Raw genomic sequence first — 54784 nt, forward strand, 5'->3', positions numbered from 1 at the left:
GGTCTCATCGACCGCCAGGGACTCTTCCGGCGCTTCGCTCCGCTCCGCCATAGGCTGCGCTACGCGCCGGAAGACCCAAACCAGCAGATTCTGTCAGGCATCAACCCGGTCCAAACTGTCAGCCATCATCCCGGTTGCACAACGCGCAGCGGCGCACTGTGGCCACTCAGCCAACTCGGTGCGGCGTCAAGGCCCCCTCACCCTACCCTCTCCCCCGAAGACGGGTGGAGAGGAGGAGCTGAAGTCTAGGCAGGCTACGTCCCCGGCTGGATATAGGGTACGGCCTCGAACAGCCGCCGCTCGTCGCCGCGGGGATCGTCGACCACCCGGGTCTCGACGTCGAAGACCATGGTCGCCCGGCGGTCCAGCTCGTAGCGCGGCCAGGTCGGCAAGGCGGCGGTATTGGGATCGCCGCTCCGCGCCAGGGCGATGAACGCCTCGCTCATCTGGTCGGCGACCCTCTGGTGGGCTGGTGACGGCTCATATGGCGAGCTGGCGGCGGCGATATTGTCGAAGGCCAGCGCGATGTCGGCGGCGTGCGGCGCCCCCAGCCGTCCACCCTGCGCGCTGGTCCTCAGGTCGAGCTGATAGACCCAGCCCGGCGCCCCGGCCCGCGCCCGTTCCTCGGCCTCGATCACCTGGCCGCGCCAGGAGCGTCCCGCCGTGGTGGCGGCGAAGAACACATCGGTGGGCGAATAGCGCGGATAGAGCCGGCGATAGGTCGCCACCACATGATCGGGATCGATGTCGACCCGCATCTCCGGCGCGATCCGGGCGGCCACCTCCTCCCAGCGCATGGCGAAAGGATCGGGCCTGGATCCCGCCAGGAAAGCCCGGGTCTCGTCGTGGGTGTTGCCCAGGATCATCGGGACCTTCAGCCCCTGCGGATGGGCGTCCGGATAGAAGGGGTGCCGCGCCAGGCTGCGCTGGTCCAGCACCGGGCCGAAATAGAGCCGCCCCGGGGTGAAGGGGTCGGCCGCGGCCAGGCCCTCGATCAGACGCGCGGTCGGCAGGGTCGCGGCCTCGGCGGCGCGGTCAGGCGTCAGGCCAATGGTCTTCAGGAACAGCGCCATCCGCTCGGTGGCGTGCAGCGGCCCCGAGGCGGTCACCTGCTGGCCGCTCATGGTCGCCGCGGAGTGGAACAGGCCCTTGGCGGCCGGCATGGCCATCATGGTGGCGATCTTCGCCCCGCCTCCGGATTGGCCGAACACCATCACCCGGCCCGGATCGCCGCCGAACTCGGCGATGTTGTCGGCCACCCACTTCAGGGCCAGCACGATGTCCAACATCCCGGCGTTTCCGGAGTCCGCGAACTCAGGTCCCGCCAGCTTGGCGAGGAAGCCGTAGCCGAACACATTGAGCCGGTGGTTGATCGTCACCACCACCACGTCGCCACGCCGGCAGAGCCGCGTTCCGTCATAGAGCGGCGAGCTTCCCGAGCCCGACGCATAGGCCCCGCCGTGCAGGTAGACCATCACCGGCCGTCTGGCCCCGTCGCGCAGGCCTGGCGTCCAGACGTTGAGGAACAGGCAGTCCTCGCTCCGCGGCTCGTCGGCCTTGCCGGCCTGCGGCGAGGCCGGGCCGTAGGCGACGCTCTCAAGAGTCCTGGTCCAGGGCGCGGGCGGGACGGGCGGGCGGAAACGCCGGGGGCCGGTGTCGGCGCCGTAGCGCACGCCCTTGAACACCTTGAGCGCCCCGTCCGCATAGCCGCGCACCGGTCCGTGGGTCGTCCGCGCGGTGGGCGAGGCACTCGCCGCGAACGCGCCGCCGGGCAGCAGCAGCCCCGCCGCGGCGAACAGGGCGCGCCGATTGAGGTGGTCCATGGGTCGTCCTCCCACTCACACCCTAGAACTCCTGACACCGGTGTCACAAGTAGCCACGCGACGGACGAGCGACTATCTCGGACTGGAAGAGGAGCGCCCATGACCGACCTGCCCGACGTCGTCCGCACCGACAAACAGTTCGAGATCCGTCTGGGCGACGAGGTGGCTTTCGCCGAATACCGCCTGGAGCCGGACGCCATCGTGTTCCCGCACACGGTCGTGCCCGACGCCTTCGCCGGCCAGGGTGTCGGCAAGCGGCTGGTGGAAGCGGGCCTGGCCTATGCGCGCGATAACAAGCTCTGGGTGAAACCCACCTGCAGCTTCTTCCGCGCCTACATCACCAAGCGTCCGGAACTGCTCGAGCTGGTGCATCCCGACATGCGGGATGGCCTGCGGACGGCATAGGCGTCCGGTTTTGCCCGGGGCGGAAGCCGTGCGCCATTTGCATCGATTGGCCTCCGTAGCCTGCGGCATCCTGTCTCGGCGCGCCCTCGCGCGCCACCTCTTCACAGGCGGGTAACGCACTCCGGCCACCCTGTTGCTGGAAGGCTCCAATCACGCCCGGACTTGTCGCTCGGCAATTCGCAACGCCGTTCGACACCCGCGTGCGGTCCATCGGCCGCGGATCTGGAACACCCGAGTAGAGGAAAGATCTCATGGCGGCTCCCACAGTGAACGTCCTCGTATCGGACACGGCCCTGGCGGTCGGGGAAACCTCCCTGGTCACCTTCACCTTCTCCGAGGCCGTGCTGGACTTCACCAACGCCGACCTGACCGTCGCCAACGGAAGCCTGAGCGTGGTGTCCTCGGCCGACGGCGGGATCACCTGGACCGCCACGCTAACGCCGACCGCCGATATTGCGGACGCAACCAACCTGATCACGGTGGATAACACCGGGGTTACAGATGGCATCGGCACTCCGGGCGTCGGCACGACCGACTCCAACAACTACGCCATCGACACCGCGCGGCCCACCGCCACCCTGGTCGTCGCCGACACGGCCCTGGCGGCCGGCGAGACCTCCCTGGTCACCATCACCTTCTCCGAGGCGGTCACAGGCTTCACCAACGCCGACCTGACCATCGCCAACGGAAGCCTCAGCGCCGTCTCCTCGGCCGACGGCGGGATCACCTGGACCGCGACGCTGACGCCCACGGCGGCGATCACCGACACCACCAACCTCATCACCCTGGACAACACCGGCGTCGCCGACGCCGCCGGCAACGCCGGGACCGGAACCACCGACTCCAACAACTACGCCATCGACACGACGGTGGCGCCGCCGCCGCCGCAACCCGGAACTCCCACAGAGGCGGCCGATATCATCACGGTCCCAGATAACGGAGGTAGTGTCTCCGCGGGGGGAGGCGATGATCAGGTGACCGGTGGCCTTTCCAATGACTTCGTTCAAGGTAATGTCGGCGCCGATACTCTTTCGGGCGGCGCGGGTTCAGACACCGTTCTGGGTGGCAGGGATAACGATCTGGTCCAGGGCAATGTCGGATCGGACACGGTCTATGGCGACCTCGGCGATGACATTGTGCGAGGCGGCAAGGACGGCGATCTGGTCCAGGGTAACGCGGGCGCTGACCTGGTCTTTGGTGACCTCGGGAACGATAGCGTCCGCGGCGGCCAAGGCGACGACCAAGTGTTCGGGGGCGGCGGGGACGACTTCATCTCCGGCGACCTCGGGAATGACACCGTATCCGGCGGAGACGGCGCCGACCTGTTCCACATCTTTGGCGAGGCTGGCCTGGACCTGGTCATCGACTTCGACGCCGCCGAAGGCGACCGGGTGCTTCTGGATGCCGGGGCCGAATACTCCGTGGCCCAGGTAGGCGGCGACACGGTCGTTACGCTGACCGGCGGTGGTCGAATGGTGCTGCAGGGCGTGCAGCTGTCGACCTTGACCGACGGTTGGATCCTGGGCGGCTAGCGGAACGCGGAGACTGATGCCGCATTCGGATGCGCTGAAGGCGGGCCTTCAGCCCACGCAGATAATCCGTCAGCATCGAGAAACGGGCGACATGCCAGTCGCCCTGGATCGGCGGAGTGGTGGTCTGGATCGGGATGCGCTCGACCACGCGACCTCGCGGCTCGTGGAACGCTACGCCGTCGCCGACACCTTTCAACGGCGGATCGTCGGTCAAGGTTGCGCCTAGGCGGCCAGGCCCTGGATCTGCGCGGCCAGGCGGCGGACCCGCTCCGGACCGCCTAGCAATTGGCGGTTCAGCCCCACCCGCTTGAACCAGAAGTGCAGGCCCAGCAGGTCGGTGATTCCCATGCCGCCATGCACCTCGGTGGCCGTGCGGGCGATGAAGCGGCCGATCTCGGAAGTATGGGCCTTGGCGTGGGCGGCGGTCAGCGAGGACTCGTCGCGCGCCTCATCGAAGGCGTAGGCCGCGTACCACACCAGCGCCCGGCAGGGCTCCAGCTCGGCGGCCATCTCGGCGCACATGTGCTTCACCGCCTGGAACGAGCCGATCACCCGGCCGAACTGCCGCCGGTCCTTGGCGTAGTCGACCGCCTTCTCGATCATCACCTCGCAGGCGCCCAGCGTATCGGCGGCCAGCAGCACCCAGGCCGCGTCGCGCAGCCGGGCCAGGGTCTCGGGCCCGCCCAGCGGCTCGGCCGGCGTCTCGTGGAAGGTCAGTTCGCCCACCCGCCGCGTCTGGTCGATGGTGGTCATGGCCGCCCGCGTCAGGCCCTCCGCGTCGCCCGTCACCAGGTGCAGGTTCCCGCTCCGGTCGGCGACCATGAACAGGTCGGCCGTCAGGGCGTCGGTGACGAACAGCGCCTTGCCCGTGAGCTTGCCGCCCGCCGCCGTGACGCCCGCCCCGTCCCGCGCCCCGGCCACCGGCTCGGAGATCGCCAGGCCCGCCGTCACCTCGCCGGACGCGAGCTTTGGCGACCACTGGGTCTGCTGGTCAGCCGACCCGGCCTCGTTGAGCGCGATGGCCGCGGCGACCCCGCCCAGGAAGGGACCCGGCGTCACGGACCGGCCCAGGGCCTGGGCGGCCAGGGCGGCGTCCAGCAGGGTGAGGCCCAGCCCGCCATGGGCCTCGGGGGTCACCACCCCGGCCAGGCCGAAGTCGGCGACGGCGCTCCAGATGTCGGCGCCCGCATCGCTGGGATCGCCGGCATAGCGGCGCACGCGATCGAGGGGAACGCTGTCGGCCAGGGTGCGCGACAGGCTGTCGGCCATTATCTTCTGGTCTTGGGTGATCGAGAAATCCATGACCTAGACGCTCGCCAGCTTGGGTTCGCGCGGCATGCCGAGGCCCCGTTCGGAGATGATGTTCTTCTGGATCTGGGCGGTGCCCCCACCGATGATCAAACCCAGATCGAACATATAGCTTCTCTGCCAACTTCCCTTCGACCGCAGGTAGGGTCCGTCCTCATAGAGCACGCCCAGCTCGCCCAGGGCGTCGATGGCCAGCGCCGCGATCTGGTGGTTCAGCTCGCAGCCCTGCAGCTTGACCACCAGGCCCGCCATGCCGGCGGATTCCCCGGTCATTGAGGCGGTCATCAGCCGCAAGCCATTGAATTTCATCGACATGACTCGCGCCTGGAGTTGCATCAGCCGATCGCACATCACCGGATCGTCGATCAGCCTGCGGCCATCCACCGTCTCGGTCTTCATCAACTCGATCAGCGAATGCAGCCTGGCCTCGGTGGCGTTGGGATCGCCCAGCATCCCCCGCTCGTGCTTCAGCGTCGCATTGGCCACGAACCATCCCCGGCCCCGGCCGCCGACCACCGCGCTCTGCGGAACCCGGACGTCGGTGAAGAACACCTCGTTGAACTCCGCCGAGCCGGTCATGGTCTTCAGCGGCCGCACCTCGATGCCCGGCGTCTTCATCGAGAACAGCAGGTAGGAGATGCCGTCGTGCTTCGGCGCCTGGGGCTCGGTGCGCACCAGGCAGAAGATCATGTCGGCCTGGGCCGCGGTGCTCGTCCAGATTTTTGACCCCGAGATCAGGAAGTCCCCGCCGTCCTCCGTCGCCTTGGTCTGCAGGCTCGCGAGGTCGGAGCCAGCGCCTGGTTCGGAATAGCCCTGGCACCAGACCACCTCGCCGCGCAGGGTCGGCGCGATCCAGCGCTTCTTCTGCTCTTCGGAGCCGACCTCCAGCAGGGTCGGGACCAGCATGGAGATGCCCTGGTTGGCAAAGCCCCGGGGCGCGCCGGCGGCGGTGAACTCCTCGGAGATGATGCGGGACTTCAGGATGTCGGGCTCGGCGCCGTAGCCGCCGTATTCGCGCGGGATGGTCCGCGCCGCATAGCCGTGGTCGATCAGCAGGGCCTGCCATTCCAGGGCCGCCTCGCGCGGCCGTTCGGCGCCGGCGTTCGGGGCGTAGCGGTCCTTGTGCGCCTGCAGGAAACCGCGCACCTCGTCGCGAAAGGCCTCCATCTCGGGCGTCAGCTTCAGGTCCATGGCGTCCTCCGCACGGTCTCGCCTAAGGCCAGCACCGGGCGCGCGCCGGGGCAAGTATGACCTCGCGGAAGCCCGGCGGTCGCCAATTGCGGCGGAGGATTGGAAGAACGGGTTCGCTGAACTTGGCCAGCCCTGTGCAGTCTTCGGCCAGGACCACCCTAGACTGTACAGCTCAACCTCCAAGCCTGGCGCATTCAGCCCTCCGGGCGCGGCGAGGGTCAGCGCCAGATTGTCGCATGATATCGGCAAATATCGGCTTTCGTTGATGAACTCCGATTCCACCGAACGACGGTTTTCCCTTCCGGTAACTCTTTCTTCAAGACGCGCTCGTTAACCAAGGCATTGACGATGTTTCGATGATCGGTGAGCGGGGGCTTCGCCGAGCAATAATTCGGCACAACGTCGAAGTAATTGGGGGAATACTTGACAGTATTGCGTCGGAAGAACAGCTCGACCCAAGGTCAGGGCGAGATTCTGCGACCTGCAATCCCCGGCCAACGCCCCGCCCGACTCCGCGCCGACCCCATGTCCATTCCGAAACCTGGCGATGCTTGCCGCGCGCCATCCCAAAACCCGAGCACCCAGGAAAGCCCGTGTCGTTCAACAATCTGCAGATCTCACGCAAGCTGACGACAGGGTTCGCCGCCGTGGCCGTGGCCATGGCCGGCATGGGCGGCGCCATGCTGATGAACCTGCGCGCCCTGGACGCGGCGCGGCTTGAGACCCGGGAGGGCCAGGAGGCCTTGGCCGCCCTGGGCGAGGCCAAGTTCTACCTGACCCGCCAGGAGAACAGCTATCGCGGCTACCTGCTGTCGAAGGACGCCTACTACGCCGAGCGCATCGACAAGCACCGGGCCAATTTCAAGAAGCGTCTCGCCGCCGTCCGGCCGCTGCTGGCCGACAGCCCCGAGCTCGCCGCCAAGATCGATGAGGCCGAGGTCGCCGCCGACAAGTGGTTCACCGATGTGGTCCGCGCCGGCATGGCGCTCAGCGCCGATCCGGCGACCCTGCCCCGCGCCATCGAGATGGTCGGACCGGACGGCCTGGCCGACACCGTGATCACCCCGGCCGAGGACGCCATGGACGCCGTGGTGGAGGCCGAGACGGCCAAGCTGGCTGTCCTGCAGACCCAGCAGGTCGCCTCGAGCCGCAGCGCCTACACTTGGCTGATGCTCGGCCTGGGTCTGGCCATGACGATCGCCGTGGCCCTTGGCGGGCTCCTGACCCGCACCATCGCCCGGCCGGTGACGGCCATGACCGCCGCCATGCGCCGGCTGGCCCAGGGCGACTTCGAGGCCGTCATCCCCGCCATGGGTCGCAAGGACGAGGTCGGCCAGATGGCCGACGCCGTGTCCGTGTTCAAGACCGCCGGCCTGGAGAAGCTGCGCCTGGAAGGCCAGACGGCCCAGGAACGCAAGGCCGCCGAGGACGAGCGTAACCGCCACGAGGCTGCTCGCGCCGCGTCGGCTCGGGACCAGGCCCTGGTCGTCCAGGGCTTGGCCGAGGGGCTGGACCATCTCAGCCAGGGCGACCTGACCCATCGCATCGGCGGCGCCTTCCCGACCGACTACGTCAAGCTGCAGAGCGACTTCAACGCCGCCATCGGCCAGCTCCAGGAGGCCATGGCGGTGGTGGTCACCAATGTCGGCGGCATCCGCACCGGCGCGGGCGAAATCTCCACCGCGGCCGACGACCTGTCGCGACGCACCGAGCAGCAGGCCGCCAGCCTGGAAGAAACCGCCGCGGCCCTGGACGAGATCACCGCCACGGTCCGCAAGACCGCCGGCGGGGCCAAGGCCTGCTCCGACGTGGTGCTGGCCGCCCGCGGCGACGCCCAGACCTCCGGCGAAGTCGTGCGTCACGCCGTCTCCGCCATGAGCGAGATCGAGAAGTCGGCGCAACAGATCAGCCAGATCATCGGGGTGATCGACGAGATCGCCTTCCAGACCAACCTGCTGGCGCTCAACGCCGGGGTGGAAGCGGCCCGGGCCGGTGAAGCCGGCAAGGGCTTCGCGGTCGTGGCCTCCGAAGTCCGGGCGCTCGCCCAGCGTTCGGCGGAAGCCGCCAAGGAGATCAAGGCTCTCATCTCGGCCTCGACCCAGCAGGTCGGCCAGGGCGTGCGCCTGGTGGGCGAAACCGGCCAGGCCCTGGACCGCATCGTCGGCCGCGTGGCCGAGATCGACAGCCTGGTCACCGAGATCGCCGCCAGCGCCCAGGAGCAGGCCGTCGGCCTGCAACAGGTCAATACCGCTGTTAACCAAATGGATCAGGTTACCCAGCAGAATGCCGCCATGGTCGAGCAGTCGACCGCCGCCAGTCATTCGCTCGCCACGGAAGCTGAGGCCCTGGCGGGAACCATCGCCCGGTTCCGCATCGGCCAGCCGCAGGCCGCAGCGCCCCGCGCCCAGGCGCCCGCCCCGCAGATGCGGCGGACGAGCCGTCAGGGTTCGGCGGCGCGCAGGGTCGAGCCGAGCGTGGATGGTTGGGAAGAGTTCTAGGTCGCCGCAGGTCAGCGGTCTGAGAGGGAAGCGTATGATGTCTGAGCTAGCTGTTACGGCCCAAGTCAGCCTGCCACCGGTCCTCGACCTGCAGGCGGCCGAGCCGCTGCGCGCCGAACTGATGGCCCTGCGAGGCCGCCCGATGGCGCTGGACGCCTCCCAGGTCACGCGCCTGGGCGGGCTTTGCCTGCAGGTTTTGATGTCGGCGCGAAAAATCTGGGTCGAAGACGGGGTTTGCTTAACGGTGGATCAACCGTCTTCAGGCTTTTCAGAGCAGTTGGCTGCGTTTGGCGGCCCCGAGCTGCAATTCCAGCCCGAAGGGGGACTCTCGTGAGCAAGACCGTACTGACCATCGACGACAGCCGTACGATGCGAGAAATGCTGAACCACGCCCTGGTTCAGGCCGGCTACACCGTGATCCAGGCCGTTGACGGTATCGAAGGCCTCGAGGTCCTCAAGGCCAACGGCGCCGACGTGGTGATCACCGACATCAACATGCCCCGGCTCGACGGCTTCGGGGTGATCGAGGGCGTTCGCGCCAATCCCGATCACCGCGCCACCCCGATCCTGGTCCTGACCACGGAAAGCGACGCGGCCAAGAAGGAACGGGCCCGCGCGGCCGGCGCCACTGGCTGGATCGTGAAGCCGTTCAATCCGGTCAAGCTGGTCGAAGCCGTCCGCCGCGTCGCCGCCTAGTCCAAGCCACCTGTCGGAGCGTTCCGTTGGATCCGTTCGAGAGCATCAAGCAGACCTTCTTTCAGGAGTGCGACGAACTCCTGACCGACGCCGAGCAGGGTCTGCTTGCCATGGAGGCGGGCGACGCCGACGGTGAGACGATCAACGCCGTCTTCCGCGCCGTCCACTCCGTGAAGGGCGGCGCCGGCGCATTCGGCCTCGAGGACCTGATCCGCTTCGCCCACGTCTTCGAGACGGTGATGGACGACCTGCGGTCGGGGAAGATGGAGCTGACCGACGAGGTCGCCAAGACCCTGTTGCGGGCCATCGACGTCCTGGCCGACCACGTGGCCGCCGCCCGTGACGGCGGCGCCGTCGATGAGGGCCGCTCCGCCCCCATCCTCTCCGAGATGAAGGCCTTGATCGGCGGCGAGGGACTGGACGACGACGATCTCGGCGGCGACGAGGACTTCGGCTTCGTGCCGATGACGGTGGCCATCGAGGGCGACGACGCCCCGGCCTTCGATCCCCCCGCCCTGGACGAGTCGCCGGCTGCTTTCGAACCCATGGCCGACCTGGCGGCCGAGCCGGCCTCCGGCGCGCGTGTCTGGCGCATCGGCTTCGCGCCGAAGTCGGAGATGTACGCCAAGGCCAACGAATCCGGCCTGGTGCTGCGCGAACTGGCCCGGCTGGGCGAGATGGACGTCAAGCTGGACGCCGACGCCCTGCCGCCGCTGGACCAGCTCTCGGCCGAGACGGCCTATCTCCACTGGACCGTCCTTCTGACCACCGAGGCCGACGAGGCCACGATCCGCGAGGTCTTCGAATTCGTGGAGGACGACTGCGTCCTGACCATCGAGCCGGCGGACGGCCAGGCCTCTCCGCCGCCGCCCTCGTCCGACCTGTCCGACGACGCCCTGGCCGCGGCCAGCGCCGACGCCCCGCTCGATATCGCCGCCCTCCTGGCCCGCGTGGCCGGCGAGGCGCCCACCTCCGAAGCCGCCCGAGAGCCCGCCTCGGCCCCGGAGCCCCCCGCCGACTTGGATGTCGCGGCCCTGATCGCCAAGGCCCAGGCGCCGATCGCGCCAGCCGCTCCCAAGGTCGAGGCCGCGCCCGTCGCCAAGGCCGCCCCGCCCGCCGGCAGCAGCCAGGCCATCACCCCCACAGCGACCATCCGCGTCGATCTCGACCGGGTGGACCGCCTGATCAACGCCGTGGGCGAACTGGTCATCCAGCAGGCCATGCTGTCCCAGCAGGTGATGGAGAGCGGCCTGGCCCGCTCGTCGAACGTCGCGCTCGGCCTGGAGGACCTCGAACTGCTGACCCGGGAAATCCAGGACAGTGTCATGGCCATCCGCGCCCAGCCGGTGAAGAGCGTGTTCCAGCGCATGCCGCGCCTGGCCCGCGAAGTGGCCGACATGACTGGCAAACGGGTCAAGCTGGTCATGGAAGGCGAGGGCACCGAGGTCGACAAGACCGTGATCGAGCGGCTGACCGACCCGATCACGCACATGCTGCGCAACGCCATCGACCATGGCCTGGAAGATCCGGAAGGCCGCATCGCCGCGGGCAAACCGGCCGAGGGCGTGGTGCGCCTGCGCGCCCTGCATCGCGGCGGCCGGATCGTCATCGAGCTGCAGGACGACGGCCGCGGCATCAACCGTCCCCGGGTCCGCGGAATCGCGGTCGAACGCGGCCTGATCTCCGAGGACGCGGTGCTGTCCGACGAGGAGATCGACAACCTGATCTTCCAGCCCGGCTTCTCCACGGCCGAGACCATTTCCGACATCTCCGGCCGCGGCGTCGGCATGGACGTGGTCCGCCGCTCCATCCAGGGCCTGGGCGGGCGCATCACCATCTCGTCCGAGCCCGGCAAGGGCTCGAAGTTCACCATGTCCCTGCCGCTGACCCTGGCGGTGCTGGACGGTATGGTGGTCACCGCCGCCGAACAGACCCTGGTCGCCCCGCTCTCGGCGATCATCGAGAGCCTGACCCCCCGCGCCGAGGACGTCCATTTCGTGGGCGGCAAGGACGCGGTGATTCGCATCCGCGAGACCTTCGTGCCGCTGATCGACGTCGGCGTGGCGCTGGGGTTCCGCGAGACCGCCCTGCCCCCCGGCCAGGGCGTCGCCGTCCTGGTGGAGAGCGAAGGCGGCGGCAAGGCCGCCCTGCTGGTCGAGGCGATCCAGGGCCAGCGCCAGGTGGTGATCAAGAGCCTGGAAGCCAATTATCAGCAGATCGACGGCATCGCCGCGGCCACCATCCTCGGCGACGGCCGCGTCGCCCTGATCCTCGACGTCGACGCGCTCGTCACGACCCAACACCGACGGAAACCCGCGCCGCGCGCCGAGAAGCGAATGGCTGGATGAGCATGATCGACACCCTGAGCCATACCGCCGGCGCCCGGCGCGAACTGATCGCCTTCCGCATCGGCGACCAGGAATTCTGCGTCGACATCATGCAGGTGCGCGAGATCCGCGGCTGGACCGCCTGCACGCCCCTGCCCCGCACCCCGTCCTATATGAAGGGCGTCATCAACCTGCGCGGCGCCGTGCTGCCGATCGTCGACCTGGGCGCGCGCCTCGGCCTGGCCACCACCGAACCCACCGCCCGCCACGTGATCATGGTGGTTAGCGTCGGCGGCCGCACACTGGGCCTATTGGTCGAGGCGGTCAGCGACATCATCAATATGAGCGACGACATGGTGCAGCCGACGCCGGACGTCGCCTGCGACCAGGTGAAGACCTTCGTGAAGGGCCTGTTCGCCATCGACGGGCGCATGGTGAGCCTGATCTCCCTCGACCGCGTGCTGCCCGAGACCGAGGCGGAGGCCGCATGAGCACTTCGCCAGACACCCGCAGGGGCGGATCCGGACTCGTCGAGGGCGAGTTCTTGTTCACCACCGACGACTTCAACAAGATCGCCCAGATCCTGCACAGCCACGCCGGCATAGCGCTCGCCGAGGGCAAGGCTGCGCTGGTCTATTCGCGCCTGGCCAAGCGCCTGCGCTCGCTGGGCCTGCGCTCGTTCCGCGACTATTGCGCCCTGGTCGAGGGCGCCCAGGGCGTCGACGAGCGCCAGGCCATGATGGCCGCGCTCACCACCAACGTGACCCGCTACTTCCGCGAGCCGCACCATTTCGACCACCTGCGCGACGTGGTCATGCCCAAACTGATCGACAAGGCGCGGAAGGGCGGACGCATCCGCCTGTGGTCGGCGGCCTGCTCCAACGGCCAGGAACCCTATTCCATGGCCATCACGGTCCTGGCGGCCCTGCCCGAGGCGGCCAACCTGGACGTGAAGATCCTGGCCACCGACATCGATCCCAACATGGTCGCGGAGGGCAAGGCCGGCATCTATCGCGAGGACGCCGTGGCGCCGGTGCCGCTGGAACTGCGCCGCAAGTGGTTCAAGAAGGCCGACGGCGGCTGGGAAGTGGCCGACGAACTGCGCCGGCTGGTCTCGTTCCGCGAGCTCAACCTGATCGGCGACTGGCCGATGCGCGGCAAGTTCGACGCCATCTTCTGCCGCAACGTGGTGATCTATTTCGACGAGCCCACCCAGGAACGCATCTGGACGCGGTTCGCGCCCATGCTGGAGCCGGGTGGCACGCTCTATATCGGCCACTCCGAACGGGTCACCGGGCCCGCCACCAACATCTTCGAGACCACGGGCCTCACCACCTATTCGCTGAGGGCCGGGCGATGACCATTGGCGTTCTCGTGGTCGACGACAGCGCCACCATGCGCGGACTGATCGGGGCGGCGCTGCGGCGTGACCCCGACATCGAGGTCCTGGGCTTCGCCAACGACGCCATCGAGGCGCGTGAGCAGATCAAGAAGCTCAATCCCGACGTGGTGACCCTGGACATCGAGATGCCGCACATGAACGGCCTCGATTTCCTGGAAAAGATCATGCGCCTGCGGCCCACGCCGGTGGTGATGGTCTCGACCCTGACCCAGTCGGGCGCCGAGATCACCCTCCAGGCCCTGGAGCTGGGCGCGGTGGATTGCGTGGCCAAGCCCGTGGGCGGGGTCACCGTCCAGCAGGCCTTCGCAGACCTCACCGCCAAGGTGAAGACCGCCGCCAAGGCCCGGGTGAAACCCTATGGCGGCCCCACGGCGCCGGTGGAGCGCGACGCCTCCTATCGCGCCTCGGACGTGATCCTGGCGCTGGGCTCCTCGACCGGCGGCGTCGAGGCCCTGATGACCATCCTGGGCAATTTCCCCGAGACCTGTCCGCCGACCGTGATCACCCAGCACATGCCGGCCACCTTCACCAAGAGCTTCGCCGCGCGGCTGGACCGCATCTCCGGCGCCCATGTGACCGAGGCCCAGGACGGCGACCGCCTGCAGTCGGGCCACGTCTACATCGCGCCCGGCGGCGACGCGCATATGGAGATCGCCTCGTCCTCGCATCCGGTGATCCGACTGCGCGACGGCGAGCCGGTGAACGGCCACCGCCCGTCGGTCGACGTGCTGTTCGAGTCGATCGCCAAGCTGAACCGCCGCTCGGTCGGGGTCATTCTCACCGGCATGGGCCGCGACGGCGCCCAGGGCCTGCTGGCCATGAAGAAGGCCGGCGCCCGCACCCTGGGCCAGGACGAACCGTCCTGCGTCGTCTACGGCATGCCCCGCGTCGCCTTCGAGCTCGGCGCGGTCGACAAACAAGTGGGCCTGTCGAGAATGGGCCCCGCCATACTAAACCTCTGCGCGGCCGCAGAATCCCAGAGGAGCGCTTCCTGATGCCCGCCGCTGTCACGATCAAGACCCTGATTGTCGATGATCAACAGACCATGCGCTCGCTGATCCGCACGAGCCTGCATGCCCTGGGCATCACTCAGACGCGCGAAGCCCCCGATGGGGAAGAGGCCCTGCGCAACCTGCTGAGCGCTCCGGTGAACCTGGTGATCACCGATTTCAACATGCCCAAGCTGGACGGGCTGGGCCTGCTGCGCGCCATCCGCGCCCATGGTCCGACCTCCAAGACCGCGGTGATCATGCTGACCGGCCGCGCAGACCGCGAGCTGGTGCAGCGGGCCGTGCAGTTCGGCGTCAACAACTACCTGGTGAAACCATTCACCACCCAGACCCTAAAAGAAAAAATCGAAGCGGTGTTTGGCCCCCTCACATGATCGTTGAAAACGTCTCCAAACGGCCAGGCAAGCGAATCCATGTCGTGCAGGGTGAGCACGCCATATCCTGCGATCCCGATGTCCTGCTGACCACGATCCTCGGTTCGTGCGTGGCCGTGTGCATGCGCGACGGCAAGACCGGCGTGGGCGGGATGAACCACTTCCTGCTGCCGGAGGGCAAGGCCGACGGCATCGACAATGAGAGCCGCCGCTACGGCGCCTACGCCATGGAACTGCTGATCAACGAGCTTTTGCGCTCCGGCGCGCGGCGCGAGCGGCTGGAAGCAAAACTTTTTGGTGGGGCGCGGATGTTCGGCGGCCTTTCCGACGTCGGCGCCTCGAACGCCGCCTTCGCCGAGAAATTCCTCCGCGACGAAGGGATTCCGGTGGTGGGCTCCAGTCTTGGCGGCCTACAGGCCCGGCGGGTCCAGTACTGGCCGACCACGGGACGGGCGCAACAAAGAACCGTCACTGATAACGCCGAGCTAACCCGTCTGCGCGATCCTGTGCGGATTAAGCCCGAGCCGGTCGAGGACGAAGGGTCCGTGGAGCTGTTTTGATGACGCGAACCGCCGCCGCCATTCAGACCCCCGAGGTCCTGGCGTCCATCGCCGTCGAGCTGGAGCATGCCGGCGAGCTGTGCGATCGGCTGGAGACGCTTGTCACCCTGCTCGTGCGCGCCAGCCGCGGCGAGCCGCTGGCCATCGCCCTGGAAGAGGCCCAGACCGTCGACGTCCTGACCCAGCACCTGGCGGCGCTAGCCACCTTCACCCGCAAGCTCTCGGCCCAGGCCGAAAGCGGCGACTACGACCTGACCGACGCCGTAGCCGGCGTCACCCTGGGCGACCTCGCCAACCGGCTGGCCCAGTCGACGCGCGAGGCCCCCTCGCGCATCAAGGCCGACGCCGGCGACCTGGACCTCTTTTAGCAAGGCCAATCCCCCATGGCCCTAGACTCGCAGATCCGCATCAACCTGGACCGTTCGGTGGTCCTGCTGGTCGACGACAATCCCCAGGCCCTCGAGGCCCTGACGGCGATGTTCCGCGGTTTCGGGGTGCGCAAGCAGTTCAAGTGCGGTTCGGGCGCCGAGGCCATGCACGTGGTCAAGACCCAGGAACTGGACCTGATCGTCATCGACTCGACCATGCCCGACATGGACGGCTACGACTTCGTCCAGTGGCTGCGGCGCGAAGCGCCGGACGCGGCCAAGTTCACCCCGGTCATCATGCTGACCGGCCACGCCGCCAGGACCGTGGTCGAGAAGAGTCGCGATTCCGGGGCGAACTTCGTGGTCTCCAAGCCGTTCACCCCCGAAGTGCTGCTGCAGCGGGTCTTCTGGGTGGCCAAGGACGAACGCCAGATGGTGGTGGCCGAGGGCTATGTCGGCCCCGACCGCCGCTTCAAGAACCTCGGGCCTCCGCTCGGCGTCAAGGGCCGCCGCAAGGACGACCTGTCGACCCATGTCGGCGCCGCCAAGGACCCGAACCTCGATCAGTCGGATATCGACATGTTGATGAGACCCGCGAAGGTGCAGCTGTGAGCGACCCAGAGTTCGTCAAGGTCAAGTATCGCCTCACCGAGCAGGTCGCCCGCCCGGGCGGCATGACTGCGGGCCTGGCCAGCGAGCGCGCCCAGCGCGAACTCGCCGCCCACGCCGGCGACGCCATGAAGTCGTTGAGCGGCATGATCGGCCGCCTGGAAGTCATGTGCAAAGAGCGCACGGCCTCCCTCGACAGCGTCTATGAGGAGGGTTCGACCATCCTCGACATCGCCGGCCTGTTCAACAAGCGCGTGCTCTGTGACGCCTGCTACAGCCTGTGCGAACTGGTGGATCGTCAGCGCACGCACAAACGCGCCGACTGGACGAGCATCGGGGTCCATGTCAGCGCCCTGCGCCTGCTCTGGACCAAAGACGCCGAGGATCCGGCGTCGCTGAAGTCGGTGGTCGACGGCCTGTGGACCATCACCGACAGGCTGAATCCGTAGGGCCAGGCAGCGCGCTGCCCTCTCAGGTTCGTCATGGCCGGCCGCAAGTGCCGGCCACCCATAGACGCCGCCTCGCCGAGCGTGCGCCTGAACTTCCCGTGCGCATGGATCCCCGACACGCGCACCGCGCGGCCGCGGGTGACGAGCTTCGGATTGAAGAGGCGGTGTACCCCTACTCCGCCGCGGTCTCGGGCCGGGCGTAGCGCTGGCTGACCTTGCGCAGGCCGGCGAGGATCGCCTGGGTCCCGGCGGCGTCGGCCGCGCCCTCTGTGTGCAGCAGCAGGCGAAAGGCGCGTAGGTGGACGGCCACCGCGTTGGCGTCCCAGCGTTGCTGGCCCTTCAGATAGTCCAGCAGGTCCGAGAGGCTGATCAGGGCGGTGTCCACCGAGGCCAGGCCACAGACGCTGGGAATGCCGATCGGGGTGGCCACGATGGCGTAGAGCTCGTCCAGCAGGGCCGGGTCGTACGCCGCCCCGACGCGGGCGGCGCAGCCCTCCGCGGAGTCCAGCACAGACTGCAGTTCGGTCAGGCACTCGCCCTTGAGGCTCTCCAGGCCGGCGCCGGCCCGTTGAACCGCCTCGGCGACCGGCAGGCCGCCCGGCGTGCGCAGCAGCTTGGCCAGCCGCACGGGGGGGATGTGGATTCGGACAGCGCTCACAGTTCCACCCGTCGCGTCTTCATGAGGCCGTCGATGACGTCCTGATCCATGTTGGGGGTCTCCGCCTCACCGACCACGGCCGGCAGGTCGTCGCGGCGGCGGCCGACCGTTCCGGGCGGCACGCCCTCGTTCTTGAAGCGCCGGTCGGGGCCCATATAGGTGTCGCACTCGACGAAACGCCGGCCCTCCTTGGAGATCCAGAGGATCCGCTCCAGGACCGTGATCGGGGTCAGGGGCTTGGCCATGATGAAGTGGGCGCCGCAGTCGCGCGCCTTGGACACCGCGTCGCGCGGCGTGTGGCCGGCGGTCAGCAGGACCGGGGCGAAGCAGTTGGGTTCGATGCGGCTCTGGCGCAGCCATTTGATGAAATCATAGCCCTCGCCACTGGCTCCCAGGGCGTCGGCGATCACCAGGTCGAGTTCGACCTTCTGGACCGTGGCCTGCGCCTCTTCGACGTTCTCACAGCGGTGCAGCGTCTTGACACCGAACCCCGTGAGGATCTGGACCAGGATGCTCATGCCCATGGTTGAGTCCTCGAGCAGCAGCACCGAGGCGCGCTCGAGATTGAAGCGGGCGCGGGATTCTGGATTCAGCCCCATGGTGTTCCCGACGAACTAGGTTGGGACTGGCATAACCCCGATAGGGTTAAGAAGAGTTTCAGACCCTCTGGGCGCGTCGAACCGCCGCTAGGGAACGGGGTTGAGGTAGATCGGATTGCCCAGCAGGAGCAGGCGTCCATCTGCGCCGCGGACGTCCACGCGAAGCCAGGAGGCGCGGCCGTCCGCCGTGAATTCGAAGGTTTTCGTAGTGTCGGGCTCGGCCAGTTTCAGGTCGCTCGAGCCCGCGCCGGTGTCCCCCGCCAGCGACATCGATCCCCCCGCCACGCCCACCACATGGACCTCCACCCGCACCCTGGCGCCGGCCGGGGCGGCCAGTGCGTCGCCCATTTGGGCTTCAGATCCCCCAGAGGCTGCGTGGACCTCCAGCAGCCGGCCGCGGGTCCCGGCGAGGTCGAGGAAGACGTGACCCCGGGCGATGGCCGCCAGGATGGCGGCCTGGCTCAGCTCCGGCGCCCGGACCACGGTGGTCGGCACGCCGATGGCCGGCGCCTTGTCCGGCGGCAGGGTGGCGTCGTGGTTGTCCGAGCCGCCGACCGCGGTGATTCGATGACCGGCGTTCAGCCGCGCCTCCCAGAAGGCGACGCCTGAGAGCGGGCCCTCGGCGAGGCCTCCGTTCACCACCTCGATCGCCGCGATGCGCGAGAAATCGGTGTCCTTGACGGTCCAGCCGCAGCCCATGCAGGCCTCGCCCGACGGCAGGCCGGGATGGTTGATCGACAGGATTCCGCCGGCCGTCTTCGCCTGGTCGAGGATCGTGGCCAGCGACGGCGCACGGGCGCCGCCCAACTGGAAATCGACGAAGGCCGTCGGGCCAAACAGGTTGGCGTGGCCGTGGAAGGTCGTCACCTCCCGGCCCGGGATCAGCAGCAGATCGTCGAAATAGGGCGCCAGCTCGCGCATGGCCTCGAAGTGCGAGGTGGCGTTGTGGTCGGTGATGGCGATGAAGTCGAGGCCGCGGGCGACGGCGGCCTCGGCGGTCTTGAACACCGGACACGGGACCTTGGCGCCTCTGCGCGACAGGCACGAACCGTCCGAGTGGCCGGTATGCATGTGCAGGTCGCCGCGCCACCAGCGCTCGCCGCGCGCCAGGGGCGCAGCTGAGAATCCAGCGAAGGCCTGCCCCTTCCGGTCGAACCAGATCTTGGCCACATAGTCGGCCCGCGCAGCCTTGCGGATGTTCGGCGCACCCAGCACCAGCCGCCAGGTCCCGGCCTTCAGCGGTCCCGGCAGGTAGGACGGCGTGGCGTCGCTCTCGGCCAGGGTGAAGCTGGACTTGTTGCCCCCGCTCCAGCCACGGAACCGCTCGGGATCGCGCAGGCCCAGGTCGATGACCGAGCGCTCGGCCTTGCCCGTATAGGCGAACTCGACGGTGATCCGCTCGACCCCGGCCGGGACCTTGAACGGAACCTCCGTATAGGTCTCGTGCGCCGCGCCGGTCAGGGTCCCGGTCAGGGTGAGATCCGGCGCGCGCGGCGTCTGAGCCCGCGCGGCCACGACGTGCAGTAGCAGCCCGATCGCGCAGACCAGGGCCGCGCCCGTTCTCAAGCCTGTGTTCCGCCCCATCCCGGGCCATATAGCACGGCGCGCTCGCATGGGCGCTCGCGGGTCGCGATTGATACTTTAGTGACCGCTTGACGGTTGGGCTGCGAAGGGATACTGAAGCCTACGCTTCACTGTCTTCCGCGCAATCCCCCAAGGAGCCGAGCCATGCCTCTCGACACCGAGTCTCCTGAACCCGCCCACGCCAGCTTCACCATCGAACGCGTCTATCCGCAGGCGCCGGCGCGGGTGTTCAACGCCCACGCCGATATCGGCCTCAAGCGCCGCTGGTTCGCCGAGGGCGACGGCTTCGAACTGCACCACTACGCGCTCGACTTCCGCGTCGACGGTCGCGAGACCGCTCGGTTCAGCTTCCAGGGCGGGCCGGAGATCGTCATGGAGATGGTCCACCAGGTGATCGTCCCGGACCGCCGGATCGTCATCGCCTACCGCATGGCCGTGGGCGAGACGCCGATATCGGCCTCGCTCTCCACCATCGAGTTCGTCCCGCAGGGCGCCGGCACCCGCCTGATCTATACCGAGCAGGGGATCTATTTCGGCGGTGAAGGCGAGATCGCGGGCCGCGAAGAAGGCAGCCGCGGCCTGCTGGAGAACCTGGCCGAGGTGCTTGCCGAGCAGGGCTAACACCCATGAATTCGCCCTCCCCGGCGGAGCCGGAGAGGGCGAAAATGCTGCACCTCATGCTGCACCTCATGCTGCGCAGCATGAGGTGCGGTATGAGGCTGAAAACCTAGACTTTTTCGTTGCCGAAGATGATCGTCCCGGAAGCGGCGAACATCCCTCCGACCCCGTGGGAGACGCTGATCTTGGCGTCCTTCACCTGGGCCGGCGCGACACCGCGCAATTGGCGCACCGACTCCTGCAAGGCGTACATGCCGTACATGCCCGAGTGCATGTAGGAGAGCCCGCCGCCGTTGGTGTTAAGCGGCAGCTTGCCACCGATCGCGGTGTTGCGGCCATTGATGAAATCCTTGGCCTCGCCGGGCTTGCAGAAGCCCAGGTCTTCCAGGCCGTAGAGCGGCAGGTGGGCGAAGGCGTCGTAGATCATCAGGTGGTCGACATCGGAATGCTTGATGCCCGCCTCGTCGAAGGCCTTCTTGCCCGAAACCCTGAAGGCCTTGGAGGTGGTGAAGTCCTCCATCTGGCTGACCAGCGGGGTCTCGACGCTCTCGCCCGTGCCTAGGACGTAGACCGGCTTGGTCGGGAAGTCCTTGGCCCGGTCGGCGCTGGTGAGGATCAAGGCCCCGCCGCCGTCGGTGACCAGGCAGCACATCAGCATGCGGAACGGCCAGGCGATCATCGGCGAATTGAGCACGTCGTCGACGCTGATCGGGTCCTTGAAGCTGGAGCGCGGATTGAGCGCGGCCCACTCCCGCTGGACCACGGCGACCATGGCCAAGTCCTGCTCGGTCACCCCATAGGTCTTCATGTAGCGAAGGACGGGAATCGTGAACATGGTGGGCGGGCTGGTGACGCCATAGGGCATCTCGAACTGGCCCATCAGGCTGGACGGCGAGCGGCCGAAGCCCCCGGCGCCGACCCGCGAACGGCCCGATTCCCCGTGGGTGATCAGGACGGTCTTGCACAGGCCCTCATTGATCGCCGCGGCCGCATGGCGGACGTGCAGCATGAAGGAACAGCCGCCGACGCTGGTGCCGTCAGCATAGGTCGGCGTAATGCCCAAATAGTGCGCGAGCTCCACCGGCGAGATGCCGGCGCAGGCCACGCCGTCGATGTCGGATGGGTTCAGCCCCGCGTCCTTCATCGCGTTCAGCGCGGCGTCAGCGTGCAGGCCGATCACGGACACGTCCGGAATCTTGCCCATCTTGGTGGTTTCGGCGGCCCCGACGACCGCGACGGAATTCTGCTTCATGGTCTCGCCTCAGCCCTTGGCCGGTTGGAACAGGGGCAGCGAGATGGTGTCGCTGATCTTCTCGAAGACGACCTCGAGCGGCATGTCGAGGACCAGGGCCTCGGGGGTCTGCGGACAGCCCACGATATTGGTCATCATCCGCGGGCCTTCCTCCAGCTGCACCACGGCGATGGAGTGCGGCTCGGTTCCCATGTCGGGGCGCGGGCGGGCGTTGATCACGTAGGAATAGAGGGTCGCGCGGCCCGAGGCCTTGAAGACCTCCACGTCTCGCGAGCCGGTCTTCGGGCAGAATGGACGCGGCGGGAAATAGGCCTCGCCGGTCTGCTTGTTGCGCTGCAGGAGCAGTTCGCCCCGGGCGGTTCCGTCCCAGAAATGCTGGGTCTCGGGCGTGGGTTCAGGCGCCATCCTAGGCATGTGGAAATCGTCCCCAATCAAAATCGTTGAATCGTGGCCCACCGGAATAGGAGGGCGGCGCAGCAAAGCCGACCGGGGCCGACTTGTCGAGGCGCGGAGGCGGCTCTTAGGATGGGCGCGTGAGCAATCTCGATGACCCCTTCGACCTCGCGCGATTCATCGACGCCCAGCACGACGCCTTCGAGGACGCGTACAACGAGCTCAAGGCGGGTCGTAAGACCTCCCACTGGATGTGGTTCATCTTTCCCCAGGTGGCGGGCCTGGGCCAGAGCCCCATGGCCGTTCGCTACGCCATCCGGTCGCGGGCGGAGGCGGTCGCCTACCAACGACACCCGGTGCTTGGGGAGCGGTTGATACAGCTGACGAACCTGGCGATTCAGGCGCCCGTGGCGTCGGCTCAGGAGCTGTTCGGAAGCCCCGACCATCTCAAGTTCCATTCAAGCATGACGCTGTTCGACGCCGTCGCACCGCACGAGCCGACCTTCTCCAGGGCGATCGATCGCTGGTTCAAGGGGCCCGACACCCGGACGCTCGAGATCCTCCGATCATGGACGTGAGGGAAAAGCGGCCCTGAAAGCCGCGAGGCCCGGCGCGGAGAACGCCACCACCCGGCTGCCCTCGATCCGCCGCGCCCAGCGCCTGGCATAGACCTGATCCAGCAGGGCCTGACCGAGCGCGCCGCCCAGATGGCTGCGGCGCACGCTCCAGTCGAGGCAGGCCTTGCAGAGCGGCCTGCGCCCACGGGCCAGCCCCGCCGTCTCGACGCCGAACGCCCGCATGAAGCCCGCGCCCTCGGCCGTCAGGCTGAGCGAACCCTCGCGATCTTCCACCAAGGCGCGGTCGGTCAGGCTGTCCAGCATGGCCACCCCCAGTTCACCGGCCAGATGGTCGTAGCAGACCCGCGCCTGCCGCAAGGCGGGCTCTCTTGGGCCAGGACGCGCGCGCTGGTGGCCGCCCCGATCGGCAAGCCCCATCAGCTTTTCCAGCAGATCGGCGACCTCCGAGCCCGCCAGCGCGAAGTAGGCGTGTCGGCCCTGGCGTCGCCCGGTGAGCAGGCCGCCATCGGTGAGTTTCGCCAAATGGCTGGAAGCGGTCTGCGGCGTCACCCCCGCCTCGCGGGCCAGTTCGCCGGCGGTGAGCGCCTGGCCGCCCATCAGCGCCGCCAGCATGTTGGCCCGGGCCGGGTCCCCCAGCAGGGCGGCGATGCGCGCGATGTCCGGCCCCAGTCTCATCTCGGCAGACTAGCACAGGCCTGCCGCTGACGATTCGATGCGGATCGAAGCATGCAGGGCGCCCGAACCGCTAGAACGGCGGCGATCCATCGGAGCACGCCATGACCGTCACCTGCGCCATCCGCTATGTCATCGACCCGTTCCAGAAGGACGCCTTCGAGGCCTATGCCCGAAACTGGCTGACCATCATCCCGGCCTGCGGCGGCGACCTGCTGGGCTACTGGCTACCGCACGAGGGAACCAACAACATCGCCCATGCCATGATCTCGTTCGAGACCCTGGCCGCCTATGAGGCCTATCGCGCCCGGCTGAAGACCGACCCCGCCGGAGCCGCCAACTTCGCCATGGCTCAGGAGAAGCGCTTCATCCTGTCGGAGCAGCGGACCTTCCTGACGCCGGTGACGGCATGATCGCGATGATGCGGTCGAACAAGGATTTCCGGGCCAGGGCGTCGTCGAGCCGGTCGAGTGCGGCGACCGCGTCGCCGGCCTCGGCGTTGAGCTCCAGGGCCGCCTCCTCGAAGGCCCGCCACAGGGGCGTCAAGCGCTCGACCAGCCGGGCGCCGTCCTCGGTGAGCGTCAGCCGTCGCCGGCGCGCGTCGGCCGGATCGGTTTCCGAAGCCACGATGCCGGCCTTTTCGAGGGATTGCCGAGTCTGGCTGACCGAGACGTGGGTGATCCGCAGCGCCGAGGCCAGTTCCCCAACGCTCGCAGGCCCCTGGCGTGCGAGCTGGTTGAGTACGCCGAACCAGCGCTGCTCGAAGTCGATCCCCAGCGCGGCGTAGACCCGGGTGGCGTCCCCGTCGATCCACTCTGACACGCGCCGCAGCCGCGCCCCGATCGCCGCGCCGCCCGCACCTCGCGTGTAGTCCATCGGATCTTCCTTGCGCGCGCCTCGCCTTGACATATATGTAGGCGCCTACCTATTTGAACGCAAGTCGATCTCACAAGAGCAGAACGCATGTCAGACTCTCAATTTCCGACGGCGTTGCGGATGGGCCGGCGTGGCGTCCTGGCCGCCGGACTCGCCGCCTTCGCGTCGCCCGCTTTCGGCAAGGACGACCTCGACGCCTTCTTCGCAGACGAGATGGCCGGGGCCGGCATACCTGGCTTGGCCGTGGGCCTGGCGAGGAAAGGAACCGTGCGCCTGGCGCGCGGCTACGGCTTCGCCGATCTAGCCGACCGCCGTCCGGTGACTGGCGACACGATGTTTCACATCGCCTCGATCACCAAGACGGTGACCGCGGCCGCCGTGATGCGGCTCGCCGACCAGGGTCGCCTGGCGCTGGACGCGCCCGTGGCGCCTCACCTCGACTTCCCGCTGGTCAATCCGCATCATCGCGATGCGCCGGTCACCTTCCGCCACCTTCTGACGCACGTCTCAAGCATTTCGGACGCCAAGTATTACGGGGTCGATTTCCGTGTGAGCGGCGTCGACGCCAACCTCGCCCTGGGCGATCTCCTCAAGGACTATCTCGCGCCAGGCGGACGAATCTATTCCAGCGAGGGGTGTTTCTCCAAGGCGGCGCCGGGCGCGGCCTGGGACTACAGCAACGTCGGCTATGGCCTGCTCGGCTATCTCGCCGGCCGTATCGGTGGACAGGACATGCGCGAGCAGACCCGTGAGGCGATCTTCGCACCGCTCGGCATGCGCCATACAAGCTGGACCATCGCGGGAACCCCCGAGGCCCTGCGCGCCACGCCGTACGACCTCGTCGACGGCGCGCTTGGGCCCGTCGCGCCGGTGGGTTTTCCCGATTGGCCGGTCGGCATGATCCGCTGTTCGATCTCCGACCTGATGCGGTTCGTGGCCGCCTCGGCCAACGGCGGCGTGGCGCGAGGAACCCGGATCGTCAGCGAGCAGGGCATGGCGCAAATGCTCGACATGAAGACCCCACCGGGCTTGCCCGACTGGCTGACCGGACAGGGCCTGGGTTGGATGGAATCGAAGCTCGGCGACGGTGTGAAGGCCAACCACTGGGGCGGCGATCCAGGCGTGTTCACCGCCGCCTATCTCGATCCCGCCAGCCGCAGCGGCGTCGCGATCCTGACCAATATGACGGCGAGCGCCGAGAGCAAGGCCGCGGTGAAGCGCATCGCCGCCCGACTATTGACTGCCTAGACCGGCGAGCCGGCCACCAGCCGGCGTCCGGTGGAGGCCACGAGCTCCGCCCAGATGGCGGCTTCCTTGGCGGGATTCTTGCCTTCGACCGCGATGTGCAGGGCGATCAGCGCGGCGCGCAGGCGGTCGTTCTCGGTCGAGAGGGCCGACAGACGCAGGTCCCCGTCTGATCCGGCCTCACCCAGCAGGGCGCGGATAGCGCGGTTCTCCTGGACGAGGTTGTGCGCCGCCCCGTCCCACGCCTGGGCGGCGAAGCCCAGCAGGGCCGCGGAGAGGCCCAAGGCGCCCGCCCGCTCGGCCGGGGGCACATCGGGCGCGGCGTTGCGGACCAGCAGTGCGGCGGTCTCGGCCAGGACGGCGGGAACATCGGGTTTCATAGCCGGCCCATCACTTTCAGCGCCGCGCGATCCTGGGCGTTCTGCAGGGCCCAGGGCGGGTAGGCCATGATCGGCTCGCGGTTGCCCCCGTCGATCCAGGCCCGCGCCGAGGAGACCCAGATCGCCTGGCCTTTCACGCAGTTGAACAGCTCCCACCAATGCAGCGCCGCCGGGTCGGCGGTCATGCCGCTGGCGGCTTCCCAGATGGCTATGGCGCGGTCGCGCGGAACCAGGCCGCCGGCCAGGCCGCGGCCGAACGACCAGACGGGATTGAGGCTCCAGCCCAGGTCCTCCAGCGGGTCGCCGAGATGGGCCATCTCCCAGTCGAGGATCCCGTGAATGACCCCCTGCTCGTCATAGAGGAAGTTGCCGGTGCGGTAGTCGCCGTGCACCACACCCACCTTCCGGGCCGGCGGCGGCGGATTGGCGCGCAGCCAGCGGATCGCCGCGCGGATGATCGGCAGGGGCTCGGCCTCGTCCTCGTCCAGCACGCCTTCCCAGTAGGAGAGCTCGCGGTCCCAGCAGGCGTCGGCCGCCACCGGCGCCATCACCTGGTCTAGGCCCACGGCGGTGGGATCGGCCTTGGCGATCTCGCCCAGGATCGTCCACTTGCGCTGGGCCAGGGCCTCCAGGGTCGCCACATAGGGTTCGGCCCACAGCAGGCCGGGCGAGGCCTGGAAGCCGGCGATCTCCTCGGCGATGAAGAAGGGGTGGTCGAGGGCCGCGTCGGCCTCCTCCAGCCACAGCATCTCGGGCACCGGCACGGCCGAGCCGAAGAAGGCGCGATAGGCCTCGAACTCGATCCGCCGCTCGGTGTCGATCAGCGAGGCGGGCGGATCGCGGCGCAGGATCAGCTTGCGTTCGCGTGGCCTGCCCTCCCCATCGCGCCAGCTCAGGCGGAAGCGATAGGTCTCGCGCGAGGCCCCGCCAGAGATGCGCGTCAGGCTGTCGACCGCGATCTCCGTGGCGTCCGGCATACGGCCCGCGATATAGGCCGCCAGCCGCGGCTCCAGCGGCGAGGCCATGGGTTCAGGCCATCTCGAAGGCGATGGGCAGGGTCTTTGGGCCGTTGACGAACACCGCCAGCGACTGCTTGGGCTCGCCAGCGAGTTCCAGGCTCTTCAAGCGCGGCAGCATCTCCTCCCAGAGGATGCGCATCTCCATCTTGGCCAGGTGCTGGCCCAGGCACAGGTGCGCGCCATAGCCGAAAGCAAGGTGCTTGTTGGGTTTTCGGTCGACGCGGAAGGCGTTGGGGTCGTCGAACACCGCCTCGTCGCGGTTGCCCGAGGCGTAGCAGAGCATCAGCCAGTCGTTCTTCGACAGCGAACGGCCGGCCAGTTCGGTGTCCTCGGTGGCCGTGCGCATGAAGGTCTTCACCGGGGTGATCCAACGGATGCTCTCATCCACCAGGCCCGGAATCAGCGACGGGTCGGCCTTGAGCTTGGCGAACTCGCCGGGGTTTTCGGCCAGGCCCCAGATGGCGCCGGCGGTGGAGGACGAGGTGGTGTCGTGGCCGGCGGTGGCGACGATGATGTAGTAGCTCATCGCCTCGAAATGGCTGATCGGCTCGCCGTCGATCTTAGAGTTGGCGATCAGGCTGCCCAGGTCGTCGCCCGGATTGGCCCGCTTGCCCTCCGAGAACCGGGTGAAATAGGCGATGAAGTCGCTGAGGACGCCGGTCTCGATCTGGGCGATGGGGCTCTCATCCTTCGGCTTGCGCCCCAGCTCCGGATCGGCGGCGCCGAACAGCTCCTGGGTCAGCATCAGCATCCGGCCCTCGTCCTCCTCCGGCACGCCCATGATCTCCATGATCACGTGCAGGGGATAGTGCAGGGCCACCTCGCTGACGAAGTCGCACCTACCGCCCTTGGCGGCCATCTTGTCGACGGCGGCGCGGGCGATCTTGCGGATGCGATCCTCCATGCTGCGCAGGTTCTGCGGCAGGAACCAGGCCTGGGTCAGGACCCGGTACTTCATGTGGTCGGGGGCATCCATGTGGATCAGGGTACGCAGCAGGTGCGGGCTGCCGCCGGTCATCTCGCGGACCTTGGCGTCCACCGCCTGGCCGACCAGGGTCGGGGACCTCACGCCGTTGGCGAAGAGGGCGTTCTGGCGGCTGATCTCCAGGATGTCGGCATGCTTGGTGGCGACCCAGAACGGATCGACCCCTTCGATCTCGGCCCGGCCTAGCGGATTGTTGGCGCGCAGCCAGGCATAGGTGTCGTGGATGCGGCCGTCGGCATAGGCGGTGGGATCGACCAGAACGGCGGCGTGATCGTCCGGTACACGAAGGGTCTTGCTGCTCATCGGCGTCGTTCTCCCTTGGTGCGAAGATTCTGCGCGAACTTACGTGGCGTCAGAGAAGCGCATCCTCGCCTGTCTTGTTATCGTCGTTCACTCGCTGCCGAGCGGCCCAGGCCGTCGCCAATACAAAGACCACAGATCGCAGCTCCGGAGGACGCCCCATGCTGACCAAGGCCGACGATTTTCCGATCCATCAGACGCCCGAGCCGATCGCCTTCTCCGGCACCGACCGCAATTTCTACGACCGCTATTTCTTCAACGGCTACGACCCGGACGGAACGGAGTTCTTCGCCGCGGCCTTCGGAGTCTATCCGCACCTCAACATCGCCGACGCCCACTTCGCCGTGGTCCGCGACGGGGTGGAATACTGCCTGCACGCCAGCCGCGTGCTGCACATGGAGCGCATGGACCTCACCTGCGGCCCGATCCGCATCGAGGTGCTGGAGCCGCTGCAGAAGCTGAAAGTGACCGTGGAGCCGTCCAACGGCTTCGCCGCCGAGATCGTCTTCGAGGGCCGCACCTTCCCGATCGAGGAGCCGCGCTTCATCCGCCGCAATGGGCCGCGCGCCTTCATGGACTATACCCGCTTGACCCAGAACGTGCGGGCCACCGGCTGGATCGAGATCGACGGGGTGCGCAAGGACCTCGCCGCCGGCACGGTGGGCACCCGCGACCGCTCCTGGGGCGTGCGGCCGGTCGGCGCTCCCGACCCACAGCCGCCCGTGCCCCAGACCATTGGCGGCTTCTTCTGGCAGTGGACGCCGCTAAACTTCGCCGACCGCAGCGTCTTCTTCCACATCAACGCCGATCCGGACGGCAAGGCCTGGAACACCCGGGCGGTGATCGCCCCCGACGGCGCCGGGCCCGACGGCTTCCACGAGACCGAGCACGCGTTGATGGAGGAGGTGGCCCTGATCGCCGGCACCCGCCACGCCAAGGGCGGGACGCTCAAGGTGCCCCTGGCCCAGGGCTCGGCCTGCATCCGGTTCGAACCCTTCCTGACCTTCCTGATGCGCGGGATCGGCTACGGCCATCCGGCCTGGCGGCACGGGGGCTACAAGGGGGAGCTGGTGGTGGAGCGCGAGGATATCGACCTTGCCACCGTCGACATGGCCGCGCCGGAGAACATCCACATCCAGGCGCTCAGCCGGGTCACGATGAGCCTGCCAGGTGAGGCCGCGCAGACCGGCATGGGCGTATTCGAGCAGCTCATCGCCGGACCCTACCGCCCCTATGGCCTGGGATAGCGCGCCTTAGAACGACAGCCTCAGGGCCGATTGCACCACGGTCTGGTCCTGCTCGGGCGCCACGCCGCCATAGGCGCGCGAAGGCCGGTCGGAGCTCACATGCAGACCCTCGAACAGCAGGTCAGCGTGCGGCGAAAGCTCGTGGCGCCAGGCGGCGGTGAGCGCCCAGCCGGTCTCGTCGTTGTTGTCGATGGCCCGCAGCGTGCGGTCGTTGGTCTCGAAGCCCTCGAGCCGGACGGTGAGCGCATGGGGCCCGAACCGGCGCGTGGCCGAGACGTGGGCCGAGGCGTAGCCCATGTCGATCCAGCGGTGTTTGCCCTGGTAGCGGAAGCCCATCAGGGTCTCGCCGCTCAGGATTTGGGCTCGGATCGTGGTCGCCTCGTCCGCGTCCCATACCAGGGCGAGCGTCGTGAACCGGGTCTCCCAAGCCCATTGCTGAACCTCCACCGACGTGCGGTCGCCGGCGTTGTCGTAGTGGAGCGCCGAAACCTCCACCGGAACGGGCGGACGCCAGGCCAGGCGGCCGTAATAACCCGCGCGGTTGTCCAGCTCGGAGACCGGGGTGGTGATCGGCGCCTGGCGGGTGCGCATGAACGGGCTCAGCGCCGGCAGCGGGAAGTCGGTGGAGGCGCCGGTCCGGGCGCCGTGCAAGGCCCAGCCGCGGAAGCTCAGCAGGGTGCCGGAGGTGTCGTTTCCGCCGAAGGCCGCCGCGGTGGCGGCCAGCTCGTGATCGCCGATGGCCCGGGTGGCGGTGAGCTCCAGCCCGGCCACCTTCACCTCCTCGCCGATCCAGCTGCCGATGGCCGAGGCGCTAAGCGTGTCGGGGGTGGTCCAGCCCACGCCTTCGTGCTCATGGCTGACCGGCGGATAGAAGAGCCCTGCCCGGGCCGAGAGCCGCGCCAGGCGGTGGGGCGGCGCGCGCCAGGTCAGATAGGCCTCCCCCAGGTCGAGGGCCGGCTCGACGTCCGGCTGGAGCTGGGCGGTGACCACGGCGCCGAGCGCGAAGGAGAGCCGCGGCTTCCATTCGACCAGGGCCTGGGAAAGGTCCGGCCGCACGGCCCAGTCCGACCCGCCGCCCGAGGCTCCCGTCTTGCCGAAGCCGCCGTCGAGCCACGAGCGCTCGCCGTCGGCCGCCGTCAGCCTCAGCTCCACAAGGCCGGAAAAGGTCTCTTTGGAGAATAGGTCGGGCTCGGCCCGCGCCGTTCCGGCGCCGAGCACGAGGACGAGCGCCGTCAGAACCGCCCCTCGAATCGACACATCCACCCCCGTCAGCCGTAGCTGCGTTCCGTGTCGCGATCTTCGTTGAGAAACATCAAGAGTTCGTTGAACGGCATGGGTTTGGCGATCAGATAGCCTTGCACATTGTCGCACCCCATGGCCGCCAGCAGTTGGAAGGCGTTGGCGGTCTCGACCCCCTCGGCGGTCACTTTCAGGCCCAGGCTGTGGGCCAGGTCGATGGTCGAGCGGACGATCAGGGCGTCGCGCTGGCTCTCGGTCAGGTCGGTGATCAGCGAGCGGTCGATCTTCAGCTCGTGGCCCTTGATCTGCTTCAGATAGGCCAGGGATGACAGGCCCGATCCGAAGTCATCGATCGAGATGCTGATCCCGGCCGCGCGGAAGCGATCTAGGATCTCCAGGGCCATGTCAGGGTTCTCGATGACCGCCGTCTCGGTGATCTCGAAGCACAGCTTGCCCGAGGCTTCGCCCACCGTGCGGTCGACGAAGTCGGCGAAGTCGGTGTCACCCAGCAGGCGGCCGGAGATATTGACCGACACCTCGATGGGATGGCCGGCGCGGCCCATCCGGGTCTGGTCGGCGATAGCCTGTTTCAGCACCCAGTCGGTGAGGGTGCGGATATGGCCGGTCTCCTCGGCCATGGGGATGAACAGGTCGGGGCGCAGCATGCCACGAGTGGGATGGCGCCAGCGGACCAGGCCCTCGACGCCGTTCACGCCGCGGGCGCGCAGGTCGTATTTCGGCTGGTGGTAAAGCTCGATATGCCCCGAGCGCAGGGCCCAGAGCATGCCGCTCATCAGGGCCAGGTTCGAGGAGGGGTCGCCATAGGCCTCGGCGTCGAAGAAGGCCAGTTTCTTGCGGGCGGACCGCGCCTGGTCCAGGCCGATATTGGCCCGCTCGATGGCCGCCCCGCCGGGCTCGCCCGAGGCGAAGGCCGAGAGCCCGACGCTCAGAGCCACGTCGATGGCGTCACCGCCGATCTGCAGAGGCTGCTCCAGCTCGCGGAGCAGGCGGGCCATCATCGCTTGGGCCGCCTCGTCGTCGGCCGCCTCGAAGGCCATGCCCAGCACGTCGGTGGAGATCCGCGCCACGAAGGCCTGGCGCTGCAGGCCGGCCAACCGCTCGCCGACCTCGCGGATCGCCTGGGCCGCCAGGGCGTAGCCGATGGCGCCACGCACATGGGCGAAGCGGTCGACCCCTAGCAGGGCCACATAGAGGCTTCCGCCCCCGGCGACGGCCAGGGTCTCGATGGCCTGTTCCAGCGACAGGCGGTTGGGCAGGTGGGTCTCGGGATCATGCAGGGCCAGGTGGGTGATCCGCCGCTCACGTTCGCGGATCTCGGTGGCCATGACGTTGAAACTCTCGGCCAGGTGGCCGATCTCGTCCTGGCTTTCGACGGCGACCGTGCTGTCCTGGCCCTCCCGCAGCCGATTGGCGGCGGTGGCGAGCGCCGAGATCGGTCGGGTGACGCTGCGCGCCAGGCCCCAACTCCCGGCCACCACCAGGACCAGGCCCAGAAGCCCGACCCCGCCAATGGTGGCCAGCAAGGGCTTGTAGGGCGCCAGAGCCCGGGCCAGGGGATAGCTGAGCACCAGCACGGCCCCCTGCTTGTCGGCAAGAGCGGCCTTGCCGGTCAGGGTTCGCAGCGGCTTGACCAGGACCAGCGATGCGCCGTCCTTCGTCGCCAGGGTCCGCGGCGCCTTGGACTTCGCGGTGAGGGCTCCGTCGATGAAGCCGCCCAGCCCCGCCGGGTCGCTGACCGCCAGCTCCGATTTCCAGGCCTTGCCGGCCCGGTGCATGACGCTGGCGTCGAGGGGAATGGCCGACAACTTCTCCAGGGCCTCCATCTCACGCTGGTCCAGGCGGGCGGCGAACACCACCCAGCCGATCAGGTCCGGCGACAGGATCGGGGCGGCGATCATCTGGTAGGGCATGCCGTCCAGCACGAATATCCCGCTCGGGCTCTCCTGCTCGTACATGGCCTCGACCAGGGCGTCGGCGCTGCGGTTCAGGCCCTTGGGGTCGGCGGCGGTGATGGTTCCGTCGACGCCGACGATGAAGGCCAGGTCGAGCTGCAGCCGCTGGCGCAGGTTCTCCATGGCCGAGACGATGGTGGCGCCGTCGCCGGTGGCGACGGCCTCGCGGAAGCCGAAATCGCGCGACAGCAGGGCTACGCCCTGCCGAAGCTGTTCCGTACGCAGCGACCATATCCGGTCGAACACGGCGCCCGATGCGGTCAGCTCGTCACGGACCTGGCGCTGAGCGGCGCCGGAGATGGCCGAGTAGATCGCGCCGGAGACCAGCAGCAGGGCCACGCCGAACAGGCCGGCATAGAGCACGGTGAGCTTGGTCCGCAGCCGACGGAAGCCGGCCAGGCGTCGCGCGATCGGCTCGACCCAGGCCATGTCAGTAGGTCCCATGCCGCTTGGGTGGGGTCCGCAGCTCGACCACCAGGGCCTGGCGCGCAGCGCCGGCGGCCGGGATCGTCACGGCCAGGGCCGTCTCGTTGCGCGCGGTCTTGAGATACGGATGCCAGACGGTGAGCCGCGCCCCGCCCGGCGGCAGGCCGGTCAGCAGGGCCGCGCCCGCGGCGTCGGTCTTCACGGCGTAGGGCGTGTCGACCACCCGGATGAAGGCCGACATGGTGTCGTGGATGTTGCAGCCCACGGCCACCACCCCGGCCTTGTCGAAGCGGACATGGCGGGTCTGGTCGCGGCCGTACAGCTTCAGCTCGAACGGCTTGGGCGCGGAGAAGGAATAGACGTGGTGCAGCACCGGGTCGAAGTTTGGGAACGCCACGTCGGCGCCCACCGGCACGATCAGGACGAAGGGGCTGAACTGCATGCCCTGCTGGGCCATTCGGTAGGGTCCGGCCGTCCTCGGCGCGGCGCCCCCGGACTGGGGCGAGACCATCACCACGGCGTCCGCCACCGGCTTGCCGGCGGCGGTCTTCAGGCTGACGGCCAGATCGCCGGCCGCGGCGGGCGTGGCGGCCAGCAGCCCGGCGATGAGGGTCGCGAGGAAACGCATGGGCCGCAGGCTAGGCCAAGGGTGTGAAGTCCCGGTAAAGCATAGCTGCAAGCGCCTTCAGGGGATTGGGGTTGCGCCGCACCCCGCGCGCTTGGCACACTCGGCGGATTGAAAGACGTCCCGGCGTGGTTACGCGCCACATTTGAGAGTTTCAGGTTTTGACCATTTCCCCGACCGTGGCGGTCCCCGCCGCGTCCACCGACCACCTGGCCTCGGTGGACGCCCTGATCCAGGGGCTGGCCGATGTCGGCTACATCGCCTCCAAGCGCATCGCCACGGCCCTCTACATGTCCGTGCACCTGCAGAAGCCCATCCTGGTCGAGGGTTCGGCCGGGGTCGGCAAGACCGAACTGGCGCTCTCGACGGCGACCCTGCTCGGCCTGCCGCTGATCCGCATGCAGTGCTACGAGGGCCTGGACGAGTCCAAGGCCCTCTACGAGTGGAAGTACGGCAAGCAGCTCCTCTACACCCAGATCCTCAAGGACCGGATGGGCGAGCAGCTCTCCGACGCCAAGGACATGGACGCGGCCATGGAGCGGCTGCACGGCATGGGCGACCTGTTCTTCTCCGAGCCCTTCCTGGAGCCGCGGCCGCTGATGAAGGCGCTGCGCGAGGACAATGGCTGCGTCCTGCTGATCGACGAGATCGACAAGTCCGACGAGGCCTTCGAGGCCTTCCTGCTGGAGGTGCTGTCGGCCTACCAGGTCTCCATCCCCGAGCTCGGCGTGATGGTGGCCAAGACACCGCCGCTGGTCTTCCTGACCTCCAACAATGTCCGCGACCTGGGCGACGCCCTGAAGCGCCGCTGCCTGCACCTGCACATCCCCCTGCCCGACGCGGCCCTGGAGCGGCGGATCGTCGCCAGCCGGGTGCCGGACATCGAGGCGACACTGGCCGCCCAGCTGGTCGATTTCGTCCAGTCGCTGCGGACGCTGGACCTGCGCAAGTCGCCCTCGATCTCCGAGACCGTGGACTGGGCCCGGGCGCTGATCCTGCTCAACGCGTCGAGCCTGGACGGCGAGGTGGTGCGCGACACCCTCAACGTCCTGCTGAAGTTCGAGCAGGACATCGCCGCGGTGGAGCCGCAGATCGTCGAGCTGATCCGCCGCCCGGTGGGATAGGGCCATGCAGGACGCCATGGAGGACTTCTTCCGGGCCCTGCGCGCGGCGGATGTGAAGGTCTCGCCGGCCGAGGCCATCGACGCCCACCGCACGGTGGCGACGGTAGGCTTTTCCGACCGCGAGCTGTTCAAGGATGCGCTCTGCGCGACGCTGGCCAAGACCGCCGACGAGGTGGTCCGGTTCGACGACGTGTTCGACACCTTCTTCGCGCGCGACGCCCTGACGCCGGCCCAGCCGCCGCCGGACCATGGCGACGGCGACCCGATGGAAGGCCTGCCGCCGGAGGCTGCGGAGTCCGAGCTGACCCGCATGATCATGCAGGGCGACGCCACGGGCCTGGCCCAGGCCATGGAAGAGGCCGCCGAACGCGCCCAGGTCTCGCAGATCCGGCTGACCACCCAGCGCTCGCGGATGAGCCGGCGGCTGCTGGAGGAGATGGGCCTGGCCGAGATCGAGGCGATCATCTCCGCCGCCAGGCGCCTCGAAGGCGGCGGCGACGCGGCCGACCGGTTGGAGGCCGGCAAGCGCCGGCTGGCCGCCGAGGCGACCCGCTACGTGGAGCGACAGCACGATCTCTACGCCTCGGGTTCCGGCAAGTTGCTGCGCGAGGAGCTGCTGGCGCGGAAGGCCCTGAACGCCGAGGGCGGCATCGACCCGATCGACCAGGCGATGATGCAGGCCCTGGTCAGGAAGATGGCCAAGCGCCTGGCCGATCGCTATTCGCGCCGCCGCAACCGGGCTCGCAAGGGCCACATGGACATCCGCAAGACCCTGCGGAAATCCATGCCCTATGGCGGCATGCCCTTCGAGATCCTCTGGAAGACCGAGAAGATCGACAAGCCGTCGATCGTCTGCATTTGCGACGTGTCCAAGTCGGTGGCGGCGGCGGCCCAGTTCCTGCTGAGCTTCCTCTATTCGCTGAACGAGGTGGTCGACCGGCTGGAGGCCTACGCCTTTTCTGGACGCCTGATCAGCGTCAACGACATCCTCGACGACGAGCATGTGGACCAGGCGATCTTCCAGGTCCTGCGTAAGATCGGCTTCCAGCAGACCGACTACGGCAAGTCGCTGGAAGACTTCTGCGAGAACCACCTGGATCATGTGGACCGCCACACCACGGTGATCTTCCTGGGCGACGGCCGGTCCAACTACGCCGACCCGCGCATGGACCTGATGGCCACGATCCACAAGCGCGCCCGCTCGGTGATCTGGCTCAATCCCGAGCCGGAGAGCTACTGGAGCCAGGGCGATAGCGTCATGCACCGCTACGAGCGCTTCTGCCACGTGGCCAAGACCTGCAACACGCTGGGCCAACTGGAACGGATCATCGAGGACGTGCTGCGGACCTATGTGCCGCACTGAAGATCCTTGCTTTTCGCCGCTTTCACACCCATCCTACAAAACGCCGATTGAAGTCCGGCGTTTTGCAGGAACCCCTGATGGCCGCTGTCGCTAAGATCCAGGAACTGCTCGGCGGCGAGGGTGTCACCGGTCCGCTGCGCAGCGACCTCGATGTGGTGCGCCTGGTTCGCCGGGGCGTCCCGACAGAGGCGGTCGACCGTTTCCTAGAACTCTCCCAGCTGAGCTTCAGCTCCATAGAGGCCCATGTGCTGCCGCGCCGGACGTTCAAGCGGCGGCAAGACGCGGCCCAGCCGCTCGACCCCGCCGAGTCGGACCGCTTGCTGCGGCTGGTCCGGCTGGTGGCCTCGGCCGAGGAAACCTTCGGCGATCCGCGGAAGGCGCTGGCCTGGCTCGCCCGCGAAAACCGCGTCCTGGACGGCCAGCCGCCGCTGTCGCTGGCCGACACCGATCTCGGCGCCCGTAGCGTAGAGACCCTGCTGGGGCAGATCGCCCACGGCCTGGCGGCTTGATCGTCCACCGCCTGGCCAAGGCCGCCTTCACGGCCCTCGACGGCGAAGGCGCGCGCCTATTCGGTGGCAGATGGAACAGTCCCGGGCGGCCGATGATCTACGCGGCGGCCAGTCCCAGCCTCGCGGTCCTCGAGGTGTTGGTCCACCTCGACCTGCCGCCCGAACTGATGCCGGACGACTACCGCCTGCTGTCGCTCGAACTCCCCGACCCCGGCCCGATCGAGCACATCGAGCAAACACCGGAGGATGATGGCGCGCGCCTGGCCATCGGCGACCGCTTCCTGACGGATATGGCGAGCTTGGCGCTCACCGTACCGAGCGTGGTGGTGCCTCAGGAACGAAACACGCTGATCAATCCCCGGCATCCGGCGGCGGTCGGCCTTCGCCTGGTGTCCAACGAGCCTTTCAGCCTCGACGCCAGGCTGTTGGGACGGAACTGACCGTCACCAGCCTCACCAGCTGTCGATCCAGCGCAGCTTCTTTTCGGTCCGCGCCGGGACCGGCGGCAGGGCCTTCAGGCCCGAGACGATCCAGCGGCGGGTGTCGGCGGGGTCGATGACGTCGTCGAGGGCTGGGCTGGTGGCCTGGGACATGGCCTTGCCGCGGGCATAGGCGGCGGCGACCATCTCGTCGAACTTGGCCTTGCGGGCGGCCGGATCGGCGATGGCCGCCAGTTCGTTGCGGTAGCCGAGCTTGACCGAGCCCTCCAGACCCATGCCGCCGAACTCGCCGGTGGGCCAGGCGACGCAGAACATCGCAGCCTGGTAGCTGCCGCCGGTCATGGCGATGGCGCCCAGGCCGTAGCTCTTTCGCAGGATCACCGAGAACAGCGGCACCGTCAGGTTGGCCCCGATGACGAACAGCCGCGAGCAGTGGCGGATCAGGCCAGTCTTCTCGGCTTCGGGCCCCACCATGTTGCCCGGCGTGTCCGACAGGGACAGGACCGGGATGTCGAAGGCCTCGCAGAGCTGCAAGAAGCGCGCGGCCTTGTCCGAGGCGTCGGAATCGATGGCGCCGCCGATATGGTGCGGATTGTTGGCGAAGACGCCGACCGGGCGGCCCTCGATGCGGATGAAGGCGGTGACCATGGCCAGGCCGAACTTGGGCCGCAGCTCCAGCACCGATCCGGTGTCGGCGATCAGCTCGATGACCTTGCGGATGTCGTAGACCCGCAGACGGTTCTCCGGGATCGAGCGGCGTAGCAGGCGCTGGTCGGCGCACGACCACTCGGCAAGCGGCCCCTGGAAATAGGAGATGTACTGCTTGGCCAGCCGCACGGCGTCGGCCTCGTCCTCGGCCAGGACGTCGATCGTGCCGTTGGCCTGCATGACCTTGATCGGGCCGATCTCCTCGGGCCGGAAGACGCCGAGGCCGCCGCCCTCCACCATGGCCGGGCCGCCCATGCCCAGGGCCGAGTCCTTGGTGGCGATGATCACGTCGCAGCAGCCGAGGATGGCGGCGTTGCCGGCGAAGCAGCGGCCCGAACTGATCCCGACCAGCGGCACGGCGCCGGAGAGCCGGCCCCAGAACTCGAAGCCGCGGACGAAGCCGCCGCCCTCGGTGTCGCCCGGCCGGCCGCCGCCGCCCTCGGTGAAGAACACCGTCGGCACGCGCCAGCGCAGGGCGATCTCGCTCATCCGGTCGAGCTTCTCGTGATTGTGCCCGCCCTGGGTGCCGGCCAGCACCGTGTAGTCATAGGCCATGACCGCGACCCGGGCCCTGTCCTCGGCGAACATCGCGCCATTGACCGAGCCCAGCCCCATGATCATGCCGTCGGCCGGGGTCTGGGCGATCAGCTCGTCCAGGGTGTTGCGGCGGCGGCGCGCGGCCACCACCAGGGAGCCGTATTCGGTGAAGCTGCCGGGATCGAGCAGGTCCTCGACGTTCTCCCGCGTGGTCCGCTGCTTGGTCTTCCGCCGCCGGGCGGTGGCCTCGGTGCGGGCGGCGTCCAGGGTCCGCGCGTGGCGGTCCAGCACCTCGGCCAGGTCGGGGCGGATGAAGTCGAGGTCGATGACCTCCTCCTCCACCCGGCCGCCGCCCTCGATCTGCACCGGCTCCAGGAAGGCCAGGGGATGGTCCTCGAACACCGTGTCGCCCTCGGCCACCGTGATCTCGCGCACCACGCCGGAGACCTCGGCGGCGATGACGTGCTCCATCTTCATGGCTTCCATGACGAACAGCGGCTGGCCGGCCAGGACGGTGTCGCCCACCGCCACCGAGAGGCCGATCACCGTGCCCTGCAGCGGCGCGCGCAGGGCCTGGGTGCCCTCCGGACCTTCCGGCTCCTCGTCGTCGTCCGGGGCGACCGCTTCGGCCTTACCATGGTGGAGGACCGCCAGGGGATCGCTGGCGTCCACCGCCGCCCCGGCGCGCTTGGCCTGGGCCGCCCCCGCCGCAGCCTCGAAATAGAGCCTGGGCGCCTCGGCCGCGGCGGCGAGTTCGCCCATGGCTTCTTCGATGAAGCGGGTATGGACCTCGCCCGCGGCGACCGCGGGGTGCGCCAGCAGGCTTTGCAGGAAGCCGATATTGGTCGCCGACCCGACGATCTTGAATTCCGACAGGGCGCGGCGCGCCTTGGCCACGGCGACCGGCAGGCCGCCCGACCCGGCATGGACGATCAGCTTGGCCAGCAGGCTGTCGAACCGGGTGCTGGTGCGGTAGCCGGCATAGCCGAACCCGTCGACCCGCACTCCGGGCCCCGAGGGCGGCTCGAAGGCGGACAACACCCCGCCCGAGGGCTTGGCCGAGCCATCGGCGGACATGGTCTCGAGATTGACCCGCGCCTGGACCGCCACGCCACGCGGGTTGGGAACCTGCGCCTGGGTCAGGCCGAGGTCGGCCAGGGAGCGGCCGCCCGCCACTTCGATCTGTATACGGACGAGATCGAGGCCGGTGACCTCCTCGGTGACGGTGTGTTCGACCTGCAGGCGCGGATTGGCCTCGATGAAGACGATGCGCTCGCCCTCCACTAGGAACTCCACGGTGCCGAGATTGCGGTAGCGGGCCGCGCGGCCCAGGACCACGGCGGCCTCGAACAGCCGCTCGCGGGTCTCCATCGGCAGGGTGTCGGCCGGAGCGATCTCGATGACCTTCTGGCGCTGGCGCTGCAGGCTGCATTCGCGGTCCCAGAGGTGGGAGACCACCTGGCCGTCGCCGACGATCTGCACCTCGATGTGGCGGGCGCGGGCCATGAAGGCCTCGACATAGAGCGAGCCGTCGCCGAACGCCGCCTGGGCCTCCGAGGCGCAGCGCTCGAAGGCCTCGGCCAGTTCCGCCGCCGATCGCGCCGGGCGCATGCCCCGCCCACCGCCGCCGGACACGGCCTTGACCATCACCGCCCCGCCCTCGCCCAGGCCGGCCAGGAAGGTCTGGGCCTCGGCCAGGCTGGTGGCGCCGGAGGTGCCAGGCAGGATCGGCACGTCGCAGCGCGCCGCGAGCGCCCGGGCGGCGCCCTTGTCGCCGAACAGCTCCAAGGTCTCGGGAGATGGCCCAATGAAGATCACGCCGGCTTCCGCGCAGGCGCGGGCGAAGGCGGCGTTCTCCGACAGGAAGCCGTAGCCTGGATGAATGGCGTCGCAGCCCGCCGCCTTGGCCGCCGCCAAGATCTGCGCCCCGTCGAGATAGGCCGCGGGGCCGGAGCCCTTGAGCGCCAGGGCCTCGTCGGTCTTGCGGGTGTGGAGCGAGGCTGCGTCGTCCTGCGAGTAGACCGCCACCGTGGCGATCCCCATCTCGGCGGCGGTGCGGGCGATCCGGACGGCGATCTCGCCACGATTGGCGATCAGAAGCTTCTTCACGGATCCATCCCATCAAACGCTTGTTTGATTGGATACTGCCCGCTCGCATGCGCCTCCGTCTATGGCTCTCTAGACGCTCTTGAGCAGCCCCGTGTCGATGGGCAGCTGGCGGATGCGCTTTCCCGTCGCCGCGAAGATCGCATTGCACAGGGCCGGGATCACCGGCGGCATGGCCGGTTCGCCCAGGCCGGTCGGCGAGTTGTCCGACTTCACGAAGTGGGTCTCGATCGGCGGCGCGGCGTCGATCCGCATCAACGGATAGTCGTTGAAATTGGCCTGCACGGCCGCGCCGTTCTCGATGACGATCTGCTGGGTCATGGCCCCGGAGAGCCCGTCCAGGATCGAGCCCTCGATCTGGTTCAACGCCCCGAAGGGGTTGATGATCTGGCGGCCCACGTCGACGCCCACCCAGACCTTGACCAGCTCGACGGCCCCGTCGCCGGCCACCTTCACCTCCACCACCTCAGCGAAATAGCCCAGGTGGCTGAAGTGGAAGGCCACGCCCAGGCCCGAGCCCTTGGGCAGCTTGCGGCCCCAGCCCGACTTCTCGGCGACCAGCTTCAGCACCCCGGCCATACGGCCGGCGTCATAGGCGTCGCGTCCCAGGGTCCCGACCATGCCCTTGTCGCCCAGCAGCTTCAGGCGGAAGGCCACCGGATCGGCGCCGGCCGCATGGGCCAGTTCGTCGATGAAGGACTGCACCACGAAGGCGATGGCGTTGGAGCCCGGGGCCCGAAGGGGCCCGGTCGGTACGCCGCAGGGCATCAGCGACAGGTCGTAGCGATAGTTGGGCACGAAGCGGGCCGGAAACTCGTGCGCCGCCATGCCGGCCGAGCGGGCGAACTGGCCGTTCTCGCCCAGCGACACGAAATGGTTCTTCCAGCCGACGATGTCGCCCTTGGCGTCGACGCCGCCCTGCAGGAAGTGCCAGCCGGCCGGGCGATAGAAGTCGTGGCGCATGTCGTCTTCACGCGTCCACAGGAGCTTGACCGGGGCGCCGACCTGCTTGGCGATGAAGGCCGCCTCGACCATGTAGTCGTTGTTTAGCCGTCGCCCGAACCCGCCGCCGCAACGGATCATATGGATGTAGACGTCGTCATTGGCGACGCCGAGCGCCTTGGCCACCAGCTCGCGGCCGGGCTGCGGGTTCTGGGTCGGCGCCCAGATCTCCACCTTGCCGTCCTTGACCTGGGCCGTGCAGTTCTGCGGCTCCAGATTGGCGTGGGAGATGAAGGGATAGGCGTAGGCCGCCTCCACCGTCTTGGCCGCGCTCTTCAGGGCGCCGTCGACATCGCCGTCATTGCGCTCGGTGCGCAGCGGCGCGCCCTTGGAGAGCTCCACGGCCTTGGCCGCGAATCCCGCCGAGGACTGGCCCGACGTCGGATGCGCCGCCCACTTGATGTCCAGCTTGTCGCGGCCCTTGCGGGCGGCCCACCAGCTGTCGGCCACCACCGCCACACCGGGCAGCAGACCGTCCAGAGCCGTCCCGCCCTCGACCACGAAGGCGTGGCGCACGCCCTTGACCGCCTTGGCGGCCTCGAGATTGGCGCTGGCCACCTTGGCGCCGAACACCGGCGCCTTCTCGAAGGTGGCGAACAGCATGCCCGGCACGACCACGTCGATGCCGAACAGCGGCTTGCCCGTGACGATGGACGGGGTGTCCACCTGGGCGATCGAGCGCCCGATGATCTTGTAGTCCCTGGGATCCTTGAGGGTCAGGGTCTTCAGGTCCGGCGCCGGCAGGGTCGCGGCCTTGGCGGCCAGCGAGCCGTAGGTCGCCTTGCGGCCCGAGGCCCTGTGATGCACCACCCCCGAAGCCGTCGTGCAGTCGGCGGCGGACACGCCCCAACCCTGGGCGGCGGCGGCCACCAGCATGGCGCGGCCCGCTGCGCCCACCCGGCGCAGTTCGTCCCAGTGCAGCGGCGTCGCGGCGCTGCCGCCGGCGAACTGGCGACCGTAGAGAGCCGGGTCAGAGGGCGCCTGGACGCTCTTTACCTGACTCCAGTCGACGTCCAGCTCCTCGGCGATGATCATCGGCAGCGAGGTCTTGATGCCCTGCCCGATCTCCGGGTTCTTGGCCATGATCGACACCGCGCCGTCCGGGGCGATGGAGACATAGGTGTTGAGTTTGGCGGTCGCGGCCTGGGCCGCGCCCTTGCCGGCCATGGAAAAGCCCAGCAGCAGCCCGCCGCCGGCCGCCGCGCCGGTCCTGAGCACGTCGCGCCGCGAGGCGGATAGGAAGGTTCCGTCGGCCATGACTACGCCTGCGCCTTCTGGCCGGAGGCCTGTTTGATGGCCGCCCGGATGCGGACATAGGTGGCGCAGCGGCAGATGTTGCCGCTCATCGCCGCGTCGATGTCCTCGTCATTGGGTTTGGCCTTGCCCTTCAGCAGGGCGGTGGCCGACATGATCTGGCCGGGCTGGCAGTAACCGCACTGGGCCACGTCCAGCGCGCTCCAGGCGGCCTGCACCTTCTTGCCCACCGGGTCGGCGCCGATGCCCTCGATGGTCACCACCTTGCCGGCGCCGACGCTCTCGACCGGCAGGGAGCAGGAGCGCACCGGCGTCCCGTCCACGTGCACGGTGCAGGCGCCGCACTGGCCGATCCCGCAGCCGTACTTTGGCCCCAGTATGCCGAGGCTGTCGCGCAGCACCCACAGCAGCGGCGTGTCGCCGTCCACATCGGCCGACAGCGACTTGCCGTTGACGTTGAGCTTGAAGGCCATCAAGCGCCCTCCCCTATCTGTTGCTTGAATCCTAGTGGGTCGGCCGGTCCCGCCGCAAGCGGAGGAATTCTAAGGGCGCCCGGCCTTGGACGTCGCCGAAACCTCGGCGACGGCCGCCACGATGGCGTCGGGCTGGTCGAACATCATCATGTGCGATGACTTCGCCACCGACCGCTGCGCGCCGCGGGTCGAACGCGCGGCCACCTCCTGGTGCAGGGTCGTCCAGAAAGCCCTGACCATCGTCCGTCCGGGTTCTGGCGCGTCGTCATAGGCCTCGCCCGCCGTCAGCACGATCAGGGGCATGTCGCCGTACGACGCGCGGCCCGCCGCCACCGTCCGCGAGGTGGTGGTCCACAGGCTGTCGAGTTCGGAGATCTGGGTGCGCCAGTTGGCGGGGTTCACCGCCTCGGCCATGCGTGCATCGGCGACGTCGGCGGCCTGGCCGTCGCGGGGCTTGGGCGTGCAGCGGGCCAGGGCGCGATCATCGGACGGCAGGGCCCTGCGCTCGGCGGCCTCCAGGCAACGGGCGGCGCGCTGGCGGATGCCGGCCAGGCTGCCGGCGCCCGCTCCGAAAGCCGCGCCGAACCTCTGCTCCTGGAACTCGACGGAGGTGTCGACCAGCACCATGCCGACCACGTCGCGCGGCCGGCGGTCGGCGAACAGGCGCGCATAGAGCCCGCCGGCGGAGTGGCCGACCAGGATGAAGGGCCCACGGATCTTGGCGACCCTCAGGGCGTGGTCGAGGTCGCGCGCCGTGGCTGCGCCGTCGCGCGGGGCGGGCCCTTCATCGCTGAAGCCATAGCCGGCGCGATCGTAGGAACAGACGCGGTTGGTCTTGGCGATCTTCGGCTGGACCTTCCACCAGGCGAGCGAGGTCGCCGCGAAGCCGCTTTCCAGCAGGACGGTGGGGCCGCCCTTGCCTGAACAGCGCAGGTTCAGCCGCCGCCCGTCGGCCAGCCGCACGAGCTGGCCGGGATGGGCCTGCGGGTCGCGCGCCGGGGCGGCGGCCTTGCAACCGGTCACCGCCAGGCTGGCGAGGCCTGCGACAAGGACGAGGATAAGGCGGGAGCGTGCGGCCATCGCGCCAGCCTAGCGCGAAAAGGGCGTCACGCCCGTGGCGATTACCGAGGCGAGCAGGACCAGGCTCAGCGCCGCCGCCCAGGGTAGGGTGAACCTCTGGTGCTGGGCGAGTTCGACCCGCACCAGCCCCACCAGCAGATAGGTCGAAGGCACCAGGGGCGAGAGCAGGTGCACGGCCTGGCTGGTGAGCGCCGCCCGCGCCATCTCCTCGGGGGCGATCCCGTAGGCGCCGGCCGCCTGGCTGAGGATCGGCAGGATGCCGAAGAAGAAGGCGTCGTTGGAGATGAAGAAGGTGAAGGGCATCGAGATCAGGGCGGTGATCGGCGCCATGTGGGGACCGAGGCCGGGCGGGATGGCGCCCACCACGCTGGCGGCCATGGCCTGCGTCATGCCCGTGCCGTTCAGGACGCCGGTGAAGATGCCCGCGGCGAAGATCAGCACGATCACCGGCAGGATGTTCGGCGCGTGGGCGGCGATCCGCGCCTTCTGCGCCTCCAGCGACGGATAGTTCAGCAGCAGGGCGAGCGCGCTGGCGATCATGAACAGCACCGGCAGGGGCAGCAGACCGGCCACCAGGGCGGCGAGCAGGCCGAGCGTCAGGGCGGCGTTCAGCCAGATCAGCCGCGGCCGCTCGGTCATGTCGTTGGCGCGGACCAGGTCCTCGGCCAGCTCCGCGTCGCCCGGGGCATGGATCCGTCCGTCGGCGGAGAGATGCTGCAGCCGCCGGCGCTCACCGCGGCCCAGCACCCAGGCCACGAACAGGACGAAGGCCGCGCCGACCAGCATGGCCGGGATCATCGGGACGAAGATGGCGGCGGGCTCCAGGCCCAGGGCGCTGGCCGCCCGCGCGGTCGGTCCGCCCCAGGGGGTGATGTTGGTCACTCCGCAGGCCAGCATCAGCAGGCACGCCAGGACCAGCGGATTGAGCCCCATCCGCCGGTAGAGCGGGATCATCGCCGAGCAGCAGATCAGATAGGTGGTCGAGCCGTCGCCATCCATGGAGACCAGCAGGGCAAGGACGGCCGAGCCGACCACGATCCGCACGGGGTCACCGTGCACCACGCGCACGATCAGCCGCACCAGGGGATCGAATAGGCCCGCATCGGTCATCAGGCCGAAATAGAGGATGGCGAAGGCCAGCATGACCCCGGTGGGCGCCAGGCTCCTGACTCCCTCCAGCATCATCGGCCCCAATTCGGTCCCGAACCCCGCCATCAGGCCGAAGGCCACGGGGGTGACGATCAGGGCCACCAGGGCCGAGACCCGGCCGGTCATGATCAGGGTCATGAAGCTCGCCACCATGGCGAAGGCGAGCAGGGTCAGCATCGCGGGATCATCCGGCGACGGTGGGGAATTCCAGCAGGGCCTGGAAGCCGTCGGGCTCGAAGCGCGGCTCCACCTTGCCGCCCTGGTTGCGCAGGGCCGCCTGCATCAGCCGCGTGCCGAAGCCGGGCTTGCTGGAGGCCCGCGGCGCGGGGCCGCCGATCTCGCGCCATTCGATCCGCGCCAGGCCGGGGTCCAGGGCCGTCCGGCGAACGCTCACGCGGCCGGCCTCGACGCTCAATGCGCCGTACTTGACCGCGTTGGTGGCCATCTCATGGACCAGCAGGGCCGCGCCGGCCCCAACGTCGGCGCTGAGCACCACCGCGTCCAGGTCGGGGTCGAGGTCGAAGCGCGCCAGGCCGAACGGGGTCAGGACCTTGCGCAACACGTCGGCGAAACGCAGCGGCCCGCCGCCACCCTCGGTGATCAGGTCCTGGGATTGGGCCATGGCCGACAACCGGGCGGTCAGCAGATCGGCATACTGCTGAACCGAGGTCGCGTTGCGGGCCGTCTGGCTGGCGATGGCCATGACGATGGCCAGGCCATTCTTCGCCCGGTGCGCCATCTCCCGCGTCAGCAGGGCCTGGCGTTCCTCGGCGGCGCGGCGTTCAGTGACATCCAGAGACGTGCCGACCACCAGGGGCGAGCCGTCGGGCCGGATCGCCAGCCGGGCGTGGGCCAGGATCCAGCGGATGCGGCCGTCCGGGGCGACCGCTCGAAATTCCATGGAAAAATCGCCGCCCTCCGGCCGGTCGCGCGCCTCGCGATAGGCCTGGCGGATGTGTTCACGGTCGTCGGGATGCACGGCCTCCATGTAGCGCGTAATATCCACGGGCGCGTCCGGCGGCAGGCCGAACAAGGCCCGGTTGCGCTCCGACCAGATCAGCCGATCGCCCGCCGGCTCCCACCGCCAGAAGCCCAGGCCGGTGGCTTCGACGGCCAGGGCCAGGTGACTGCGCTGCTCCTCCAGCTCCAACTCCGCGCGCTTGCGTTCGGTGATGTCAATCTGGATGCCGTCCCAGAGGATCGAACCATCCGGCCACGGAACGGCGCGGCGGGTCGCGGCGATGCGGTTCCAGCGAATCTCGCCGTTGGGCAGCTTGAAGGTCAGCTCGACGTCGAACGTGCCGCCCCGGGCCGAGGCCTGGGTTTCCGCCTGGGTCATGCGCTCGCGGGACTCCGGCATGATCAGCCGATAAAGCGCGTTGGGATCGGCCAGGGCCTCGGCGGCGCTCACCCCGTTCAGGGCCTGGCAGCTCTCGGACACGAAGATGAAGCGTCGCGGGACGCCGCCAGGCGCCACCAGCATCTGGAACGCCATGCCGAGCGCCATGGTGTCGGCGAGCGCGCGGAACGGTGGATCGGCCATCAGGGGCGACGTATCGGCCTTGCCCAACGCTGACATACCCCCGTCGCCGGATCCTGGCCCGATCTTAGGCGCTGCGAACGCCGACGTAACACGAAATATGATCAGCGATTACGCGGCTACCGCGAGCCGGCCGCCACCATGATCTTGTCGGACGAGGGGCGGCCGGCGAGTCCGTCGGCGGCCGAGACGGTGATACGCATCTCATTGCCGTGCAGCACGGCCGACGGCTTGCGGCCCTCCACCAGCTTCACCTTCTTCAGGCGGGCCAGCAGGCCCTTGCCGTCCGGGCGGCGCGATATGCGGACCACGGCCTCGGCCGCAACCATGGCCGCGTCGGCCACCACCGCCGAGGAGGCCGGCGTGGCGTCGGCCTCGAAGGGGATCAGGCGCCGCGCCGCGCGGGTGGCCTTGAAGCTGGCCTGGGCCAGGCGCTCCAGCAGGGCCTGCGGCCCCATCGCCGGCAGGCGCAGGGTCGTCCCGCCGCCCGACAGCGCCGCGGGAGAGCCGCCGGGCCGCTCCGGGGTGAAGACGGTGAGGCCACCCAAGCGGGTGGCCCGCAGCATCGGCTCACCCAGGTCGTTCTTGTAGATCACATCGCCGCGCGGGGCGGGCTGCGGGTGCAGGGCCCAGACCTCGGGACTATCGTCGAACTTCAGGAAGGCGCGGGGCTGGCTGCGGTCCAGGACGAAGCCGTCGCCGTCCTGGCTGACATATCGCGCCACAGGAGGACTGACGCTGCGTCCGGGAGACGGCCGATCACCGAACAGGCCCTGGCGCAGAACCTCGGGTCCGGCCAAGGCGGGCGAGGCGCACGCAAGGCTTCCCGCCGCGGCGAGCGCCGCGACGACGAAGGGCAGGTACGCATGCGCCGGTCTATCGCTCGCCATCACGGGAAGCAGATGCTCCGCGACTGCGGCTCTTTTTGGACTAGAACCGCCAAGCTTTAGCCCGCCATGTACTGGCCGCCGTTGAGCGAGAGGGTCGAACCCGTCACATAACCGGCGTGCTCACCGGCCAGGAAGGCCACCATGTCGGCGATTTCCTCGCCCTTGCCCAAGCGTCCCACCGGGATCTGGGCGATGATGCTGGCCAGCACGTTCTCAGGCACCGCCTGCACCATCTCGGTGTCGATATAGCCGGGAGCGATGCAGTTCACGGTGACGCCCTTGCGGGCGTTCTCCAGGGCGAGCGCCTTGGTGAAGCCGATCACCCCGGCCTTGGCGGCCGAATAGTTGGTCTGGCCCATCTGGCCCTTCTGGCCGTTGTTCGACGAGATGTTGATGATCCGGCCCCAGGAGCGCTCGCGCATCCCCTCGATCACCTGGCGGGTCATGTTGAAGACCGAGTCCATGTTGACTCGGACAACGTCCGACCACTGTTCCGGCGACATCTTGTGAAACACCCCGTCGCGCGTGATGCCGGCGTTGTTAACTAGGATGTCGATGGGTCCGAGCTCGGCGGTGACGTCGTCGACCGCGCGTTTGCAGTCGTCGAACACCCCGACATTGCCCTTGACGACCATGACGCCAAGTTCCTTGGCGCAGGCGACGGCCGCCTCCTCATTGCCGGAATAGCCGGCGGCGACCTGCATGCCGTCGGCCTTGAGCCGTTCGCAGATCGCCCTGCCGATGCCGCGTGTCCCGCCCGTGACGAACGCCACTCTGGCCATAGTCGCCTCCCGCTTTCAAAAATCGGCGTCGGTTGATCCGGCGCTCAGGTCAAACCGCTTCGACGCACATGGCCACGCCCATGCCCCCGCCGACACACAACGTCGCCAGGCCCTTCTTGGCTCCCGAACGCTTCATCTCGTGGACCAGCGTGGTCAGGATCCGCGCGCCCGACGCGCCGATGGGATGGCCGATGGCGATGGCGCCGCCGTTCACGTTCACCTTCGCGGGGTCGAGGCCCAGGTCGCGCACCACGCAGATCGACTGGGCGGCGAAGGCCTCGTTGGACTCGATGAGGTCCAGGTCGCCGATCGCCCAGCCCGCCTTTTCCAGCGCCTTGCGACTGGCGGGAATGGGACCGGTGCCCATGATCTCGGGGTCCACCCCGGCCGAGGCCCAGGAGGCGATGCGGGCCAGCGGCTTCAGGCCGCGCTTCTTGGCCTCGTCGGCGCTCATCAGCACCAGGGCCGCGGCCCCGTCATTGAGGCCCGAGGCGTTGGCCGCGGTGACCGAACCTTCCTTGTTGAAGGCCGGGCGCAGGCCCGAGACGCTCTCCAGGGTCGCCCCGTGGCGGATGTATTCGTCCTGGTCGACCACCGTGTCGCCCTTGCGGCCCTTGATGGTGACCGGCGCGATCTCGCCGGTGAACTTGCCGGCCTTCTGGGCGGCCTCGGCCTTGTTCTGGCTGGCGACGGCGAACTGGTCCTGGTCCTCGCGGGTGATCTGCCAGCGGGCGGCGATGTTCTCGGCGGTCTGGCCCATGTGGTAGCCGTGGAAGGCGTCGATCAGGCCATCCTTGGTCATGGTGTCGGTGAACGAGATGTCGCCCATCTTGGTCCCGCTGCGCAGGTGGGCGGCGTGCGGCGCCTGGCTCATGCTTTCCTGGCCGCCGGCGATGACGATATCCACCGAGCCGTCGGCGATCTGCTGGGCGCCGAGAGCCACGGCCCGCAGGCCCGAGCCGCACAGCTGATTCAGGCTCCAGGCCGGGCTCTCCACCGGGATGCCCGCATTGACCGCGGCCTGACGGGCGGGGCCCTGCCCCATGCCGGCCTGCAGCACCTGGCCCATGATGACCTCGTCCACATCGGCCGCCGCGACGCCGGCGCGCTCCAGGGCGGCAAGGATGGCGACCTTGCCCAGTTCATGGGCGGGCAGGCTGGAAAGCGCCCCATTGAACGATCCGACCGGCGTGCGGGCGGCCGAGACGATGACGACGTCGGTCATGGCGAGGCTCCTTCTGGGATAAGCAGTTCTATCTATCGATAAACGCCGGATGATGGGCAAGGGGGTGAAATCGCTCGCCTGATTGGAGCGCCCGCTTTCCCAACGCCCTCGCATCCGCGATACTGCGGTGCAAGAGTGCGGCGCACCTCGTGGGGAGGAGGCCCGGCAAAGGGTTTGATATGGTCGACACCCAACATGGGAAGGCCGACGACACACGTGTCGTCATCAAGAAATATGCGAACCGGCGGCTCTACAACACCGCCTCTTCCTCGTACGTCACGCTGGACCACCTCTCGGAGATGGTGAAGCAGGGCGTCGATTTCGTGGTCTATGACGCCAAGACCGGCGAGGAGATCACGCGGACCGTCCTGACCCAGATCATCTTCGAGGAAGAGGGGCGCGACGGGCAGAACCTGTTACCTATCCAGTTCCTGCGCCAGCTGATCGGGTTCTACGGCAACTCCATGCAGGCCTTCCTTCCCAGCTATCTGGAGCTGTCGCTCGCCACCTTCGCCGAACAGCAGGAGCGCCTGCGCACCCAGTTCTCGGCCCTGCCGATCGGAACCGGCATGGGGGCCTATGACGAGACCATCCGCCAGAACCTGGCCATGTTCGACCGGGCGATGAAGATGTTCTCGCCGTTCTCCTACGCCGCCCGCGGCGACGAGGCGGCGCCCGCGGCCAAGCCGGACGCCCCGCCCGCGGCGGCCGACGAAACGCTGAACGTGCTGAAAAAACAGATGGAAGAGATGCAGGCCCAGATCGAGAAGCTCGCCAAACGCTAGCTTAACCCGTGGGCCCTAGACTTCAGGCCGTCATGAGCTCGCCCATCGATCCCATCCGCCGATCCAACCTGGTGCGCCGCGCTCAGCGACCGCACACGTCCGACCGCGAGGACACCCCGGACGTCGAGGACCGCAGCGTGCCGGCGATCTACGATCCGGCCCCGACCCCGCCGCCCGGCGGCTCCGCCGAGGGCGCCGCGGCCTTCAACGCCCAGCTGCTCGGCCAGGACGGCCAGCGGCGCGGCCTGCGCGGCGGCCCCGAGACCCTGGGCGCGGCCCGCAGCGTCTACACAAAGACCGAATGGTCCGGCCCCGCCGACCGCCGCGCCCGCAAGGGCGGGGTGACCAAGACCGAGATCTGATAAGATCGCGGCCATGAAGGGATTCGTCGCCGTCTAACGCCGCGCCTGGACGCGGACGTCGCAGGCCGAGGTCGCAAGCGAGGCGCCAGGCGTCCGCGCGATGTCGTTTGACTCGCCAATCCCTTCCAAGCGGCCCTCGCGGCCGCCATTCAGGACATCATCATGAACTTTGTCATCCAGCAGGCCGACCGGCCTGACGACGCCTACATGCCCATCTGGGGCCCGCTGCTCGCCTTCAACCAGAAGACAATCGGCGACGCCCAGGGCGTTCCATTCGCGCTCACCATCACCCAACCGGACAGCGCCGAGGTTCTGGGCGGCCTCTGGGGGCTGTCACTCTGGGGTTCGTTCTATGTCGGCCTCGTGGTCGTACCCGAAAGCGCGCGCGGCCGGGGACAGGGCTCCGAGCTGATGTCCCGAGCGGAGGCCGAGGCGGTCGCCCGCGGTTGCCGCCAAATGTGGCTGGATACCTACGCCTTCCAGGCGCGGCCATTCTACGAGCGGCTCGGATTCTCGGTGTTCGGACAGATCGACGGCCCGGCGCCGGTGTTCCCCCGCATCTTCATGCAGAAGACGTTGAACGCCTAACGCCCCTTCAGCCGCGCCAATTCCGCCTCCAGGCTCGCGACCCGCCGCTCCAGGGCCGCGACCCGCCCGGTCAGGTCCTCCTGGCCGGGCACAGGGGTGGAGACCCCTGCATTGCGCGCCACTTCGGCGGCAGGCACCCCCAGCAGGTCGGCGAAAATGCCCACCTCCTCGGCGGAAAGTTCCCGCTGGTCCTTGAAGGCGAGCGCCAACTCGGCCTCGCTCAACCCGGCGGCGGCGGCCATGACCCGCCGCGTCAGACCGCGTTCGGCCAGTCTTTCCTCGAACCAGGCGGCGTCGAAGAACAGCGCCATCAGTCCCACCCGTCCTGGCGCCGGTCTTGCTTAACCACAGGTGAATCCCGCCTGGACCGGACGTTTCATGATCGCGCTCGCCATCCGCTTCCTCGACGTCGCCGTCATCACCCTGATCTTCTCGGCGCTCACCTAGTCGGGATCGACGCCGAATCCCACGTCGCGGCGAGCCGTGACGATGGTGACGATGAACCCCGCCAGCACGTCTAGCAGCACCATCAGGGTCAAGAGGAAGAAGGTCGAGGTCGCGAAGGCCGGGGCCAGCAGGAACTCCACCAGGCAGGCCACGAACAGCAGCATCGACAAGGCGTGGTTGACGATGGCGGTCCGCCGGCTGGTGGTGGATTTCAGCAGTTCGATGAACAGCACGATCAGGCCCGCGGCGATCAGGATGTCGCCCAGGTTCACCGGCCACTGCGCCGTCGAGGTCATGGCGATGTTGAACAGCGGCTCGGCCATGCGGATATTGGCCTCCACCGAGGAGAACCCGCCTGCCAGGGTCAGGGCGACCAGGTTGTAAGCGAGCACCGGCAGGGCCAGCAGCGGCAAGGCGGCGAACATCGGTGATCCCTCCCCGATTGGGACAGTCCCGAAATTCCGCTGTTTCGGCCCGCGCGGCAAGCTAGCGCCGCTATAGCTCCTCGACCGCCCCCGGCAGGCGGGCGCGGGACTGCAGCCACATGACGCCCAGCAGGTCGGAGAGCGAGGCCCAGAGCCGGCCGAGATTGGTGTATTTCGACACCCCCGTCTGCCGGTGGCGATGGTTCACCGGCCGAAACTCGACCCGGTAGCCCTCGCGCATCATCAAGGCCGGCAGGTAGCGGTGGATGTGGTCGAAATAGGGAAGCCGCAGGAAGGCCTCGCGGCGGAAGGCCTTCAGCCCGCAACCGGTGTCGTTGGCGGTGTCCTTGAGCAGCGACTTGCGCACGCCGTTGCCGAACTTCGAGGCCAGCTTCTTGGCGCGGCTGTCCCGGCGCTTGACCCGCTCGCCGCCCACCAGGACCAGGTCGTCGGGACCGGCCATCAGGGCGTCGACGAGCTGCGGGCCGTCGGCCGGATCGTTCTGGCCGTCGCCGTCCAGGGTGACGATGACGTCGCCGCGCGCCGCGAGGATCCCGGTGCGGATCGAACGGCTCTGGCCCGAATTGGCCGTATGGGTCAGCACCCGCAGCTGGGGGATGGACGGCTTCAGCGCCATCAGGGCGGCGCGGGTCGCGTCGCGGCTGCGGTCGTCGACGAAAACGATCTCGAAGCTGCGGCCAGCGAAGGCCTGGGCGATCTCGCGGGCGAGTTCCGGAGCCGCGCCCTCCTCGTCGAAGACGGGGACGACCACGGAAATGTCGGGCTTGATATCGGCCATGTCTCTCCATAGCGGAAAAGTCGGCGCGCGAAAGGATCGTGCTATCAACGCGGCCATGAGTCTCGAAGCGGTCCTTGAGAGGTACGGCCGCGGCTGGCGGGGTCCCGCCATCGCCGCCCTGATCGCCTTCCTTGCCGGCCTGCCGGGCGTCTTCGCCATGCCGCCGCTCGACCGCGACGAGAGCCGCTTCGCCCAGGCCACCGCCCAGATGCTGGAGACCGGCGAGTTCATCGTCATCCGGTTCCAGGACGAGCCGCGGTTCAAGAAACCCGTGGGCATCCACTGGCTGCAAGCCGCCAGCGTGGCGGCCTTCTCGGAGGCCGAGGCCCGCGAGATCTGGGCCTATCGCCTGCCCTCGCTGCTGGGCGCCATGCTGGCGGCGGCGGCCTGCGCCTGGGGGGCGAGTGTCTTCTTCGGCGGCCCGACGGGCCTGCTGGCCGGGGCGATCCTAGGCTCGACCTTCCTGCTCTCCACAGAGGCCTTCATCGCCAAGACCGACGCGGTGCTGGCGGGAACCACGACCCTGGCCATGGCCGCCCTGGCGCGGATCTACGCCGCCGGTCGCGAGGGCGGAAAGGCGCCCCGCGTCACCCGGCTGCTGTTCTGGCTGGGCCTGTCTGGCGCGATCCTGGTCAAGGGCCCGGTGGGGCTGATGGTGGTGGTGCTGACGGCCCTGTCGCTCAGCCTCTGGGACCGCAAGTGGCGCTGGCTGAAGGACCTCGGCTGGATCTGGGGCCTGATCATCCTGGCCGCCGTCGTCGGGCCCTGGGCCGGGGCGGTGACGGTCGCCACCGACGGCGGCTTCTGGACCACCGCCTTCGGCGCCGACTTCGCGCCGAAGCTCGTCGGCGGCCAGGAGAGCCATGGCGCCCCGCCCGGCTACCACACCCTGCTGGCCCCCTTGCTGATCTTTCCGGGCGCCCTGCTGCTGCCCGCGGCCCTGGCGCTCGGCTGGAACCAGCGCCACCAGCCCGGTGTCAAGTTCGCCCTGTGCTGGCTGATCCCGGCCTGGATCGTGTTCGAGGCCACGCCGACCAAGCTGGTGCACTACACCCTGCCGACCTATGGGGCCCTGGCCTGGCTGATGGCCGCGGCAGTGCTGCGCGCGCCGCTCGGGTTCGTGGTCCGCTGGACGGGGATCGCGCTCTCGGTGCTGGCGGGCGGCGTGCTGGCGATCGGCGTCGTCTACCTGACCACCCTCTATGGCGATCCGACCGACTGGCCCGCCGCCGTCCTCACCGCCCTGCTGCTGGCCGGGGCCGGGGTCTGCGGCGCCTGGCTGCTGTGGCGCGGCCAGGCGGGCAAGGCCATCGCCGCGGCCGGCGTGCTGACCATCCTCGGCCACGGCGCCTTCGCCGCGCTCTTCGCGCCGCGGCTGGCGCCGCTCTGGCTGTCGGCCCGCACGGAACAGGCCCTGTCCGACGCCCGCCTGCTGCCGCGCCAGGGTATCGCCCCGGCGCCGGTGGCCGTGGCCGGTTACGCCGAGCCCAGCCTGGTCTTCGCGCTGGGCACCCCCACCGACCTGGGCGGGGTCGATCAGGCGGTGGAAGCCCTGGCCCAGCAGCGTCCGGCGGTGATCGAGGGCCGCGAGCAGGCCGCCTTCGAGGCCGCGATGAAAGCCAGCCGGGTCAGGGCCCGTGAAATCGCCAGGATCGACGGCCTGGACTATTCCAACGGCGACGAGACGTCTTTACGGCTCTACGCCCCCATCCCATCTGTGAGTCCATGAGCCGCTTTATCGAGATCGTCGAGGTCGGCCCGCGCGACGGGCTGCAGAACGAGAGCACGGTGCTGAACACCGACCAGAAGCTCGAGTTCATCGCACGCCTGGACGCCGCGGGCGCCAAGCGCATGGAGGTGGTGTCCTTCGTCAATCCCAAGCGCGTGCCGCAGATGGCCGGCGCCGAGGAGATGATGGCCGGCATGGCGTCCGACCCCGCCCTCTCGCGCATCGGCCTGGTGCTGAACATGCGCG

57 protein-coding genes (1 of these 57 cut by a window edge) are annotated in these 54784 nt (G+C 68.7%); 29 read left to right on the forward strand and 28 right to left on the reverse strand.

Annotation, left to right across the window (positions count from 1 at the left end; genetic code table 11):
• Positions 1–254: 254 nt before the first annotated feature.
• Positions 255–1823 carry a carboxylesterase/lipase family protein gene (locus Q8Q88_RS09655; RefSeq protein WP_305674983.1) on the reverse strand — a complete coding sequence of 523 codons (1569 nt, stop codon included), beginning with the start codon at positions 1821–1823 and terminating at the stop codon, positions 255–257.
• A 99-nt stretch (positions 1824–1922) separates the two neighbouring features.
• Between Q8Q88_RS09655 and Q8Q88_RS09660 the strand changes: the two genes are divergently transcribed.
• The 3 genes from Q8Q88_RS09660 to Q8Q88_RS09670 all read left to right on the forward strand — a co-directional run bounded on the left by Q8Q88_RS09660 (position 1923) and on the right by Q8Q88_RS09670 (position 3986).
• Positions 1923–2228, forward strand: a complete 306-nt coding sequence (locus tag Q8Q88_RS09660) for a GNAT family N-acetyltransferase (protein WP_305674984.1) — start codon at positions 1923–1925, stop codon at positions 2226–2228.
• Positions 2229–2479: 251 nt separating this feature from the next.
• A complete protein-coding gene (locus Q8Q88_RS09665; protein ID WP_305674985.1) occupies positions 2480–3760 on the forward strand; it encodes an Ig-like domain-containing protein in 1281 nt (426 codons plus the stop codon).
• A gap of 16 nt (positions 3761–3776) precedes the next feature.
• Positions 3777–3986 carry a hypothetical protein gene (locus tag Q8Q88_RS09670; protein ID WP_305674986.1) on the forward strand — a complete coding sequence of 70 codons (210 nt, stop codon included), beginning with the start codon at positions 3777–3779 and terminating at the stop codon, positions 3984–3986.
• On the opposite strand, the gene Q8Q88_RS09675 is transcribed toward Q8Q88_RS09670, so the two are convergent.
• A complete protein-coding gene (locus Q8Q88_RS09675) occupies positions 3983–5062 on the reverse strand; it encodes an acyl-CoA dehydrogenase family protein (protein ID WP_305674987.1) in 1080 nt (359 codons plus the stop codon). The genes Q8Q88_RS09670 and Q8Q88_RS09675 overlap by 4 nt on opposite strands.
• Positions 5063–5065: 3 nt before the next feature.
• The gene (locus tag Q8Q88_RS09680) at positions 5066–6259 is read right to left on the reverse strand and encodes an acyl-CoA dehydrogenase family protein (protein ID WP_305674988.1); all 1194 of its coding nucleotides are present in this window, start codon (positions 6257–6259) and stop codon (positions 5066–5068) included.
• A gap of 593 nt (positions 6260–6852) precedes the next feature.
• Between Q8Q88_RS09680 and Q8Q88_RS09685 the strand changes: the two genes are divergently transcribed.
• The 12 genes from Q8Q88_RS09685 to Q8Q88_RS09740 are packed head-to-tail and all read left to right on the forward strand — an operon-like array spanning position 6853 to position 16552.
• Positions 6853–8757 carry a methyl-accepting chemotaxis protein gene (locus Q8Q88_RS09685; protein WP_305674989.1) on the forward strand — a complete coding sequence of 635 codons (1905 nt, stop codon included), beginning with the start codon at positions 6853–6855 and terminating at the stop codon, positions 8755–8757.
• A gap of 37 nt (positions 8758–8794) precedes the next feature.
• On the forward strand, positions 8795–9091 hold the full coding sequence (locus Q8Q88_RS09690; protein ID WP_305674990.1) for an STAS domain-containing protein: 297 nt from the start codon (positions 8795–8797) through the stop codon (positions 9089–9091).
• Positions 9088–9453 (forward strand): response regulator, encoded by a 366-nt coding sequence (locus Q8Q88_RS09695; RefSeq protein WP_254835821.1) that lies wholly within the window; start codon positions 9088–9090, stop codon positions 9451–9453. The genes Q8Q88_RS09690 and Q8Q88_RS09695 overlap by 4 nt, the downstream gene beginning before the upstream one ends.
• 26 nt (positions 9454–9479) lie before the next feature.
• On the forward strand, positions 9480–11801 hold the full coding sequence (locus Q8Q88_RS09700; RefSeq protein ID WP_305674991.1) for a chemotaxis protein CheA: 2322 nt from the start codon (positions 9480–9482) through the stop codon (positions 11799–11801).
• A 2-nt stretch (positions 11802–11803) separates the two neighbouring features.
• The gene (locus Q8Q88_RS09705; protein ID WP_254837216.1) at positions 11804–12271 is read left to right on the forward strand and encodes a chemotaxis protein CheW; all 468 of its coding nucleotides are present in this window, start codon (positions 11804–11806) and stop codon (positions 12269–12271) included.
• Positions 12268–13140, forward strand: coding sequence for a protein-glutamate O-methyltransferase CheR (locus Q8Q88_RS09710; protein ID WP_305674992.1), 873 nt, complete (start codon positions 12268–12270; stop codon positions 13138–13140). The genes Q8Q88_RS09705 and Q8Q88_RS09710 overlap by 4 nt, the downstream gene beginning before the upstream one ends.
• Positions 13137–14177, forward strand: coding sequence for a chemotaxis response regulator protein-glutamate methylesterase (locus Q8Q88_RS09715; protein WP_305674993.1), 1041 nt, complete (start codon positions 13137–13139; stop codon positions 14175–14177). Before Q8Q88_RS09710 ends, Q8Q88_RS09715 begins: the two co-directional genes overlap by 4 nt.
• Positions 14177–14566, forward strand: coding sequence for a response regulator (locus Q8Q88_RS09720; protein WP_254835817.1), 390 nt, complete (start codon positions 14177–14179; stop codon positions 14564–14566). The genes Q8Q88_RS09715 and Q8Q88_RS09720 overlap by 1 nt, the downstream gene beginning before the upstream one ends.
• Positions 14563–15126 carry a chemotaxis protein CheD gene (locus Q8Q88_RS09725; protein ID WP_305674994.1) on the forward strand — a complete coding sequence of 188 codons (564 nt, stop codon included), beginning with the start codon at positions 14563–14565 and terminating at the stop codon, positions 15124–15126. Before Q8Q88_RS09720 ends, Q8Q88_RS09725 begins: the two co-directional genes overlap by 4 nt.
• A complete protein-coding gene (locus Q8Q88_RS09730) occupies positions 15126–15494 on the forward strand; it encodes a hypothetical protein (RefSeq protein WP_305674995.1) in 369 nt (122 codons plus the stop codon). The genes Q8Q88_RS09725 and Q8Q88_RS09730 overlap by 1 nt, the downstream gene beginning before the upstream one ends.
• A 15-nt stretch (positions 15495–15509) precedes the next feature.
• Complete coding sequence (locus tag Q8Q88_RS09735; protein WP_305674996.1) at positions 15510–16106, forward strand: response regulator; 597 nt, start codon at positions 15510–15512, stop codon at positions 16104–16106.
• Entirely contained in the window at positions 16103–16552 is a 450-nt protein-coding gene (locus Q8Q88_RS09740) for a hypothetical protein (RefSeq protein ID WP_305674997.1), read from the forward strand. The genes Q8Q88_RS09735 and Q8Q88_RS09740 overlap by 4 nt, the downstream gene beginning before the upstream one ends.
• A gap of 172 nt (positions 16553–16724) precedes the next feature.
• On the opposite strand, the gene Q8Q88_RS09745 is transcribed toward Q8Q88_RS09740, so the two are convergent.
• The 3 genes from Q8Q88_RS09745 to Q8Q88_RS09755 all read right to left on the reverse strand — a co-directional run bounded on the left by Q8Q88_RS09745 (position 16725) and on the right by Q8Q88_RS09755 (position 19375).
• A complete protein-coding gene (locus Q8Q88_RS09745; RefSeq protein WP_305674998.1) occupies positions 16725–17210 on the reverse strand; it encodes a hypothetical protein in 486 nt (161 codons plus the stop codon).
• Positions 17207–17809: a response regulator gene (locus Q8Q88_RS09750; protein ID WP_305674999.1), complete on the reverse strand. Its 603-nt coding sequence runs from the start codon at positions 17807–17809 to the stop codon at positions 17207–17209. The genes Q8Q88_RS09745 and Q8Q88_RS09750 overlap by 4 nt, the downstream gene beginning before the upstream one ends.
• A gap of 87 nt (positions 17810–17896) precedes the next feature.
• Positions 17897–19375, reverse strand: a complete 1479-nt coding sequence (locus Q8Q88_RS09755; protein ID WP_305675000.1) for a CehA/McbA family metallohydrolase — start codon at positions 19373–19375, stop codon at positions 17897–17899.
• Between the two features lie 162 nt (positions 19376–19537).
• Here Q8Q88_RS09755 and Q8Q88_RS09760 point away from each other — a divergent pair, with 162 nt between their 5' ends.
• A complete protein-coding gene (locus Q8Q88_RS09760; protein ID WP_305675001.1) occupies positions 19538–20014 on the forward strand; it encodes an SRPBCC family protein in 477 nt (158 codons plus the stop codon).
• A 106-nt stretch (positions 20015–20120) separates the two neighbouring features.
• Here Q8Q88_RS09760 and Q8Q88_RS09765 read toward each other — a convergent pair whose 3' ends face one another.
• Entirely contained in the window at positions 20121–21263 is a 1143-nt protein-coding gene (locus Q8Q88_RS09765) for a hypothetical protein (protein WP_305675002.1), read from the reverse strand.
• Positions 21264–21272: 9 nt separating this feature from the next.
• Positions 21273–21677, reverse strand: a complete 405-nt coding sequence (locus Q8Q88_RS09770; RefSeq protein WP_254835808.1) for a Zn-ribbon domain-containing OB-fold protein — start codon at positions 21675–21677, stop codon at positions 21273–21275.
• 119 nt (positions 21678–21796) lie between these two features.
• Between Q8Q88_RS09770 and Q8Q88_RS09775 the strand changes: the two genes are divergently transcribed.
• A complete protein-coding gene (locus tag Q8Q88_RS09775; RefSeq protein ID WP_305675003.1) occupies positions 21797–22234 on the forward strand; it encodes a DUF1810 domain-containing protein in 438 nt (145 codons plus the stop codon).
• Here Q8Q88_RS09775 and Q8Q88_RS09780 read toward each other — a convergent pair.
• Complete coding sequence (locus tag Q8Q88_RS09780) at positions 22223–22909, reverse strand: helix-turn-helix transcriptional regulator (protein WP_305675004.1); 687 nt, start codon at positions 22907–22909, stop codon at positions 22223–22225. The genes Q8Q88_RS09775 and Q8Q88_RS09780 overlap by 12 nt on opposite strands.
• Before the next feature lie 101 nt (positions 22910–23010).
• On the opposite strand from Q8Q88_RS09780, the gene Q8Q88_RS09785 reads away from it, so the two are divergent.
• Positions 23011–23319, forward strand: a complete 309-nt coding sequence (locus Q8Q88_RS09785) for an NIPSNAP family protein (RefSeq protein ID WP_305675005.1) — start codon at positions 23011–23013, stop codon at positions 23317–23319.
• On the opposite strand, the gene Q8Q88_RS09790 is transcribed toward Q8Q88_RS09785, so the two are convergent.
• Entirely contained in the window at positions 23273–23782 is a 510-nt protein-coding gene (locus Q8Q88_RS09790; RefSeq protein WP_305675006.1) for a MarR family winged helix-turn-helix transcriptional regulator, read from the reverse strand. The two genes, Q8Q88_RS09785 and Q8Q88_RS09790, sit on opposite strands and share 47 nt — an antisense overlap.
• A gap of 87 nt (positions 23783–23869) precedes the next feature.
• Here Q8Q88_RS09790 and Q8Q88_RS09795 point away from each other — a divergent pair, with 87 nt between their 5' ends.
• Entirely contained in the window at positions 23870–25030 is a 1161-nt protein-coding gene (locus Q8Q88_RS09795; protein WP_305675007.1) for a serine hydrolase, read from the forward strand.
• Here the strand turns inward: Q8Q88_RS09795 and Q8Q88_RS09800 are convergent.
• The 3 genes from Q8Q88_RS09800 to Q8Q88_RS09810 are packed head-to-tail and all read right to left on the reverse strand — an operon-like array spanning position 25027 to position 27714.
• Positions 25027–25407, reverse strand: coding sequence for a hypothetical protein (locus tag Q8Q88_RS09800; RefSeq protein WP_305675008.1), 381 nt, complete (start codon positions 25405–25407; stop codon positions 25027–25029). The genes Q8Q88_RS09795 and Q8Q88_RS09800 overlap by 4 nt on opposite strands.
• Positions 25404–26432 carry a phosphotransferase family protein gene (locus tag Q8Q88_RS09805; protein WP_305675009.1) on the reverse strand — a complete coding sequence of 343 codons (1029 nt, stop codon included), beginning with the start codon at positions 26430–26432 and terminating at the stop codon, positions 25404–25406. Before Q8Q88_RS09805 ends, Q8Q88_RS09800 begins: the two co-directional genes overlap by 4 nt.
• Before the next feature lie 4 nt (positions 26433–26436).
• Complete coding sequence (locus tag Q8Q88_RS09810; RefSeq protein WP_305675010.1) at positions 26437–27714, reverse strand: cytochrome P450; 1278 nt, start codon at positions 27712–27714, stop codon at positions 26437–26439.
• Positions 27715–27872: 158 nt separating this feature from the next.
• Between Q8Q88_RS09810 and Q8Q88_RS09815 the strand changes: the two genes are divergently transcribed.
• On the forward strand, positions 27873–28958 hold the full coding sequence (locus tag Q8Q88_RS09815) for a hypothetical protein (RefSeq protein ID WP_305675011.1): 1086 nt from the start codon (positions 27873–27875) through the stop codon (positions 28956–28958).
• Positions 28959–28964: 6 nt separating this feature from the next.
• Here Q8Q88_RS09815 and Q8Q88_RS09820 read toward each other — a convergent pair whose 3' ends face one another.
• Genes Q8Q88_RS09820 through Q8Q88_RS09830 form a run of 3 tightly spaced genes read right to left on the reverse strand, consistent with a single transcriptional unit; the run spans position 28965 to position 33224 of the window.
• Positions 28965–30215, reverse strand: coding sequence for a hypothetical protein (locus Q8Q88_RS09820; RefSeq protein ID WP_305675012.1), 1251 nt, complete (start codon positions 30213–30215; stop codon positions 28965–28967).
• Between the two features lie 11 nt (positions 30216–30226).
• Positions 30227–32599: a bifunctional diguanylate cyclase/phosphodiesterase gene (locus Q8Q88_RS09825; protein WP_305675013.1), complete on the reverse strand. Its 2373-nt coding sequence runs from the start codon at positions 32597–32599 to the stop codon at positions 30227–30229.
• 1 nt (position 32600) lies between these two features.
• Complete coding sequence (locus tag Q8Q88_RS09830) at positions 32601–33224, reverse strand: methylamine utilization protein (protein WP_305675014.1); 624 nt, start codon at positions 33222–33224, stop codon at positions 32601–32603.
• Positions 33225–33382: 158 nt separating this feature from the next.
• Here Q8Q88_RS09830 and Q8Q88_RS09835 point away from each other — a divergent pair, with 158 nt between their 5' ends.
• The 4 genes from Q8Q88_RS09835 to Q8Q88_RS09850 all read left to right on the forward strand — a co-directional run bounded on the left by Q8Q88_RS09835 (position 33383) and on the right by Q8Q88_RS09850 (position 36657).
• Positions 33383–34345: a MoxR family ATPase gene (locus Q8Q88_RS09835; protein WP_305675015.1), complete on the forward strand. Its 963-nt coding sequence runs from the start codon at positions 33383–33385 to the stop codon at positions 34343–34345.
• A gap of 4 nt (positions 34346–34349) precedes the next feature.
• Entirely contained in the window at positions 34350–35708 is a 1359-nt protein-coding gene (locus Q8Q88_RS09840) for a VWA domain-containing protein (protein ID WP_305675016.1), read from the forward strand.
• Positions 35709–35785: 77 nt separating this feature from the next.
• Complete coding sequence (locus Q8Q88_RS09845; RefSeq protein WP_305675017.1) at positions 35786–36217, forward strand: antitoxin Xre/MbcA/ParS toxin-binding domain-containing protein; 432 nt, start codon at positions 35786–35788, stop codon at positions 36215–36217.
• On the forward strand, positions 36214–36657 hold the full coding sequence (locus Q8Q88_RS09850) for an RES family NAD+ phosphorylase (RefSeq protein WP_305675018.1): 444 nt from the start codon (positions 36214–36216) through the stop codon (positions 36655–36657). Before Q8Q88_RS09845 ends, Q8Q88_RS09850 begins: the two co-directional genes overlap by 4 nt.
• Before the next feature lie 12 nt (positions 36658–36669).
• On the opposite strand, the gene Q8Q88_RS09855 is transcribed toward Q8Q88_RS09850, so the two are convergent.
• From Q8Q88_RS09855 to Q8Q88_RS09895, 9 genes are all read right to left on the reverse strand, one after another.
• A complete protein-coding gene (locus Q8Q88_RS09855) occupies positions 36670–40011 on the reverse strand; it encodes a carboxyl transferase domain-containing protein (RefSeq protein WP_305675019.1) in 3342 nt (1113 codons plus the stop codon).
• 69 nt (positions 40012–40080) lie between these two features.
• Complete coding sequence (locus Q8Q88_RS09860) at positions 40081–42267, reverse strand: xanthine dehydrogenase family protein molybdopterin-binding subunit (protein WP_305675020.1); 2187 nt, start codon at positions 42265–42267, stop codon at positions 40081–40083.
• 2 nt (positions 42268–42269) lie between these two features.
• Positions 42270–42737 carry a (2Fe-2S)-binding protein gene (locus Q8Q88_RS09865; protein WP_305675021.1) on the reverse strand — a complete coding sequence of 156 codons (468 nt, stop codon included), beginning with the start codon at positions 42735–42737 and terminating at the stop codon, positions 42270–42272.
• 69 nt (positions 42738–42806) lie between these two features.
• Positions 42807–43817: an alpha/beta fold hydrolase gene (locus Q8Q88_RS09870; protein ID WP_305675022.1), complete on the reverse strand. Its 1011-nt coding sequence runs from the start codon at positions 43815–43817 to the stop codon at positions 42807–42809.
• 9 nt (positions 43818–43826) lie between these two features.
• A complete protein-coding gene (locus Q8Q88_RS09875) occupies positions 43827–45143 on the reverse strand; it encodes a CitMHS family transporter (RefSeq protein ID WP_305675023.1) in 1317 nt (438 codons plus the stop codon).
• 7 nt (positions 45144–45150) lie between these two features.
• Positions 45151–46545: a sensor histidine kinase gene (locus Q8Q88_RS09880; RefSeq protein WP_305675024.1), complete on the reverse strand. Its 1395-nt coding sequence runs from the start codon at positions 46543–46545 to the stop codon at positions 45151–45153.
• Positions 46546–46625: 80 nt separating this feature from the next.
• Entirely contained in the window at positions 46626–47396 is a 771-nt protein-coding gene (locus tag Q8Q88_RS09885) for a DUF4908 domain-containing protein (RefSeq protein WP_305675025.1), read from the reverse strand.
• 56 nt (positions 47397–47452) lie between these two features.
• On the reverse strand, positions 47453–48178 hold the full coding sequence (locus tag Q8Q88_RS09890; protein ID WP_305675026.1) for a beta-ketoacyl-ACP reductase: 726 nt from the start codon (positions 48176–48178) through the stop codon (positions 47453–47455).
• Between the two features lie 49 nt (positions 48179–48227).
• A complete protein-coding gene (locus Q8Q88_RS09895) occupies positions 48228–49403 on the reverse strand; it encodes an acetyl-CoA C-acetyltransferase (RefSeq protein WP_305675027.1) in 1176 nt (391 codons plus the stop codon).
• A gap of 179 nt (positions 49404–49582) precedes the next feature.
• Between Q8Q88_RS09895 and phaR the strand changes: the two genes are divergently transcribed.
• From phaR to Q8Q88_RS09910, 3 genes are all read left to right on the forward strand, one after another.
• Positions 49583–50188, forward strand: a complete 606-nt coding sequence (gene phaR, locus Q8Q88_RS09900) for a polyhydroxyalkanoate synthesis repressor PhaR (protein ID WP_305675028.1) — start codon at positions 49583–49585, stop codon at positions 50186–50188.
• 32 nt (positions 50189–50220) lie between these two features.
• Complete coding sequence (locus Q8Q88_RS09905; protein WP_305675029.1) at positions 50221–50550, forward strand: hypothetical protein; 330 nt, start codon at positions 50221–50223, stop codon at positions 50548–50550.
• 162 nt (positions 50551–50712) lie between these two features.
• Positions 50713–51138 (forward strand): GNAT family N-acetyltransferase, encoded by a 426-nt coding sequence (locus Q8Q88_RS09910; protein ID WP_305675030.1) that lies wholly within the window; start codon positions 50713–50715, stop codon positions 51136–51138.
• On the opposite strand, the gene Q8Q88_RS09915 is transcribed toward Q8Q88_RS09910, so the two are convergent.
• From Q8Q88_RS09915 to Q8Q88_RS09925, 3 genes are all read right to left on the reverse strand, one after another.
• Positions 51135–51449: a helix-turn-helix transcriptional regulator gene (locus tag Q8Q88_RS09915; RefSeq protein ID WP_305675031.1), complete on the reverse strand. Its 315-nt coding sequence runs from the start codon at positions 51447–51449 to the stop codon at positions 51135–51137. The two genes, Q8Q88_RS09910 and Q8Q88_RS09915, sit on opposite strands and share 4 nt — an antisense overlap.
• 132 nt (positions 51450–51581) lie before the next feature.
• Entirely contained in the window at positions 51582–52010 is a 429-nt protein-coding gene (locus Q8Q88_RS09920) for a hypothetical protein (protein ID WP_305675032.1), read from the reverse strand.
• Positions 52011–52080: 70 nt separating this feature from the next.
• Positions 52081–52809, reverse strand: a complete 729-nt coding sequence (locus Q8Q88_RS09925) for a glycosyltransferase family 2 protein (RefSeq protein WP_305675033.1) — start codon at positions 52807–52809, stop codon at positions 52081–52083.
• A gap of 55 nt (positions 52810–52864) precedes the next feature.
• Between Q8Q88_RS09925 and Q8Q88_RS09930 the strand changes: the two genes are divergently transcribed.
• Positions 52865–54538: a glycosyltransferase family 39 protein gene (locus tag Q8Q88_RS09930; protein ID WP_305675034.1), complete on the forward strand. Its 1674-nt coding sequence runs from the start codon at positions 52865–52867 to the stop codon at positions 54536–54538.
• Positions 54535–54784 carry the beginning of a hydroxymethylglutaryl-CoA lyase gene (locus Q8Q88_RS09935; RefSeq protein WP_305675035.1) on the forward strand. 650 nt of this gene lie beyond the right edge of the window, so the window shows 250 of its 900 coding nt (coding positions 1–250); it begins with the start codon at positions 54535–54537; its stop codon lies beyond the right edge, outside the window. Before Q8Q88_RS09930 ends, Q8Q88_RS09935 begins: the two co-directional genes overlap by 4 nt.

Origin of the sequence: Phenylobacterium sp., assembly GCF_030697925.1 — a bacterium.
Taxonomy (GTDB): Bacteria; Pseudomonadota; Alphaproteobacteria; order Caulobacterales; family Caulobacteraceae; genus Phenylobacterium.

Excerpts from the sequence above, each read along its gene's own strand:
- Q8Q88_RS09655 (WP_305674983.1), bottom strand. The coding sequence starts at position 1,823 with ATGGACCACCTCAATCGGCGCGCCCTGTTCGCCGCGGCGGGGCTGCTG.
- Q8Q88_RS09660 (WP_305674984.1), top strand. The coding sequence starts at position 1,923 with ATGACCGACCTGCCCGACGTCGTCCGCACCGACAAACAGTTCGAGATC.
- Q8Q88_RS09665 (WP_305674985.1), top strand. The coding sequence starts at position 2,480 with ATGGCGGCTCCCACAGTGAACGTCCTCGTATCGGACACGGCCCTGGCG.
- Q8Q88_RS09670 (WP_305674986.1), top strand. The coding sequence starts at position 3,777 with ATGCCGCATTCGGATGCGCTGAAGGCGGGCCTTCAGCCCACGCAGATA.
- Q8Q88_RS09675 (WP_305674987.1), bottom strand. The coding sequence starts at position 5,062 with ATGGATTTCTCGATCACCCAAGACCAGAAGATAATGGCCGACAGCCTG.
- Q8Q88_RS09680 (WP_305674988.1), bottom strand. The coding sequence starts at position 6,259 with ATGGACCTGAAGCTGACGCCCGAGATGGAGGCCTTTCGCGACGAGGTG.
- Q8Q88_RS09690 (WP_305674990.1), top strand. The coding sequence starts at position 8,795 with ATGTCTGAGCTAGCTGTTACGGCCCAAGTCAGCCTGCCACCGGTCCTC.
- Q8Q88_RS09705 (WP_254837216.1), top strand. The coding sequence starts at position 11,804 with ATGATCGACACCCTGAGCCATACCGCCGGCGCCCGGCGCGAACTGATC.
- Q8Q88_RS09710 (WP_305674992.1), top strand. The coding sequence starts at position 12,268 with ATGAGCACTTCGCCAGACACCCGCAGGGGCGGATCCGGACTCGTCGAG.
- Q8Q88_RS09715 (WP_305674993.1), top strand. The coding sequence starts at position 13,137 with ATGACCATTGGCGTTCTCGTGGTCGACGACAGCGCCACCATGCGCGGA.
- Q8Q88_RS09720 (WP_254835817.1), top strand. The coding sequence starts at position 14,177 with ATGCCCGCCGCTGTCACGATCAAGACCCTGATTGTCGATGATCAACAG.
- Q8Q88_RS09725 (WP_305674994.1), top strand. The coding sequence starts at position 14,563 with ATGATCGTTGAAAACGTCTCCAAACGGCCAGGCAAGCGAATCCATGTC.
- Q8Q88_RS09730 (WP_305674995.1), top strand. The coding sequence starts at position 15,126 with ATGACGCGAACCGCCGCCGCCATTCAGACCCCCGAGGTCCTGGCGTCC.
- Q8Q88_RS09735 (WP_305674996.1), top strand. The coding sequence starts at position 15,510 with ATGGCCCTAGACTCGCAGATCCGCATCAACCTGGACCGTTCGGTGGTC.
- Q8Q88_RS09750 (WP_305674999.1), bottom strand. The coding sequence starts at position 17,809 with ATGGGGCTGAATCCAGAATCCCGCGCCCGCTTCAATCTCGAGCGCGCC.
- Q8Q88_RS09760 (WP_305675001.1), top strand. The coding sequence starts at position 19,538 with ATGCCTCTCGACACCGAGTCTCCTGAACCCGCCCACGCCAGCTTCACC.
- Q8Q88_RS09765 (WP_305675002.1), bottom strand. The coding sequence starts at position 21,263 with ATGAAGCAGAATTCCGTCGCGGTCGTCGGGGCCGCCGAAACCACCAAG.
- Q8Q88_RS09770 (WP_254835808.1), bottom strand. The coding sequence starts at position 21,677 with ATGCCTAGGATGGCGCCTGAACCCACGCCCGAGACCCAGCATTTCTGG.
- Q8Q88_RS09780 (WP_305675004.1), bottom strand. The coding sequence starts at position 22,909 with ATGAGACTGGGGCCGGACATCGCGCGCATCGCCGCCCTGCTGGGGGAC.
- Q8Q88_RS09785 (WP_305675005.1), top strand. The coding sequence starts at position 23,011 with ATGACCGTCACCTGCGCCATCCGCTATGTCATCGACCCGTTCCAGAAG.
- Q8Q88_RS09790 (WP_305675006.1), bottom strand. The coding sequence starts at position 23,782 with ATGGACTACACGCGAGGTGCGGGCGGCGCGGCGATCGGGGCGCGGCTG.
- Q8Q88_RS09795 (WP_305675007.1), top strand. The coding sequence starts at position 23,870 with ATGTCAGACTCTCAATTTCCGACGGCGTTGCGGATGGGCCGGCGTGGC.
- Q8Q88_RS09800 (WP_305675008.1), bottom strand. The coding sequence starts at position 25,407 with ATGAAACCCGATGTTCCCGCCGTCCTGGCCGAGACCGCCGCACTGCTG.
- Q8Q88_RS09805 (WP_305675009.1), bottom strand. The coding sequence starts at position 26,432 with ATGGCCTCGCCGCTGGAGCCGCGGCTGGCGGCCTATATCGCGGGCCGT.
- Q8Q88_RS09810 (WP_305675010.1), bottom strand. The coding sequence starts at position 27,714 with ATGAGCAGCAAGACCCTTCGTGTACCGGACGATCACGCCGCCGTTCTG.
- Q8Q88_RS09815 (WP_305675011.1), top strand. The coding sequence starts at position 27,873 with ATGCTGACCAAGGCCGACGATTTTCCGATCCATCAGACGCCCGAGCCG.
- Q8Q88_RS09825 (WP_305675013.1), bottom strand. The coding sequence starts at position 32,599 with ATGGCCTGGGTCGAGCCGATCGCGCGACGCCTGGCCGGCTTCCGTCGG.
- Q8Q88_RS09830 (WP_305675014.1), bottom strand. The coding sequence starts at position 33,224 with ATGCGTTTCCTCGCGACCCTCATCGCCGGGCTGCTGGCCGCCACGCCC.
- Q8Q88_RS09840 (WP_305675016.1), top strand. The coding sequence starts at position 34,350 with ATGCAGGACGCCATGGAGGACTTCTTCCGGGCCCTGCGCGCGGCGGAT.
- Q8Q88_RS09845 (WP_305675017.1), top strand. The coding sequence starts at position 35,786 with ATGGCCGCTGTCGCTAAGATCCAGGAACTGCTCGGCGGCGAGGGTGTC.
- Q8Q88_RS09860 (WP_305675020.1), bottom strand. The coding sequence starts at position 42,267 with ATGGCCGACGGAACCTTCCTATCCGCCTCGCGGCGCGACGTGCTCAGG.
- Q8Q88_RS09865 (WP_305675021.1), bottom strand. The coding sequence starts at position 42,737 with ATGGCCTTCAAGCTCAACGTCAACGGCAAGTCGCTGTCGGCCGATGTG.
- Q8Q88_RS09870 (WP_305675022.1), bottom strand. The coding sequence starts at position 43,817 with ATGGCCGCACGCTCCCGCCTTATCCTCGTCCTTGTCGCAGGCCTCGCC.
- Q8Q88_RS09875 (WP_305675023.1), bottom strand. The coding sequence starts at position 45,143 with ATGCTGACCCTGCTCGCCTTCGCCATGGTGGCGAGCTTCATGACCCTG.
- Q8Q88_RS09880 (WP_305675024.1), bottom strand. The coding sequence starts at position 46,545 with ATGTCAGCGTTGGGCAAGGCCGATACGTCGCCCCTGATGGCCGATCCA.
- Q8Q88_RS09885 (WP_305675025.1), bottom strand. The coding sequence starts at position 47,396 with ATGGCGAGCGATAGACCGGCGCATGCGTACCTGCCCTTCGTCGTCGCG.
- Q8Q88_RS09890 (WP_305675026.1), bottom strand. The coding sequence starts at position 48,178 with ATGGCCAGAGTGGCGTTCGTCACGGGCGGGACACGCGGCATCGGCAGG.
- Q8Q88_RS09895 (WP_305675027.1), bottom strand. The coding sequence starts at position 49,403 with ATGACCGACGTCGTCATCGTCTCGGCCGCCCGCACGCCGGTCGGATCG.
- phaR (WP_305675028.1), top strand. The coding sequence starts at position 49,583 with ATGGTCGACACCCAACATGGGAAGGCCGACGACACACGTGTCGTCATC.
- Q8Q88_RS09905 (WP_305675029.1), top strand. The coding sequence starts at position 50,221 with ATGAGCTCGCCCATCGATCCCATCCGCCGATCCAACCTGGTGCGCCGC.
- Q8Q88_RS09910 (WP_305675030.1), top strand. The coding sequence starts at position 50,713 with ATGAACTTTGTCATCCAGCAGGCCGACCGGCCTGACGACGCCTACATG.
- Q8Q88_RS09915 (WP_305675031.1), bottom strand. The coding sequence starts at position 51,449 with ATGGCGCTGTTCTTCGACGCCGCCTGGTTCGAGGAAAGACTGGCCGAA.
- Q8Q88_RS09920 (WP_305675032.1), bottom strand. The coding sequence starts at position 52,010 with ATGTTCGCCGCCTTGCCGCTGCTGGCCCTGCCGGTGCTCGCTTACAAC.
- Q8Q88_RS09925 (WP_305675033.1), bottom strand. The coding sequence starts at position 52,809 with ATGGCCGATATCAAGCCCGACATTTCCGTGGTCGTCCCCGTCTTCGAC.
- Q8Q88_RS09930 (WP_305675034.1), top strand. The coding sequence starts at position 52,865 with ATGAGTCTCGAAGCGGTCCTTGAGAGGTACGGCCGCGGCTGGCGGGGT.